This window comes from Alkalihalophilus marmarensis DSM 21297 (assembly GCF_000474275.2).
Lineage (GTDB): Bacteria > Bacillota > Bacilli > Bacillales > Bacillaceae_D > Alkalihalophilus > Alkalihalophilus marmarensis.
This window is the reverse complement of record NZ_ATAE01000008.1, coordinates 57,672-115,342: the sequence shown is the minus strand read 5'-3', so window position 1 is coordinate 115,342 and position 57,671 is coordinate 57,672. Positions and strand designations below refer to the sequence as shown.

The following is a 57,671-nucleotide window of genomic DNA, read 5'->3' as shown; positions in this document are numbered from 1 at the left end:
TAGGTTTCAATCACTGCTTCAGCAAGTCTTTTTAACTCCTTTACAAAATAAGCGGTACGATCTTTGGTAAACGTAAACACATACTCACGGTCATGAGGACCCGTTTTAAGAGATTTTTCAAAGTGCTCTGGCTCCACGTTTACATGCACCTGACGAATGGCATCTTCAAACGCTTCTCTATTTGATAAATGAGTACGGTCATAGTTTTCGAAAAGCCGGTGCACATGAAACTCGAGCTGACCTTTTACCTTATCTTGCGTGCTATCAATTAATTTCTTTAAACGAAGCTCTCTTTCTTCTTCTGTTTTCTTCTTAGCGAAAAACAAGCCAACTTTAAATTGAGGCTGCATCGACTCAATCCATTCCCGGCATAGCTCAGTTGTTTCGTAAGGAAACAAGGTAACATCTTTTGTCAGTTTTGCCCACTCGCTTTCAAACGTTTCACGGATCATTTTTTCGGCTTGGGCATTTTCTTTTAATTCTTCTTGAATAGATTGCTTCCGCCCTAAATCTTCTTTATCGAAGCCATTTTCAGAAAGCTCCTCAATAACCTCTTCCATTTTTTCTTGCTTCTCATCTTCTATTCTAGAAGCTACACTCAAATAAAAGCTTTCGTTTAATCGCTTTTTTGAAGCTGGAATTAACTCATGACTGTAGTGCAAGATTGCTTTAATTTTTTGTTTAAATTCAGTGAATTGATTTAATGGATGATCATGTACTTTCATGCTCGTAAAATATAAATCGAGAGGCTCGATGCCCCATTCTTTAAACCCGTCTAACACCGATTGCTTAAACGAATCGAAAGACAACTCTGACTCATCATGTTTATCCACTTGATTGATCACAATGTAAAGCGGTTTGTTTTCATCTGTTAACTGCTTTAAAAAATATAAGTTGGTTTCGGATTGAATATGATTGTAGTCCATCACATAGACGATCAAGTCTGTTGTGTACAGGGCTTCCATTGTAACGGCTTGATGGGTTGGATCTGTAGAATCTACCCCCGGCGTATCATAAACGACACTTTGAGGGTGCATAAAAGGAAGCGGTGCAAAAATAGTCATATGGCGGATATCAGATCCATTCATCCCCCATTCTCTGACACTTTCCCATGGAATTTCGCCCGTCCACTCTTTTTCGGTATCATCCATTCGTTCAACTAAAAGTCCAAGCTCCCCGTTTTTAATACCGATAATATTAGCACTGGTTGGGATTGGACTTGTAGGCAGCACTTCAGCACCTAATAGTTGATTTAAAATTGTTGATTTTCCGGCAGAAAAATGCCCGCAAAATGCGACCTCAAATCGTTCATCAACCTCTTTATCTTTGATCATTGCTTGTCGTTGAATTTCAGGCTCCGTTAATACGCGTTGGCTGACATCTACTCTCATCCATTTCTCCCCCACTCCATGTAATCCCTTACTTTTTTATGTATTCTGAAGGTTTGTTGCACACATGGCCACGGGGTTACCATTCCCCCATGGCTTTAGTTCGTGCAGTTAGTTTTTCAAGCTCATTCATTAATGCTCGCAGTTGAGTAAAGCTGTGATAACTCTCTGGTTTGGTTAATATAAAGCGAAGCCTTTCTTCAATATTAACGGGTTTATGCTTTAACCGAGCTGCTGCAGCTTCAATGTTCTGAAGCTGACTAACCTTCTTTTTGTTGAGCCAAAATAAGGCATCTATAAACACTGCAGTCATCGCGACCATTAGCGTTCTGCCGTTTTTTCCGTCTCTCTTTTGAAAGAAAGATCGTAACTCTGCTTCTCTTTCTCTCCATAATACAAACATCTGGGGTAAAAAGGAAGCAGGATTTTCCCACGGTCTCTCTTCTTCTGTAATGTCAAAGTAAAAATAACTCGTTAAGAGCTTTCGCTCAAATGGTTTATCATCCGAAAAGATGACTGTACTTTGAGAACTATTATAAAACGGCTCACCCCTAAAAGCGGCAGGAAGAAAGTACTTCATTAGAGCAGTCCCTTTGCTTTCATTCTCTTTTTCCCTTCTCGGCACCTGTCTAGTAACGGACAGGTTTCACATTTAGGTGATTGAGCCTTACAATGATAACGACCAAAGAAAATAAGTCTGTGATGTGAATCAGACCATAATTCGATAGGGATTTTCTTCATTAACGTCTGTTCTACTATGTTGACATTATCTTTCCATCTGCATATTCCTAGCCGTTTTGATACTCTTTCTACATGAGTATCTACTGCAATAGCAGGAACTCCAAATGCGACAGATGTAACAACATTCGCAGTTTTACGGCCCACGCCTGCCAGCTTCACTAGTTCATCTCTTTCTTTTGGTACTTCTCCATTATATTGTTCAACTAGTGATTGTGATAATTTTTTTATATTTTTCGCTTTACTTCTAAATAAACCGATTCTGCGAATATCTTCCTCAAGTTCTTCAAGAGGAGCAGCAATATAATCTTCAGGCTGCTTGTATTTAGCAAATAAATCTGGTGTCACTTTATTAACAAGAGCATCTGTACATTGAGCTGATAGTACAACCGCAATTAACAATTCAAACGGATTAGAATGGGTTAATTCACATTCTGCATCTGGATACATTTCTGCAATAATATCTAGCACTTCTATTGTCTGTTTTTTTGATAACACGATTCTGTTCCTACCTTATTTGTTATTTAGATCTATTTTTCAAGCCAATTAAAGCTTGGGTACGCGTCCGCTCTTACACGTTCTTTTTCCGTTTTCTTCGGTTTTTGGTGCGCTCTGAACTTTTCTCCGTGAGCTCTTGCTTGAGCCACCGTTTTGACTCCATTTCGTTTCCATTCAAATAAAATCCGATCAATATACCTAAAATTCAGCTTCCCTGATATGACCGCTTCTCTGAGAGCCCCGATAATTAGTTCTGAGGAATGCTGGTCTTGGTCAATCCACATCGATAACGTTTCCGCTTCAATAGGTGATAATGGCCTGCAGAATTCTTTTTCAAAAACTTGATAAAGGTTACCTGCTGTTTCTTCTTCTCTTTTTTCTTGACCCTCAATTTCTTTTGATTGAAGGAATGTGCATAACTTTTCGTATAAAGGCTCTAATGAATAAAATTCAAATAAGATCCCTTCGTTATCCCAATGCTTATCTAATGATAAAAACCCTTTCTTAACAAGTCCGCCCATCAGCTTGGCACATTCAGCCGTTGTCAGACTCATACGCTCGCTTAGTCGATCGGGAGTTGGAAAAGGTTCTCCTTGTTCAATAAAAGCCTGCACGTGAATAATTCCAGCAAATTCTTGCTCACTTAGACCAAGCTTTGAATAATGCTCAATAAGCAAGGCAGGAATAATGACCTGCTTTTGCTTCATCCATTGAAGTAAAAAATTCTGATTCATAAAAACACCTCTGCCCATTATTATAACACGCATTACCTGCTCCGTCGTTGCCTAATCATTCCTGATCTTCTAGAGAGCTAAGAACTCGTCATGGAAAATAGTTAAGCGCATAAAACCCAAAAAAGCCTCTATTTAGGTAACCACCTAAAGAGACTTTTTTGGGTTTTGCCCATTAAGGATACAAACGATTTAACAAACGCGGGAATGGAATTGACTCACGAACATGTTCTACTCCAGAGAGCCACGCTACCGTACGCTCTAATCCAAGACCAAATCCTGAATGTGGAACGGAACCGTATTTACGTAAATCTAAATACCATTGATACGTATCAAGTGACAAGTTGTGCTCGTTAATACGCTGTTCTAGTAATTCATATGAGTGAATACGCTCTGATCCTCCGATAATCTCACCGTATCCTTCAGGAGCGATCAAGTCTGCACATAAAACGACATCCTCGCGATTCGCATCTGGCTGCATGTAGAAAGGTTTCAACGATGTCGGGTAATGCGTAATGAACACTGGCTTATCATAATGTTCTGCAATGGCCGTTTCATGCGGTGCGCCAAAGTCATCTCCCCATTTAATATCATCAAATCCTTTTTCATGTAAGAACGTAATCGCATCATCATAAGAGATACGCGGGAAAGGAGCTTGTACTTTTTCAAGTTTTTCTGTATCTCGTCCTAATGTCTTAAGCTCAAGCTGGCAATTTTCCAGTACTGACTTAGCTAGGTATGAAACATATTGTTCTTGAATTTCAAGACTTTCATCAAATTCAACAAATGCCATCTCAGGCTCAATCATCCAAAATTCAATCAGATGACGACGTGTTTTTGATTTTTCAGCTCGGAATGTCGGGCCAAATGAAAATACACGTCCAAGTGCCATAGCGGCAGCTTCCATATATAATTGACCGCTTTGAGATAAATAAGCATCTTCATCAAAATATTTCGTTGCAAACAATTCCGTTGTACCCTCAGGAGCGCTTCCTGTTAAAATCGGAGGATCGACTTTTGAAAAATCATTTTGATTGAAGAATTCATATGTAGCACGAATAATTTCATTACGCACCTTCATTACTGCATGCTGGCGCTTTGAACGAAGCCATAGATGGCGGTGGTCCATTAAAAATTCTGTGCCATGCTCTTTTGGTGTAATTGGGTAATCAGTAGCTTCATGAATCACTTCTACTTTCGTTACTGTTAATTCATAACCAGACGGAGCACGATCATCAGCACGTACCGTTCCCGTTACATATAATGAGCTTTCCTGCGTTAAGTTCTTAGCAGCTTGAAATGCTTCTTCTCCTACTTCCGCTTTGACGACAACACCTTGAATAAAACCAGTTCCATCACGCAGTTGTAAAAAAGCAATCTTACCGCTTGAACGTTTATTAGCAAGCCAAGCACCGATTGTTACTTCTTGCTCGACATAATTTCCAACCTTGGCGATTGTTGTTTTCACATTATTCCCTCCATCACTAACAAATGCTATTGAGACATCAATCCTCATTATACCCTTCTTGGAAATTTGAAGTCAACGACTAAGCGACCTTAAGCTGTACATCATATGTAAAAGTTAAGCCCCCTTGCTTTGAATACAAGAGGGCCGAATGAAGAACTGCGTTTATTTTGTTTTTGCACGAACAAATCGCTCAATACGAATTAATGCTTCTTCTAAAGCTTCAAGTGAGGTCGCATACGATAAGCGGACATTATGTGGTGCCCCAAAGCCAGAACCAGGAACTAATGCTACTTTTTCTTCTGCTAATAAGGCTTCTACCCACTTATCGACATCGTCATATCCATTTAACTTAGCCGCCTCGCTTACATTTGGAAACAGGTAAAATGCTCCTTTAGGTTTCACACAAGACACTCCAGGGATCGCAACAAGCTTTACATACACTTTGTTTAAACGGTCTTCAAAAGCAGAACGCATCACTTCTACAGATCCATCATCCTCTGTGTAAGCCGCAATCGCACCGTACTGTGCACTTGTTGTAGGGTTTGAAGTACTATGGCTTGCTAGGTTCGTCATCGCTTTAATAAGTTCTGCAGGACCTGCAGCATAGCCAATTCTCCACCCTGTCATAGAATGTGATTTAGAAACCCCATTTACAACAACCGTTTGTCTCTTGAATTCGTCAGAAACTTCAGCAATCGATGTATGAGTGACTTCACCATAAACAAGCTTCTCATAAATCTCATCAGATACAATTAAAATGTCATGCTTTAAGCAAACATCTCCAAGCTGCTTTAATTCCTCTTTTGAATAAAGAGAGCCTGTTGGGTTTGATGGAGAGTTAATAATAACCGCTTTTGTTTTCGGTGTAATAACCGCTTCTAACTGCTCTGCTGTTATTTTAAAATCATTACTTTCAAGTCCCTCTACATAGACTGGTTCACCGCCTGCAAGTTTCACTTGTTCAGGATAGCTCACCCAGTAAGGTGTAGGAATAATGACTTCATCAGCTTCGTCTAAAAGTGCCTGGAATAACGTGTAAAGAATATGTTTAGCACCAGTTCCTACAATAATTTCACTCGGTGCATAGTCTAAGCCTTGGTCTTCTTTAAACTTTTCAATAACAGCTTTTTTTAAAGCAGGCAGACCGCCTGATGGCGTATATTTTGTGTGCCCTTCTTCCATGGAGCGAACCGCTGCATCAATTATGTACTGTGGCGTATTAAAGTCAGGCTCACCCGCTCCTAGACCAATGACATCATGTCCTTGTTCTTTTAGTTCTTTTGCTTTTGCAGTAATGGCTAGTGTTGTCGATGGTGTTAATGCAGAAACTCTTTGTGCTAATTTCATGTTCTTAATGTCAACTCCCTTATCATGACTATATATAACTATAGTGTGTACACTCAGTTGAATCAAGTGTAGATTCAGAAAAGACAAACGATTAAAGAAATTTATTTATCTTTAATATATTATCTATTTATATTTCGAATGCTGTATCTTTTTAGAAAGGACCCGTCTTCAAACGTTAGATAATAATACCCTGTTCGAGAATTTTGGTCATTGTACATCACTTCATACACAGGAACCCCTCGTGTATAGCCGAGACGAATTTTCTCAATTTTCCTATCTGGTAATTCGCGTTGGGCAATCTCCATCGCTTGATCATAAGAAATTCCATCCGCTCGTTTCAGCTCATGAACAGTTTCTAGGTCATCACCAACAAAAACGATCATTTCGTCATTGTCATCATTAGTACCAGTCAAAACATAATATGCTTCTGTACCATGATAGTAGTGGGCTCCTTCAACTGTTTGAAGATGCTGATTAGAAAGCGCCAAATCTTTCGCTTCATTGTAGCTTTCAACGAGCGGTGCGCGGATGATGTGATAGGCATATGCACTTGTACCAACAAGAGCCAAAAAGCCTACAATCAGTCCCGTAATTATAATCTTTTTCATTAAAATTCACCTATTTCATTAAGCTTGCCTACGTTCTATAAATTGTGAACACCATTTGCTCTTCATTTTTTTCATCTAATGATAAACCAAACATTAAATCCTGTTCTTTCAGCGTGCGATTGAGAGAATCGACAATTTTGTATAAATCACTCGCTTTTTGCACTCTGACCGTGGATAATACTTCCATTTTTTTATCCATTCTTTCTCCTCCAATTTTTAAATCCTTTTTCTCAAATGACATCCTTTTTGCTCAACTTTTACTAGTCATAAGGAAGTTCTGTTCTGCCATACTAAAAGTAAGCCAAAGAAAGGGGGCGCATAGATGATGCACCAACCATCAAAAACCGCCTCTTCATTTCAAAAGCAAAAGGAAAGCATTTCTTTTGTTGGACGCAGCGGACTTGATTGGCATCAGCTGTTTCCCATTTCGATTCGTCAAACTGATTTCCCTGCCTTTTTCGAAAAAAAGCAGACAACCCAAGAATAACACGAAAGCTAGAAAACAAAAATACAATTTTATCTAGTTCACACCTCATGATCCTGCGCTCAAATAGTGCAGGATTTTAAATGTATGATCTAACCCTTTGATAATGCTCATTCGCTTCAAATTTAATCTTTTCTTCATCTAACGTTAGCAGCTCTTTGTTTCTCATTAAAGGTAAGCCCTCCACGTATACATCCGTGACATCTGAGCTTTTTGCTGCATACACGATATGTGAATCACGGTTAGACGCAGGCTGCATGTGGGCTGCATGTGAATCGATGATCATAAAATCAGCTTTATATCCTGTTTTAATTTCACCTGTCTTTTCATGCTCCAATAATTCTGCCCCGTTTTTAGTCGCCATCTTAATCGCCACCTCAGCAGGTATTAAAATTGGATCCTCGGCAATTCCTTTATGAATAAATGCAGCCATTCTCATTTCTTCGATCATATCAAGTGTGTTATTTGAAGCAACACTATCAGTGCCAAGCCCTATTTTCACCCCTTTTTGCAGCATTTCTGCAATAGGTGCTACACCGGACCCCAGCTTCAAATTAGAAATCGGGTTGTGGCTGATACCGGCTTTATATTCGGCTAATAGATCGATATGTTCCTCGTTTAAATGTACGCCATGGGCAAATAACCATCTAGCCTCACTTAAGAAGCCTAGCTTCTCTAAGTGTTCAAGCGGGTGATGATGATACTGTTGAATATGTTCTCGGACCTCTTTTCTCGTTTCTGCCAAATGCATATGTATTGGGAGATCCAGCTTTATAGCTTCTTCAACAATCATTTCGATAAATTCCGGCGGGCAGGTGTAGGGAGCGTGAGGAGCAAGCATCGTTTGGATGCGAGAATCTGCTGCTTTGTGCCACGTCTTTGCAAATTCAACTGCCTCTAAAAGCTTTTCTTTCTGTTCCTCTTTAGAACACAAACCAATCATTGAGCGCATTAATGTTGCGCGCATGCCTGCATCCGTTATATCTTGTGCAAATTCATGCATAAATAAGTGATACATCTCAAGAAATGTCGTTGTTCCTGAGCGAATCATCTCAACCATTGCTAAGCCACGTGCTGCTTTTGTTGCCTCCAGGTCCAGCTTCCCCTCAAAAGGCCACATTTTTTCTTTTAGCCACTGATCAAGCGGCAGGTCATCTGAATATCCCCGCAAAAGGGACATTCCAGCATGCCCGTGGGTATTGACTAATCCCGGACACACCCACTTACCGCAGCCGTTAATCACTTCATCTGCCTCAGTTAATTCTTCTTCACTCGGTTTACCGTCTGCAATCTTTTTAAATACACCTTCATTTATGATGACGTAGCCATCTTCAATCCAATTAAAACTTTTCTCATCGGTTCTAATCGAAACAGTATGTATTAAAATCGACATGATCTCACCCACCTTCCTTTTCACTGGAAATGTCTTACGATTAATTTTTTAAAAGCGTATTGTTAACAGCTCATAATCAGTTTCATTTACTTTGATTAAAATTGTACCATGCTGTTTTGTCTCGTATGTGTCGATCCATGTTTCCTGCAGTCTCTCACGAACACTCGCACTAACGGTATGATCATGCAAATTAAAAATAACCGCTACCTCAGGATCTGATGAGACAAGGAAATCTTCACCCGTCCCTTTCTCCGTCCCATACTCGGCTACCTTTAACACATTCACCGTTGATAAGTCTTTAGTCATCCATTCTTTTTCTAATTCAAGGGAGGCTTCATTCGCTAAAAATAATCGGTGCCCGCAGCCAATATCTACATCTAAGTTTAAAGCAGGCATCATAGAGCTCGTACTTTCCATGACAGAAAATTGTAAGGCTGGATGAGGCTGATATAGTCCTTCTTCCTCCCAGCTGATGATATCAATTTTATACTCTTGATAAGACTCAGAGAACCATTTTAACCCTTGATCAGGAACGATGATTTGTTCTACCTTCCTCTCATCAAGCAGCCTGCTCACTCCGCCCATATATGTATCCTCTAACTTGGGCAATATAAGCTGGTTAATGACTGTAATGCCTAAACGCGTTAATCTCTCGGACAGTTCATCAAATGATGCTTCACTTCCCGTCCCTATTAACACAGTAAATTCATCTTTCGTATGAATAAGCGCCGATTCCCCCTCCGGAAGATCAAAGAATAAAATCGATACGTCATCTTCTTCATCCTTTAGAATGGTTCGAATATCTATATCAGAAGAAGCCCTAATGAACAACGGATTTGACGTAAAAACCACTACCAAGATTATTGCAGCTATAAGCACTTTCCATTTATGCACCTTGATCTACCTCCACCATTAAAATATTAAAAACGACAAAATTAAATGGCTGTAACTAAACTCCGCCTGAATAGTATGCGAAGGTCAGGGAAAAGATATAAGGTGCTTGTTCAATTGACGTAAAATGTGTAAAATCTCAAAGCTGAAGTATTACTTGAGTGTACGCGTTACAAGAAATCTTCATAACGATCGAGTAACACTTCGAGTTTATGCTCGTCTACTGGAACATCAGGCAGTGATTTAATAAATTGACTTCCATATCTTGTCGTTGAAATTCGGCGGTCCAGTACAAATACGCAACCTTTATCTTCTTTCGTACGAATTAAACGTCCGAACCCTTGTTTAAATCGAATAATAGCTTGCGGCAAAGATACATCCATAAAAGGGCTTTTCCCCGCTTCTTTTGCCTGTTCAAGCTGTGCTTGCAGCAAAGGTTGATCAGGTGGCGAGAACGGCAGACGAACAATCACAAGACTTGTTAGTTCATCTCCCGGTAAGTCAATCCCTTCCCAGAAACTGCTCGTCCCAAAAAGAATGGCTTCCTCAGCCTGTTTGAAGCTTTTAATCAGTTTAGCGCGAGATCCGCTGGTGATCCCCTGACCAATTAAAGGCATCGGTTCATATTCACTTAAATCTTTAATATAGTCATACACCATCTTTAACATCTCATAGGAGGTAAATAAAACAAGCATTTTACCCCGCTTCCTCTCAGCAATACGCCATACTTTGATTGCTGCATCCATTGCAAATTGCTTTTCTCCTACCTCTTTAATTGCAGGCATATCTTTTGGAATCAACAGTCTCGCCTGATCTTTATAAGAAAAAGGCGACTCAATCGTATACACTTTCGCACCGAAATCTTCTAATCCAAGCTGTTCGAGCTGATAATCAAACGATCCGTTTATTGATAAGGTAGCCGATGTTAATACAACGCTTTTTTTCTTTGCAAAAAACTGATCTGCCAGTCTGTCGGCTACTTGGATCGGTTTGCTGTAAATAAAGGTAGCATTCCTAGCTCCTCTAGGTTCAATTTCAATCCAATAAACAAATTCCGGATCTGCTTCGAGTAATAACTCGTACAAGTACTGCTCTTCTTCCATTAATGCATCTACTAGTCGTTCCGAATCGGTCACTAACCCATGGTCAACATAGCTTATCTGATCCTTTATCTCAAGAAATTTCTTTATTAATGTATCAAAACGAATTCGGATGTCTTTAGCGAACATATGAACTCGCATCGTACATTCTAAAATGGCATTCCATGAGCTTCCCGATTCATCAAAGCTCCTATATCTGTAACTTATACGCCCAATATCTGAGGCGCCAGTCTTTCTTTTATATGTTACATAGTCATTCAGCATTCGGAACAATTCATCTAATTCATCTTTAATTGCGGTAAGTGAAATTATTAATTCGTCATGAAGTTGTTTGCTGCTTATTCCGTATTCCTCTAAAATTCGGCTTAGATGCGGTTGAATGCCATGGTCGTGATCGAGTCCTATTCGCTGAAGTAAATAAGAAAAGGTCACATAATCTGCTTTCATCCCTAAATGTTCGCTGGCAGCTTCTACTAAATGATGGGCTTCATCTATAACCGCATGGGAATAACTTGGCAGTAAAGCTTGGTCATGAACAAGGTCAGTTAAGAGCAGTGCATGATTGGTAATAACAAGGTGTGCCTCTCTCGCTCTTCTTCTAGCCCTGTGGTAGAAGCATCGAGAAAACCACGGACTGAACTTTCCTAAGTCAGACTTCGCATCGCTTTGCACTTCAAACCAAAATCCTCTGCCGCCAGATGATAAGTTAAGCTCCTCTACATCCCCGTAGTCCGTCTCAGTCAGCCAAACAAGAATTTGAGCCTTCATCAGCCTGACATCATACGTATCATCAGAGATCGTTCTAAGAGACTGCTCAAACTTACGTAAACAAAGGTAGTGACTGCGCCCTTTTAGTAAAGCTACGTCTACTGGAAATGGAAGAAGGCGTTCGAGCAGCGGCAAATCACGCATGAGCAGCTGATCTTGAAGCGGGATGGTCTGGGTCGAGATGACGACCGCCTGATCTGTCTCATGTGCATACAATACAGCCGGCAGTAAATAAGCAAGGGATTTTCCTGTTCCCGTTCCTGCTTCAATTAACACATGCTCATTATGATGAAACGCATGGTCAACCTTGTCCATCATCCTTACTTGACCTTCTCTTGTTTCATATTTTGTAAAAGCTTCTTTAAGCCCTTTATCCGCAGAAAAAAGTTCAGACCTAAATTCACTAAACGTCCCTTTGAATGATTCAGGTGCTGGTTCATTGTCATGCTCAGGCTGCTTTTTTAGTGCAAGCTGACGATAGCAGTCAAACTCCTGCGCATCATTCACGCCAAACATGACCTTCTCTTGAATAAAAGCTGAAATCATCGGCTCTAAGCTGCTTCTAAAATACCTGACAATAGGAATCAGCTGCTCAAGGGTTAAGAGAGGAAGACCTTTTAGTTTATTTAATAAATATAGAAAAATTTCTGCTGTTACTTCCGCATCACTATCGGCTTGATGAGGACGATCATGCGAAAGCCCTAGGCTGAACGCTAAATGTCCGAGCTTATAACTATCTTCTTTAGGCAATAACATTCGAGACAGTTCCACTGTGTCATAGCATTTCATTTTTGGAAGCTTCTCACCAATTAATTCAAATTGATTTTTTAAAAATGATAAATCAAACGGAACATTATGCGCCACAAATCCAACATTTTCAAATAAAGGAAGCAGCTCTATAGCCAATTCCTTAAACGTTGGTGCATGTTCAACCATCGCTTGATTAATACCTGTTAACTCCTCGATAAAAGGAGGAATCTCAACTTCTGGATTAACAAAAGATGCAAAACGTTCAATGATTTCCCCGTTTTCGATGACCACTGCTCCTATTTGAATGATTCGATCACCCTTTGCTACTGAATGACCTGTTGTTTCTACATCTACGACTATAAAGCGATCGTTCATGTTTCACCTCTAACCTTACCTAACATCTCACATCTCTAATTTTTTTCATTTTGGTTTATTCATTTTGTTTTATTCCATTAAGCGATTCAATCATTTTATTCAATTAAGTTGAAAGTGAGTTGATAGTTCCTCTGATTGTGCATGCGGCCAGTGTGCAATCAGCCAGCGAACTGACTGAGCGATCGACTCATTATTTTCCGCCTGGCTAAGTTCTGTAAATAATTCAATCGCATATTCATACTCTTCAATAAGAGCATAATTCCACGCTAACCCATGCTTTGTTTCAATTGTTCGTCTGCCTAACGATTCGAGACGCTTATAACAGTGAATCGCCATTTGATGATGACCATGCCACTCACTCACTTTAGCAAAAGCAAGCAGAGCCTCATCTGTGTAAAGCAAGCTTAAGGCACTTAATAAACAGTTCCAAGCTTCTTTTATATAGCCCGATTCAATCAAACAGCATCCTAAAAAGAAATACGCTTCGCCGTCTTCTTCTAATTCTTTTATCGTTTCTTTAAAATAATGAGCGGCCTGACTATACTCTTTCTTCACATAATGACATACTCCTAAATTATACACAACATCCATACTCGTTGTAAGTTCATTCGCTTTTTCAAAGGAGTAAATAGCTTGGTCGAAATCCTCAAGCTGAGTGTACAGACACCCTAAACCTACATACGCAAAATGTGAAATGACAGGAGATGCTTTTGATTGAATCAAATACAAAAACGTTTCAATCGCCTTTGTGTGAGCCTCTGTATATAAAAGAGCGTAGCCTAAATAAAGCATTCGCACGTCATTCGCTTCACCGCTTGCCTCTTCATTTGAAAGCGCCTCGCTTGCTTGTTTAAACATTTCTAGTGTGAAAAAGCTGGTTCCTCGGCTTTCATAGCTTGGAACTTCTGCTGCCCTCTCTTTTTTTTGTTTGAGGTCAATTAATTTTTCCTCCATGTCACTCCATGATTCTAATAATGATTGCGCTGCTTCTTCTAAAAAATGCAGCTGCTCTTCTTTTTCTTTAGTTGAAAATAAATGCCAGTTTTTATGGGCTGTCGAATACAGCTGATCCCACTGGTTCATAAATTCACTCATAAAAAAACCCTCCTCTCGTTGTCACTCCTCTTGCTCAGTGTTCAACGAATAGGAGGGGAATATGCGGTCTACATAACGGTAGAAGCTGGTTCTGTCCCTAACATTTCAACAATTTGATTAGTCTCATCCATTATCGCCACTCTTGGCGTATGTGTAGCAGCTTTTGATTCTTCCACCATTACATAAGATAAAATAATAACGACATCATCTTGTTGAACGAGTCTAGCTGCGGCACCGTTCAAGCAAATGACTTTACTGCCGCGAGGGCCTTTAATGACATAAGTTTCAAATCTGGCTCCATTGTTATTATTAACAATTTGTACTTTTTCATTTTCAAGAATATCTACAGCATCCATAATATCCTCATCAATGGTAATGCTTCCTACATAATTCAAATTAGATTCTGTCACACGAGCTCGGTGAATTTTTGCTTTCATCATCGTACGGTACATGGTTTATTCTCCTTTTGATACAATAATATTATCGATTAAACGTGCATGTTTAAATCTATAGGCGACGGCCAATAGGACCGTCTTATCTTTTTCGGTAACAGGCGTAAGTTTCGGATACGTCAGCAATTCAACATAGTCCATTTCCGCATGCTGTAAGGAGTTTAATTCATTTTTTACAAATTGAACGATCTTGCTAGTACTCAGCTCGCCTTCTTTTATGAGACTGCGCGCCTGTGTAAGCACCTGATAGATAAGAGGTGCTTCTTGCCTCTCTTCGTCTGTTAAATAAACATTTCGAGAACTTTTAGCAAGGCCGTCTTTTTCTCTAACAGTAGGACATGGAATCACTTCAACAGGAATATTAAACATATCCACCATATTAGTGATAATCGCGACTTGCTGAGCATCCTTTTGCCCGAAATAAGCTTGATCAGGCTGAACAAGCATGAATAGCTTCATCACAACAGTGGTCACCCCGTCAAAATGACCCGGACGGCTTTTACCGCATAACACATTCACTCCTTCTGTCACGTGAATGGTCATTGATGGAGCTGCCGGGTACATTTCCTTTGTGTCAGGATAAAATAAAAGATCCACACCGAGCTCTTTTGCTATGTTTTCATCACGGACAAAATCTCTAGGGTAACGCTCTAAGTCCTCATTCGGTCCAAACTGCAGCGGATTGACAAAGATACTCAGCACGACAATATCATGTTGACGTCTAGCTTCTTCGATCAAACTCATATGTCCTTCATGTAAGTAACCCATCGTTGGAACAAATCCAATCGACTGCTGCTTACGTTTGACAGCTGTTATTTCTTCTCTTAACGCATGAATGGTCTTAACAACTCTCATTCTCTGCCACCATACAATCCTGCCAGCACTTCTTCATTCATTGTAAATCGATGTTTATCTTCAGGGAACTGTCTCGACTTCACATCATGCACATACTGGTCCACTGCTTCTTGAATGACGTCAGATACATTTGCATACGTTTTCACAAATTTTGGTACATGAGCCGAACCATAGCCAATTACATCATGATACACAAGAACCTGTCCGTCTGTATCCGCACCGGCACCTATGCCAATCACAGGAATCGATAGTTCTTCTGAAATAAGGGCTGCAAGTGAATCTGGTACACACTCAAGGACCAAAGCAAACGCACCAGCAGCTTCTAGCGCATGAGCATCCTCTCTAAGAGCACGGGCATCTTCTAGCTCTTTTCCTTGCACCTTGTATCCACCCATCACAGCCACCGATTGAGGTGTTAAGCCTAAATGACCCACAACCGGGACTCCAGCGGTCGTTAATTTAGAGATCGTCTCAATCACTTCTCCTGCCCCTTCAAGCTTAATTGCATTTGCCCCAGCTTCCTGCATTAGGCGCTTTGCATTAACAAACGTTTCAGTGAGATCTGCATGATAGGATAAATACGGAAGATCAGTGACGACAAACGTATTTCTTGCCCCGCGCTTTACGGCTTTTGTATGCAGAACCATATCATCTACAGTGACAGGAATCGTTGAATCATAACCTAGAACCACCATTCCAAGTGAGTCTCCGACTAAAATCATGTCCACTTCCGCTTGTTCTAGATGCTTAGCAGAAGGAGCATCGTAAGCCGTCATCATCGTAATTTTTTCTTTTTCCCGCTTCATTTCCTTAAATGTTGCTGTCGTTTTCATCATCTTCCTCCTTTTTATAGAGGAGGGATTTTAGCAATGGATTTCCACAAAAAAACCTTCTCCCATTTATGGAAGAAGGATTTTGCTCACAGAAAATAATGCACACAAAGCTGTGAAAAACAAGCAATGTACACATATTGCATATCAATCCCTCTGTCCTAGTCCTTTGGGGATCAAGGCAGAACTAATTTTTTCTACTTTCACTTCTTGTGGTGCTGTTCCTAAGATACAGCCCATATGTTGAGTATAGCAGAAATTTGTTACTTAGAGGGATCAATTTCAATATCAGCTGAATAGATATGATGAGTTTTGCCGGATTCATCCTCCACAAGCAGTACACCGTCATCTGTAATGCCTTTCGCATAGCCGTAAATGACCTCTTTTATCATCCTGGCATAAATATATGTGCCTACACTAATGGAGTAAGATTCCCATAACGGACGAATCGATTGAAATCCATTTTCTAAATATTCTTCGTACAGCTCTTCAAATTCCAAGAGGATATCTGCAATTAAACGAGCTCGATCAACAGGCTGCCCGGATGCACCGTCTTTTTCAAGGTACAATGAAGTAGCAAGATGAGCAATGTCCTCCCCGAAATCTTCTGACGTTTGGTTGACATTAAGACCAATGCCGATAATAACTGAATGAACAAGATCAGGATCGGCTTGCATTTCTGTTAAAATTCCTACAAGTTTTTTTCCTTTTAATAAAATATCATTCGGCCATTTGATTTCGCATTGCAGACCTGTATTTTTCTTGATTGCCTGTACAACTGCGACAGCGGCAAGCAATGTTAACTGTGGAGTTTTTTGAGGCGGTAGGGGCGGCCTTAAAATCATACTCATTGAAATGCTTGTGTTGCTTCTTGAATGCCAAACCCTTCCTAACCGACCTTTTCCTTTTGTCTGCTCATTCGCTACAACAACATGTCCTTCTTCGGCCCCTTCTTGAGCTAACTTATGTGCAATTTGCTGAGTTGACTCTGTGGCATCAAAATAAGTGAGCTCACGGCCTAAAAACTTGGTCGTTAAATACTGCTTAATTTCATGAGTATGAATGCCATTTGCCCTCATCACCATCCGGTACCCTTTTCGTGGTGCCGAATCAAGCTGATAGCCATTTCTTCTAAGTTCTTCGATATGCTTCCAAACCGCTGTACGTGAACAACCAAGCTCTTGACTAATTTTCTCGCCCGAAATATATTCGCCTTGGTGATCTTGAAATATTTTCAATAATTGTTCTTTCATATTTGCTCACCCCTCTCCTGTATTACTTGTAACAATTGCTTGTAACAACGTATCTTTTTCGTTAGGAAGGTTTCCTGTTACGACCTGTTCTTCTACCCACAAAATAGCTTCGCCTAGCCATGGACCTGCTTCACGCTTAAAGTGTCGAAGCAGATCAGTACCTGTAACCGCTAAATCATTTTTCGATTGAATAGGAAGCTGCTCCCACATTGTTAAAAGCTCTTCATTAGACATATATGACTTATCAGTAAGCTCCCTCACTCGCTCCACATCTAATGCAACTTCAATCGAAGTACGATAGAGGGACAGAACTTCCCATGTATGATTCTTTCTATAAGTAAAAGCAGCCAGACGGTTTCGCACATCTTTTGTTAATTGATTGGAGAATAAGAACCCCTTCAAATGACTTTCACTCGTTAGATTCATGCTTAGGCAAATGAAGGTCCAGATTACTTCTTCTTTTTCATTCCTTAAGACAGGAAGTTCTCTCAAAAAACTGATCGCCTTTTTATCTAATTGAGGAAGACCGCAATGTTTGTAAAGTCCTGACGATGCAAGTTCTTTAAGTGCTGTTTGTTTAAATCGACCAGAAACGAGCTTATAAAATTCTTTAGAAATTCGCTCCATTGCTACTCGGCTTAACGTTTCTGCTTGATTCCTAATGATCTCACCAAGATTCTCTGAAACCTTAAACCCTAAATCACTTGAAAAACGATAAGCTCTTAACATCCGAAGAGGATCCTCAGACATTCTTGCTGCAGGCTCATGGGAGCGAATAACCTGATTTTTAATATCAGCTTGTCCATCTAATGGATCGAATAACTGCCCTTTCTGATCAAGTGCCATACTATTGATTGTAAAATCCCTCATTAAGAGATCCTCATCTATGCTTTTTCCTCTTTGGGTAGTCACTTCAAACAAGCAGCCTGAGTGGCGAACAATCACGGTTTGGTGCTGATTGTTCATTGAAAATGTCTTGGCAAATACCGTACTTATTTCTTCTGGAGTAGCTTCGGTGACAATATCAATATCCGTTATCGGCCTTTTGCATAACAAATCACGAACGGCTCCTCCAACTATATAAGCCAGAAACCCCCGCTCGTGTAATTGAGAGAGGATAGGCCCCGCCGTATCAATCATTTTCTGATTATGGCGTTCTACTTCAACTGTCTTCATCAATATCCTGCTCCAATACATCACGATAAATCGCCTCATACTGCTCGACAATACCGTGTGAGTGAAATGTTGTACGTACAGTCTCTTCGGCACCTCTAGCTAATCGTGCATGGAGCTTATCATCTTTTAATAGATAAATGGCTGCCTGCGCAACGCACTCAACATTTCCAACTTCACATAGATAGCCGTTCTCCCCGTCTGTGATCACTTCAGGAATACCGCCAATGTTTGTACCGATGACAGGTACACCGCAGGCCATTGCCTCAAGTGCGACTAATCCGAAGCTTTCTTTTTCACTTAGTAATAATTTCAGATCACTCATCGATAATAATTCGGCGATATGCTTTTGATTCCCTAAAAACAACACACGATCTTCTAAATCAAGATCTCTAACAAGTTCACGCGCAACCGTTAGTTCGGGACCATTTCCGATCAGCATCAGCTTTGAAGCTACCTCTTTTTGAATGAGAGAAAAGCTTCTCACTACATCACAAACGCGCTTCACTCCGCGAAAATTAGAAATATGGATTAATACTTTCTCCTCATCCGTTATTCCATAATGAGAACGAAGCCCGCTGACATCTGATTTTCTGTATACTCTTTCATCAATAAAATTATAAACGGTGGCAATCGGTTTAGACGTATGGACCAATTCATGTGTTTGTCTGGCTAAATCATTTGATACTGCTGTTACTCGATCTGATTGTTCAATTCCAAAACGAATCAATTCACGCAGGGATGGATCGTACCCTAAGACGGTTATATCCGTACCATGAAGTGTCGTCACAATCTTAAAATCATGGTCGCTCATTTGTCTTGCTAAAATCGCGCAGATCGCGTGGGGAACCGCATAATGAACATGAATCAAATCAAGTTTTTGTCGTTTAGCTACTTCAGCCATCTTACTTGCTAGAGTAAGGTCGTAAGGGGGGTATTGAAAAACAGAATACTGGTTCACTTCGACTTCATGATAGTAAATATTCGGATACACCCGATCTAAGCGAAATGGAACACTAGATGTAATAAAATGAACTTCATGTCCTCTTTCGGCAAGCAATTTGCCAAGCTCAGTCGCAATGACGCCTGACCCCCCTACAGTAGGGTAACAGCTGATTCCTATTTTTAGTTTCATATTGTTTAATCTCCGTTTGTTTAATCTCCGTTTGTTTAATCTCTGTTTACTCAATCTCTGTTTACTCAATCTCTGTTTACTCAATCTCTGTTTACTCAATCTCTGTTTACTCAATCTAGTTTACTCATTATTAATCAAGTAATTGTTTGACAAGCAGAGGTTTCGTTGTTTTAAAGCCTTCTGCATACTCCACACCGGCTTCACTGCCATATAATTGTTCACGTGCAGCTACTCTTGTTATGTATCCATTTGTTAAAGGAGTATCAACTGAATCAGTACCTTTTTCAAACTGACTTTTATAAGCTGATAACGCATCTTGCTTTTCTTTTATGACAGAGGATATATCAATAATAAAATCCGGTTTCACGTACGCATTAATCATATAGAGATGAAACTCTTCTACCTTATGTGCCAGGTGACCTTCTGCACACTCATAGTTTCTGATTCCGCTGTTAAATAACGCTTCTTGGATCAACGTTTTCGCCATGCCGTGATCAGGGTGCCGATCGATAGGATAAGGGGCAAAGACAAGTCTTGGCTTGGTTTTTCTTATAAGTGATACCACTTCCCTAAGCTGATCGCTCGTATAAAAAGAAAGCCCTCTATCTGGCAAATCAAGCTGATAACGTTCTGAAACACCAAGAATAGCTGCCGCTCTCTCTGCTTCCTCTTGCCTAATGGCGGGAGTGCCATTTGATGATAGTTCCGCTCTTGTCAAATTGCAGATCCCGATTTTAAAGCCTTGTTTTGCATATAGAGCGATGGTGCCGGCCATCCCGATTTCAACGTCATCAGGATGCGCTCCGAATGCTAATAGATCTAACTTACTCATGATCTGATCCCTTTTGGTGGAACACTTCTCTCCACTTTAGGTCCCCACGCTCTAATCCTTTTATCAACACTTCTGCCGTACCAAGATTCGTTGCCAAGGGAACATTTTGTACATCACATAACCGCACTAGTGCAGAAACATCTGGTTCGTGAGGCTGTGCAGTCAAAGGATCACGGAAGAAGACGATTAAATCAAATTTATTCTCAGCGACAAGAGCACCAATCTGTTGATCGCCGCCAAGCGGTCCAGATTTAAAACGAGTGACAGATAAGTCTGTTGCTTCCATAATTCGTGTGCCAGTTGTACCTGTCCCGTAAAGTTCATGCTTAGATAAAATTTGTTCAAAAGCAATCGCAAACTGTACCATTTGATCTTTCTTTTTATCATGGGCAATTAAAGCAATCCTCATCTTCCTCACTCCTTATTCGATAATGTTTTCAAGACCATACACTAGCGTATCAATGGATAGAACGGTTTCAACTGCTAGTCTGACACCTGGCATAAAGGATGCTCTGTTCATAGAGTCATGACGAATGGTTAAGGTCTGCCCTTCCCCTCCAAAAATCACCTCTTGGTGGGCAACTAGGCCAGGAAGGCGGACACTATGAATTTTCATGCCTTCAAAATCAGCCCCGCGTGCGCCTTTTAGTTCCTCGTGTTCATCAGGGTGCCCTTGTACTTTTGCTTCTCGCACCTCAGAAATCAATTGTGCTGTTTTAATCGCTGTACCAGACGGCGCATCTAATTTACGGTCGTGGTGACGTTCGATAATTTCAACATCAGGAAGGAATTTAGCTGCCATTTGTGAAAATTTCATCATTAAAATTGCACCAATTGCAAAATTAGGAGCAATGATCCCACCTAAGTTTTTGTTCTCTGCGATGGTTCTAAGTGTTTCAATATCCTCATCAGAAAATCCTGTTGTCCCAACAACTGGTCTAACACCGTGATTAAAAGCGATTTCCATATGCTTACGGCCAAATGCCGGTGATGTTAAATCAATTAACACATCCACCTCATGCTCGCTAAAACAGCGGTCCATATCTGTATAAACCGGAATATCTAAGGCCGGCATCCCATCTAGATCAGCCACTTTCATCCCGTCATGCTTAGAATCGACAACGGCCTTTAACGTAAAATGATCTGTATCAGTCACCATGCGAACGGCTTCACGTCCCATGTTTCCTCTCGGTCCTGCAATCACAATATTTACATTTTCGTTTGTGTTATTCATCTTTTTATCCACTCCGTTTTTTCTATTAAATATGTAGTCATTTTGCTGGTTTTGGTATGAGCTTTAATCGTCAATCTTTGTCCAGCGGTCTTTATCCCGGCTTTCGAACTTATCCATCACTATATCAAACGCTTCTTCTAAATCAATATGTAAGGAATTTGCAAAACAAATGAGCACAAATAAAATGTCACCCATTTCTTGTTCCATTGTTTTTTCTTCTTCATCTGATTTTTTTGGTTTCTCACCGTAATAATGATTGACCTCACGGGAGAGCTCACCTACTTCTTCTGTCATCCGTGCAAGCATGGCAAGGGGGCTGAAGTAGCCTTCTTTAAACTGTCCGATAAATTGATCAACTTCTTCTTGCATGTCTTTCATCGATTTATGAGAGTTACGGTCTGTTTGACCAGCCTCCAGGCGTTGTTCTCTGTCCATTTTTCCCACCTCACAGTCTTCCACTATCCATGTTAGCGAATCTAGGACGATTTGACAAATCTTATTCGCTTCATTGCTCTTCTTTGTTCGCTTATATATAATAATCATGCATTGATTTCATCAAAATATAGGAAGAAAGCTGAAGGGAGGATTTTAATTGCCTTATCGTGTTAAATTAAAAAACGTGCTCCTTATTTTACTTGGAAGTGCGATCTTATCTTTTGGACTTGTTTATTTTAATATGGAAAATAACTTGGCAGATGGCGGATTTACGGGGATCACCTTAATTTTGTACTTTATTTTTGCTTTCAATCCGGCGATCTCTAACTTGCTGCTCAATATTCCGCTCTTTTTTATCGGGTGGAAGATTCTAGGTAAGACGACGTTCATTTATACAATCATCGGAACCGTCGGGGTCTCGATCTTTTTAGAGATTTTTCAACGATATACTGTTGTTTATATTCCCCTGCATGATGATATGACACTCGCTGCTTTATTTGCAGGTGTTTTTATTGGAGTCGGACTTGGAATTGTGTTCAGATACGGCGGGACTACAGGCGGAGTTGATATTATTGCAAAGCTCGGGTTTAAGTATTTAGGCTGGAGTATGGGGAAAACAATGTTTATGTTCGATGCTGTTGTTATTGCCTCTTCTCTCATTTATTTAAATTACCGAGAAGCTATGTACACACTGCTTGCTGTATTTGTGGCAGCGAAAGTGATTGATTTCATCCAGCAAGGGGCATATTCTGCTAAAGCATGCTTTATTATTTCTGATTCAACAAGCGAGATTGCGGATGCCATTATGAAGGAAATGGACCGCGGGGCAACATTACTAAAAGGACAGGGAAGTTTTACTAGAACGGAGCGCGAAGTACTCTACTGCGTTGTCGGACGAAATGAATTAATTCGGCTTAAAACTTTAGTAGAGAAAATTGATCCGCATGCCTTTGTGACAGTAAATGATGTTCAAGATGTGATTGGTGAAGGCTTCACCTTAGATGAGAATAAAAAACCAATCGGTATATAAAAAACCTCCGGGATCTTAAGATCCCGGAGGTTTCCTGTATTAATCGTCGTTGTTCATTCCAATGTACATTAAAATAAAACGAGCAAGCTCAAGAAGGGCAACTAGCGCACCAGCTACATACGTTAATGCAGCAGCATTTAACACTTTACGTGTTTCGCGCTCTTCGTCATTACGAATCACGCCAACTGATACCACTTGCTCCATCGCACGGCTTGAGGCGTTAAATTCCACTGGCAATGTCACCACTTGGAATAAAACAGCAGCAGCCATGAAGATGATCCCGAGCAGCAGCAGGTTAGATGCACCCATTAGGATACCTGCTAGGATTAAGAAAAATGAAATGTTTGATCCAAATCCAGCAATCGGAACTAATGCATGACGGAAACGCAAGAAAGCATAATCCTCTGCATCCTGCATCGCATGACCTACCTCATGGGCAGCGACGGCAGCTCCTGCAACGGAATTACCATGATAGTTCTCGCTAGATAAGCGTACGACCTTTGAACGAGGATCGTAATGGTCTGTCAGCTGACCACGTACTTCTTCGATACGGACATCATACAAACCATTATCGTCTAAAATTTTTCTTGCTACTTGTGCTCCGGTCATTCCAGAAGACGATTGAACTTTAGAGTACTTTTTGTAAGCACTCTTTACTTTCATCTGCGCCCAAATTGGAATGATCAGAAGTAAAATAAAATAAATCAGAAAACCCATTCGTATGTCTCACCTCTGCGTTAGTCTAGTTACCATTAAGTCTAAGTAAAACATCAAACAAAGTCAAACAAAATACCTATCCGCACCGCTTGCGGGAAACGAATTCAACGTATTTTCACAGCTTTGTCACATTATTCTTTCATTCTTACTTTGCCCTTCTCAGCACGGTATTTCTTTACTCCAACATACGAAAGGGACAACACAATCATGCCGCCGATGGTGATCATGACCCATAGCAAGGAAGGATCGGCACTGTCTTCTTTTACCCGTTCAAATACTTTAGCAAAATCCGCTTCCATCATTTCAATATGTGCCGTTAACTTATCACTGTTTATGCCATCAACTCGAAGATTATCAAGATACGTAACCTGTGATTCAACTTGCTGCAGCAAATGCGGTTCAAGATCAATCGTTAATGCCGGACGAATCATTTGATAATGCCTTAAGAACGTGTTCATTCGATGCTGCATCGCCTCTGGCTGTCCATTTTGGTGCTCTTGTTTAATGAGAGCTAATTGATTTAGAAGCGTTCCTTCAGACTGAAGCCATAAAGGATGATGCTCACTTGAGAGAGCATCTACTGCAAGCCTGAATGTCGTAACCGTATAAATTCTCTCATCAAGGGACTTTTCTGCCGCAGTTACCGCTTCAACCGATTGTTCAAACGTCATCGTGATCGTACGCATTTCATTCATCGTAAATCCTTCTGCTTTAAAATCAAGCTGAATGAATCCGTCGGAAAAGTAATCAAGCAGCTGCTTCGCTTCTTCAAATTTCTCCTGCTTCACTAGCTGCAAAACGTGATCTGTCGTTTGATTGAGCTCTTTCCATGTATGTTGTCCATTCACTTCCGTTGCATACCCATATCCTGCCGTTGACATATATAAACAAATACAAAAAATAAATATAAAGACCTGACGCATGTTTGTCCCTCCTTCTTTTTTCATCTTATGAAGGCTAGGACAAGAGTAGACCACAAAAAAAGAGAGACTCATTGTCTCTCTAAAGGATACTCAGCTTATACGTCTTGTTTCTAATACAGAGCACATACACCATAAAGAGGGAAAACACGCTCAGCCAGAACGTAAAGTAGCCGACTTCCGTAATATATGGCATTAAATAAGGATGCAGACCTGGATGCATCATATACACATAATCAATCACATCATTGTGAAGCGTCCAGAGAGCAACGACAATTAAATGCCATGGCTTGATTCTAAAATAAGGTGCATAGATAACTGCTTGAAGAGCCATCCCAGCGTGTGAAGCAATCAGCATATAATTTGTCCAATGAGGAGTCGCTCCCACAGCAAACGAGGCAAGATTCATCACAACTGCCCAGATCCCGTATTTAATTAACGTCACCGCTGCTAACGCCTCTATCAAAGGAAGGTTCTTCTTCAATAGAAAAGCAATCAAGACAATTACAAAAAATAGACTCGCCGTTGGACTGTCAGGTACGAACAGCAAAAAATGAGCAGGCGTACGTTCAAGCTGATTGGCATACCACATATACCCATAAATCGTGCCTGGTATATTGATAATTAACATTAAAATGATTGTAAGTCTGTGACCGAATAAAGTAAGGATTTGAGTTTTCACTTTTAATAGTCCTTTCTCTATTTTTAAAAAATCAAAAAATCTCTAAGTCAAGATCATATGTAAGAAAAAAGCTGACTGTAACAGTCAGCTTTCCTAAAAATGTATGTTTTATTCTTCTGGGTTTCCGTGAGCAGCTATGTATTCAGCAAGAATTTCTAGCTCCTCATCCGTCCCTTCGAATAGTCCGCCAGGCATTGCACCTTGACCGTTGATGATAACATCCATAACTTCTTCAGCAGATTTCTCTGTCTCTAGAAGAGAAGGACCGCCTGATCCTCCGGCCATTGTGTCACCATGACAACCGATACAAGATTGGTTGCCAGTATAGATAGCATAGCCTTCGGCCTCGGTATCTATATCGCCTTCTTCAGCAATCGCACCTTGCTCAGCTGCTGCTTCCCAGTCATGCTGGTCAACAGACTCCCAAGTTAAGTAGATTGTTGCGATAATTGCAAGCATCATCATACCTGAAGCAATCGGACGCTTTAATGGACGACGCTCTTTACCAGTATCTAACCACGGAGCGATTAATAACGCACCGAACGCTAGACCTGGAATTACTACAGCTCCGATTACGTTAAAGTCCCCGGAAGCATATTGGTATTTAAGTAATTGATACATGAACAAGAAATACCAGTCAGGTAATGGAATATATCCAGCATCTGTTGGGTCAGCCATACGCTCTAGAGGAGCCGGGTGAGCAACAGTTAAACAAAGATAACCCATTAAGAAGACCGCACCAACCATCCACTCTTTTAAGAGGAAGTTCGGCCAGAACGCTTCTGTTTTACCTGGATACTCTGAGTAGTCTTTTGGAATATTCGGTTTGCGGTTGTTTGCCTTGACACGAGAGTCGCCGACAAACTGCATTCCTTTACCACGTTCCATCTCGTTCCCTCCTTTTTATTTTTCAGTTAGAGGGTGTCTAAAAGATCAATCATTATTAAGCTTTCAAACACGCCATTAAATCTTACAATGGACCAGAAATACCTTGTTTACGGATCATGTAGAAGTGAGCCGCTAATAAACCAAGTAAGGCACCTGGTAAGAAGAATACGTGAATCGCGAAGAAACGTGCTAGTGTAGCAGCCCCGATTACTTCCCCGCCGGCAAGCAATGTTTTCGCAAATCCACCAATGAGTGGAACACTCTCAGCAATTTGCAGACCTACAACAGTCGCAAAGTATGCTTTCATATCCCATGGTAATAAGTAACCTGTGAAACCTAAACCAAGCATAACGAAGAAAATAAGTACACCGACAACCCAGTTTAATTCACGAGGCTTCTTATATGAACCGGTAAAGAATACCCGCAACGTGTGTAAAAACATCATAACAATAACCAAACTAGCTCCCCAGTGGTGCATCCCACGTACGATCACACCGAAAGCTACTTCGTTTTGTAAGTAAGCTACTGATTGATAAGCGTTGATAATATCCGGTACATAATACATCGTTAGGAACATACCTGATAAAATCTGAATGACTGTAACGAAGAAAGTTAATCCACCAAAACAGTATACGAACGCAGAGAAATGGTGAGCAGGGTTAACGTGCTCAGGCACTTCGTGGTCAGCAATATCGCGCCACATAGGCGTAATATCAAGACGCTCATCAACATAGTCGTAAATTTTTTGAAGCATCGATTACGCCCCTCCTTATGTTCGCTGATTAATTTGACCTAAGTATACTTTTCCATCTTGAACCATCACATCATACACATCAAGTGGACGCTGAGGCGGTGTACCTGGTACGTTGATACCGTCTTTTTCAAACATACCAAAGTGACATGGGCAATAGAAACGCTCCGGATGATCATCATTCGAACCGTATGATACCGTACAGCCTAGGTGCGTACATGTTGGTGAAAGCGCTGTTACCTCATCCCCACGGATAAAGATATACGCTTCACGTGTTACTTCCGATTCGTACCACGCATCTTGCTGCTCAAAGCTGAAAGCAAACTTTTGTGGTTCCTCTGTCAATTCTTCAAGATAACATACAGGCTCATATTCAGATTCAGTTCCAGCTTTCAAAGCAGGATCAAGGGCAAAGCGTGCCATTGGCATCAGCATTCCCGCAGCCATGAAGCCACCAACACCTGTAAGCGTGTACGTTAAAAATTGTCGTCGTGAAACTTTGTGCTCTTTTTCGCTCACTAGTTTTCCCCCCCTACACTATAAAATAAGACCCTTAACGGGTACAGTTAAACACATATAATACTAGGACATACCCATGATAGCTTAATGACCTAGCGGTGTCAATTGTTTCAAGAAGTAAAACGACACGATTTTGCCATGATTATCGATTTTGCCACTTGTTTGTCATAATCGGGACTAACTGTTTAATTTGCCCGCCAATCACTTCACGTCTATTTTCTGATGATAGATGTTCAAGCGGTATGGATGGCAGCCATATCAGCCATTCTCCCAGTTCCTCTTCTACCGTTTTCCAAAAGCCGTCTGACGTTGCATAGACAATATGCTCCATCCCGCCAAGCTTCAGCTCTTCTGACCAGCGCTTAAGCCGCAGCGTCCGCTCTTCGGCATTTTCTTTTTCTAAGTATGTAAAAGCCGGGAATAACACGACGCGCCCTTGGAACTGTCTTTCAAGCTCTTGGGTGATGATAGAAATAAATTCTCCCATTGCCACTGTCGATTTGATTTCCTTCTGCCAAGAGATTGGGATAAGCGGCACAATTGCCGTATCAACATATTCTTTTGATTGCAAGTACTTATCCATTTCACTCGATTGCCACTTCATAAAATCACCTCTATTTCCAATTCGTTTACCTAGTCATTCTACCTTTTTCTACGTCATAAGACAATCAATCACTATTTATAAAGCTGTAAATAAAATAGCACAACATACTGAAAAAGCCCCCTGCCAGAGTAGTTAATTTCCACTAAGGCACTCGCTTTCCGCGGGCGGTCCGGGAGCCTCCTCGGCCTTTCGCCCTTTGGGGTCTTCCTGGTCACGCACATCCCGCAGGAGTCGAGTACCTTCCACTCCCATCAACGGAGAGAGGATACTGTTAAGCTGCTCCCATTTTTATAAACAGAACACGGAGCTCAGCAGATGAACCCAAGAAAGTCTGCATTTTTAAAGAACTGAACCGCAACTAAATTGCTCCACATAATAATTAGAAAACGTACTAACCTAGCGGATGAAATATACGGAGACTCCAGTGGTGACTAGAGCAGGAGTGAGATCCCGCAGGGCTTTAGCCTGAGGAAGCTCACTAGCTCACCACGGAAAGCGTAGTATATTTCAGGAGCGGCGGTCTCTCCTCCAACACATGTTTTAATTTCTGTCTGCACGAATCAACCGAGGATGAAACAAGGTTGAGCTTTAACTTAACACAAAAAAAGACGCCTCTTCATTTCACAATGAATGAGCCGCCTTGATATTCCTTGTTGGCTTAAGGCACCGTGGAAATCCTAGAACGTCAAAATCTCTACATTAGCCTGCATATTATTCTCTTCTCGTTAATACACTTGCATTATGTCCAAGCCTCTTTGATAAAGAAGCTTTTTAATGGGTCTCTAATTGTTTTAGCTCTGTAGACAATTCGATAAAACGTTCGTAATCCTTATTATCTAATGCCTCGTCAATTTTCGTTTGCAGATCCTTTTTGCGGAAAGTTTTAATAGATGCATCAAGCAAATCTTCTGCTAAACGTTGGTGGACCTGAGCAATTTCTTCATTCTCTGGCAAGTATGGATTATCCTCAAGCACCGCTAAATAGGGCGGGTACATCTTCGGGTTGGCAAAATGGAGTTCGATATAAATATCCTCTGTTTGATTAAGACGAATATCATGAAATGCTTTTTCAGCATCTGTGGTGATATGTTTAAATTTGTGAAATGAAAACGGGACAGTATCGACACCCGTTGCTGAGATCACTAAAGCTTTCGGTGTAGATGCTGCTCGCTCTACAAAGTGAACCCGCTCCATTAATTCATCATCACTCATTAAGTAATTTAACAACCACGCACACTCACGCCTCTTAAGCTCATAATGCTGCAAAAAGCCTCGAAGAAACTCTTTTTTCTCCACTACTGGAATGATGCTGCCCATGCTCCATCCTCCTTCGTGATTTATAAGCAGTTATATTGGTACAAACCATTTGTATGAAAACACTTCATATTATTTTTAACCTTTAATCTAAGGTTCACCTACAAAAGGTTCATCTTTATAACTAATCATTCGCTGTTTGAGTCGTTAAATCCTTGTTTCATCCTAAATTAATCTAATTCTAATTGATTGACCATTTCCGACACATCAGATCGATCTGGATTAATGTGAAGTAACTGCTTAAAAGCTGCCGCTGCTTTTTCGCGTTGTCCTTCTTCGAGGAGGAAGCTTGCGTATTCAAATAAGAAATCTTCATCTTCATTAAAATGATCACTCACTTCCTGATAGCAGCGAAGTGCCTCATCATATTCTTCAAGCTCTCTTAAAGCTGCTCCTTCATACCATGTGAGAAGAGGATCGACTTCACCGTAAGATTTAGTGTGAGTCATTAACTCAACAAGCTGATCAAATTGTTCGGTATGCTTTAAGTAAGCTGCAAGCGTTTGAACAGCATCTAAATTAGAAGGGTTCAGAGCAATGACTTTGCGTAAATACAATTCCCCTTCATCTGGACGCTGACGTTTAAACGAAAGCTTTCCAGCCATAATATAAAGTTCCTCGTTGTACTCATCAACAGACATTCCATCTTTTATAATATCCATTGCCTCTTCAAGCCGGTTTTCAGCCTCGAGCGCTTTTGCTAAATATGGATATAAACTTGAGAAGTCAGGATCAAGTGCTTTTAATGCCTCTAATTGCTCGATCGCAAGAGTCATATCTCCCACTTGATAAGCGGTAAAGCCGTATCCGAACAAGGCATGCGGTTCAAGGTGATCCTTTAACCCTTTCTCATAATAAACCAAAGCTTCTTCAAATTGTCCGCTAGCACTATACGCTTCTGCCATTTTTAAATCCACTTCGATATTTGGAAGCTCCTCAGCTCGGTGTACAGCTTTTTTCAGATGAGGAATACTTTTATTATAATCCCCACGCTCTAAATAAAATTCCCCAAGTCCATAAGAGATAATCACTTCATCTGGTGCTGCTTTAGCTGCTTGAAGAAGCTTTTGTTCGGCTACTTCATCTAAAGATTGCATCTGATAAAGATCAGCAAGCAATAATTGTGCTTGAAGATAAGTCGGATCATCTTCTTTGATCTCAAGCAGCCATTCAATAGCTTCATCTTCCTTATCCCCATCAATCATTACTTCAGCTGCGAAGATAATCAGACTGCCTTCATCGGGGTAAAGTACTAATAACTCGTTAACGATCCGTTCTGTCTCTTTTAAATGACCAAGTTCATAATAAACCTCTGCTATTGCAAATTTTTGATCATGATCCGCTGATTTTTCAGCTTTACTAAGTGCTGCGAGGCCTTCCTCTATTTGACCTGATTCAATTAGCTCGAGCGCTTTTTTTATCCATTCCATCGTTGATTCCTCCTGATTCTTATACCTTGCTACTTCATTCGGGTTCTACGGTATAAAAACCTTCCTTAACGACCGAATAAGTGAATAATGCCATCACTCCTGTATATGATAAAATTCATGATCAAAAAATGACCATATGACTCACCACATGAATGACGGCATCCAATATTGTTAGAGCATAGCAGATGATACCGGGGCAGCAGCATGAATGGTTAGAAAACGCCTAGGTGTAGTCACTTCTATCTGCCTGCCATATCCCGGGTAAAAACAAGTGTCTAGATTTACTTTTAATGCACGATCACGTAGAGCCACTATTGCCGGCTCTCTTTTATCATAATCAAGATCTGTCTTTCCATCAAGAAAAAAACCTTGCTTTTTCGGAGGTTGATTACACTCTCTCTGGTAGTTATTAAATAGCTGATAATCAAAATCACTAGACACAAGCAGCTCCCCTTTGACGGGAAAGAGACCCATTTTTTGCAAAGCTTTCTTGCTCCACTTCTCATTCACTGGATCATCTTCTGTCTGCAATCGGTAATATGTACAATACTGATCCCAGATCTCTTTCATTTGAGAGCGCTCTCCTTTAGCCGTCGTTTTAAAAACAGGAATAAGTACAAGCGGATAAGTGAGCTGTAAATAAGAAATATGCTCCCATTGGACCTGATACAACTGTTCAACGGAATTAATATGGACCTTTATAACGGGAATAAGCAATCGCTTGCATGCTGAAACCACGGTCGGTCTAAGCAGATGGATCGGCAGCTCTAGTCCAAGAACATAGTCAAGGGTGCTATTTACCATCGCATGCTTCTGCCTTTTCATTGCGGCCTCAATTTCTCTTTCATATTCTGCTTGAGCAAAAGAAATGCAGCTTGTGCCTCCTTTTTTAATAAGGTTCACCTGTTGCTTTTTAAATGCTGAAAAAGACTGTTTTGAGGAACAGGGGCTTGTCATCGTATAGATGGCTCCTTCGGCTATTGTAAGCCCTGTACCATTTGATGTTTTTCCGATCCACCGTGGCATTGAAGTATTAATATACGTAATCTTTCCTTCTTTAATTAAATACGAACGAGCTGGCCTCTCTAGACAATCATGTATGTGAATATGATTGAGTAAATACAACATGATCCCTCCCTATCCTTATAGACAAGCTATGAAAAGAAAGGAAAGATGAGAACCTGAACTTAAAACCCGAAAAAGTTTTTAGAATTTTTTCATTTATCTGTTGACTTCATAGGTCAAATAGTTATAATAAAAGTAGCGTATGGTTTCTCTCCACTCCTATCCATACTATATGTAGCTTTTGCTAAACCCTAACTCGAAAACGCTTACATTTTCGAGTTAGGGACTTTTTTTGTTTAAAATAAAAACCTTGTGATCTCTCATCACAAGGTTCTCACTTCTATTTTGTTAACCTGTCGATATGTTCAAAAAATGAAGGATAGGAAACAGCAATCGCTTCACTTCTTTCAATATCAACTTGACCTTCTGTTATAAGACCAGCAATCGCCATAGCCATTCCGATTCGATGATCTCCGTAGCTGTTAACTGTTGCACCTTTAAGGCCACGGCTGCCTTCAATAATCATTCCATCTTCCGTTGCTTCAATCGACGCTCCTAACTTCTTCAGTTCACTGACAACTGTATCGATTCGGTTTGTTTCTTTGACTTTTAATTCTTCGGCATCTTTTATCACCGTTTTGCCTTCTGCTTGAGAAGCTAGAACAGCGATGACTGGAATTTCATCAATCAGTCTCGGAATTAAGTCTCCGCCAATCTCAATTCCCTTCAAACTTGATGTCTCAATTGTTAAATCAGCTATCGGCTCACCGCTTACGACCTTTTCATTTGAAACGGTAAGGGAAGCTCCCATTTTTTTAAGAACATCAATGATGCCTGAGCGGGTAGGATTGAGCCCTACACCAGTCAATGTGATCTGACTATTTGGCACAATGGACCCTGCAACAAGGAAAAAGGCTGCTGATGAGATGTCTCCTGGAACGACAATGTGGCTTGCCTTTAGAGATTGTCCCCCTTTAACACTCACTTTGAGACCTTCCCTTTTAACCTCAACGCCATACGCTTCAAGCATTCTTTCTGTATGATCCCGGGAGAGGGCCGGCTCTGTGACAGAAGTTGTTCCCGCACTTTGCAGACCAGCTAAAAGAATAGCCGACTTCACCTGTGCACTTGCTACTTTTGAAGTGAAATCAATTCCTTTTGTATTGCCGCCGCGGACAGATAAAGGAGTGAAATTACCATTTGCACGTCCATCGATTTCTGCTCCCATTTCACGAAGGGGATCTACCACTCTTGACATCGGACGCTTAGCAATCGAGTCATCACCAATCATTACGGAATGAAACGGTCTTGTTGCCAGAATTCCTAACATTAAGCGTGTAGTCGTTCCGGAATTTCCTACATCCAAAATGTTTGATGGTTCAACTAAACCATCCCAGCCCTTTCCTTCAATCTTCACATGTTCCTCGTCTTGTGTAATGTTTACTCCAAGCTTTTTAAAGCAAGCAATCGTACTTAAACAATCTTCCCCATTTAAGAAACCTTCTACCGTTGTCACCCCATCAGCGATCGCACCAAACATGACCGCACGGTGAGAGATCGACTTATCACCTGGTACACGTATCGTTCCATTTAGACCTTGTTTTACTGCAGTAATCGTATTTGTTGTCATATGCATGCTCCTCCTTATATCCGGTATGTATCGTACATATGATGCCCTAAATGCACCTTTGCTTCTTCTAAGTCATCTTCTGAACGGAAAGTCAGCCTCAAAACACCCATGATGTCTTCCCTTGTTTCTAGAATACGGATATTTGTAATACTGATTTTATGCTGTGCCAGGATACCTGTCACATCTGAAATCACACCGGGGTGGTCAGGGATATCAACATATAAGTCATAAAAAGACGGGATTGCGCCTTTTTTCTTGACCGGCAGTCCGTCACGAAAAGCTTTGGCCTCTTCAAAATATGTAAAAATATCGACTTCATTTTCTTCTTCTATTAGTGATTTAACTTCTCCCATCTCCTCCATCCACGCTTCCAGGAGGTGTAGAAGGCTATCTTTATTTTGCAGTAAAATGTCACGCCACATGACAGGGCTTGCTGAGGCAATACGAGTAATATCTCTAAATCCCCCTGCTGCAAGCTTTGAGACGAGCGGGTCTTTTTCTTCTAACTTAGCGACTTGATGAACAAGGCTGGCCGCGACGATATGAGGAAAATGACTGATCGCTCCTGCAAGATGGTCATGCTGATCGGCTGACATTTCAATAAATGTCGCCTTCGTTCCTTTCAGCCAATTTTGCAGCTGTATTACAGCTCTCGCATCGGCATCTGGACTAGGCGTAATAATATAATAAGCATTTTCAAAAAGATGAGCTCTAGCAGCCTCTACACCGCTTTTATGAGAGCCTGCCATCGGATGACCTCCAATAAAGGTAATCCCTTTTTCACTTAAGCATTCAGCTTGTTTATAGATTTTTCGTTTCGTGCTGCCTACATCGGTAATAATCGCACCGGATTTCATTTCAAAATGAACTAAATCCGCTAAAAGCTCCGTCGTTATTGAAACAGGGGTAGCAAAAACAATCAAGTCAGCTTGCTTTACGCCTTCTTCAATCGAATGACAAGCCTCATCAACGACTTTTAATGACTGAGCCATTTTCAGCTGTTCTTCATGTATGTCATACCCAAGGATTCGAACGTCATGTTCTTTTCTAATCGCTAATGCAATCGACCCCCCGATTAAACCTAATCCAATAATAAATGCGGTTCGCTTCATAGTTCTCTCTCCTTATTTAAAAAGCACAGCCTAGAATAGCCGTATTCCTGTTCTCTATCCCTATAAAAAAATAAGCAAAAACCGCCTTTCCGTTGCATGAATGCACAAAAGCACATCAACCATGCAACGGGAAAGACGATCATTGACTATGAATGCTGCGGCAGTGATGTTTGTGCTAGAACACGTTCTAACGCCTCAAATAATGCCGCGTTATCTTCTTTCTTGCCAATTGTAATACGGATTGAATTCGGATAGCCTAATGGGTTACCAGACCGGACAATAAACCCTTCACGAAGAAGTGCTTGGAATACTTCATCTCCATCCAGCCCTACTTCAATAAGCAAAAAATTTGCCTGTGAGGGGAAATAGCGCAGTTGATGCTTCTGGCAAAACTCTTCAAACTGCTTCATGCCTTCATTGTTTTTCTCTACACATTCGGCAATAAATGCTTGGTCCTCTATCGCACTAGCAGCAGCTATTTGACCAAACGTCACATTATTAAACGGCGGTCTTACCGGCTCTAAATACGAAATCAATTCTTTGCTTGCTACACCAAAACCAACTCTCAATGCAGCAAGACCGTAGGCTTTCGAAAATGTTCTAAGAACAACTAGCTGCTTATAACGTTCTAAAAGAGGTACAGTTTTTGGGTAGTCCGCGGCCGTTACATACTCATAATACGCTTCATCAGAAACGACGATCACATGCGGAGGAACTTGATCAAGAAAACGAAAAAAAGAATCCTCACTTACATACGTACCTGTTGGGTTGTTCGGATTACATACCCAGACAATTTTAGTGTTTTCATCAATGGCATCAAGCATGGCATCAAGATCATGCACTCCGTCCTTTAATGGTACTTCACGGATTTCTGCTCCTTCAATCGTTGCATTCAGCTTATATTGAGAGAATGTTGGATGAGCGGTTACTGTGTTTGTCCCTTTTTCTAGAAACGTGCGGCATAAAAATTGAATCACTTCATCTGAGCCATTGCCAAAGATGAGCTGTTTTTCATCAACTTGCAGCTGCTTAGCTACAGATTCACGTAATTGCCTTGCATAACCGTCTGGGTAAACAGACGTTTCGCCAGCAGCTTTCTTGATCGCTTTACTAGCTTTCGGTGACGCCCCGAACGGATTTTCATTTGAAGCTAATTTAACAATCTTTGTCAGACCTAATTCTTTTTTTACTTCTTCTATCGGCTTACCTGGCTGATACGATGGCAGGCCTAATAACTGAGCTTTAGGTTGCATCTTTAGCACCCCACCTTGTGAAAGTATTTATCTCTCTATGTTACGATGAAATGAGCGAGGTGACAAACGTTTTTAATTGAAATAGTCCATCTTTTCTGTTTTTTTTATCTTTCAGTAAGTCTTCATGCTTCGCGATCTCGCGTACAAGAGCACTCCCGACAATGACACCATCAGCATGCTGCTGCATTTCTTTGACTTGTTCATTAGATGAAATTCCAAAACCTACGGCTACCGGAACCGGGCTCGCTTGTTTTACTGTTTCCAAAAAGTCATATACTCTATCATCGATTTTCTTTCTCTCACCTGTCACGCCTAGTGAAGAAACACAGTATAAAAACCCTTCTGCACGGCTCGCAATTTTTTTAATTCTGGCATTGGATGTAGGTGCTACAAGCGAGATCATTGATAAACCCTGCTTATTGCAAAGAGTATTCAAATAGTCACTTTCTTCATAAGGCAGATCCGGAACCAAAATGCCATCAATCCCCATATCCCCTGCCAACTCCGTAAAGCGCTTTTCCCCAAACTGCAGAAGCGGGTTAAAGTACGTAAAAACAACAACAGGAATCGTCAGCCCTCGCTCTCTCATAAGAGGAACAAGCTTCATCGCCCCTTCAAGTGTCATTCCGCCAGCTAATGCTCGCTTTGATGCTTCTTGGATTGTCGGACCATCTGCTAGAGGGTCCGAGTAAGGAATCCCGAGTTCCAGTAAGTCAGCTCCTGCTTCTTCTAACATCAACGCGATATCAATTGTTGCTTCAGGAGTTGGGTCCCCTGCTGTAATAAAGGGAATAAAGAGACCGTCATTTTTTTCTTTTAGTTGATTCATCCGCTGGTTCATGACTCATCCCCTCCTTTAAAATGCTTCATTAATGTATGAACATCTTTATCTCCTCTGCCTGATAAACATACTAAAATCGTATCATTTGGTGTTAATTGTTCCGCACGCTCAAACGCTTTTGCCAGGGCATGTGCTGATTCAACAGCCGGTATAATCCCTTCCTCAACAGATAAAAGCTTAAGGGCATCGAGCGCTTGTTGATCAGTTACAGCTTCGTACTGAACACGGCCAGTGCTTGCTAAATGCGCATGCTCAGGACCTACACCAGGATAATCGAGTCCTGCAGAAATCGAATAAGGCTCGGTGATCTGCCCTGCTTCATCTTGAAGCAGATACGTTAGTGAACCGTGAATAACCCCTTTTTTCCCGTGTGTAATCGTGGCTGCATGTTGATCGGTGTCCACTCCTTTTCCAGCAGCTTCAACCCCGATTAATCGCACATCATCTTCAATAAAAGGATAAAATGTGCCAATCGCATTACTCCCTCCGCCGACACAGGCAATAATCTCATCAGGAAGTCTCGACTCACGTGCGGTAAACTGCTCTTTCGCTTCGTCTCCAATAATCCGCTGAAAATCTCTTACCATCTTCGGATATGGATGCGGACCAACAACCGAGCCAATCAAATAAAAGGTATCTTCTGCATGTGTGACCCAGTACCTGATTGCTTCATTTGTCGCATCTTTTAACGTTTGGCTTCCGGATGTAGCAGGAATGACTTCTGCTCCAAGCAGTTCCATGCGGAATACATTTAATGCTTGACGTTCCATATCCTCTGCTCCCATAAAAACTTTACAGGATAATCCAAATCTTGCAGCAATCGTAGCTGTGGCAACGCCATGCTGGCCTGCTCCCGTTTCTGCTACAATCTTTGTTTTCCCCATTCGTTTTGCAAGCAGCGCTTGACCAATCGCATTATTTAACTTATGAGCGCCGGTATGTACTAAATCTTCTCTTTTTAGATAGATTTTCGCACCGCCTAGTTTTTCAGAAATATTTTCAGCATAGGTTAATGCAGTTGGTCTGCCAGCAAACTCACGCAGATGATCTACATATTCTTTTTCAAACTCATCACTGGCCATTGCCTCATCAAGAGCTTGTTCTAATTCCTCAATTGCACTCATTAATGTTTCCGGAACGTACTTCCCGCCAAACTCTCCAAAACGTCCTCTTTTATCTGGATACACGCTCGTTGTTGTTTGCAAGATGTGACACCCTTTCTATGATGTATTCAATCTTATTTTGATCTTTATGTCCGTTCGTTTCTACTCCGCTTGAAATATCAATCCCGTCAGGCTGGTAGCTTACTAGTTTTTCAATGTTATGAGGGGCGACTCCACCAGCTATCAACACCTTCACACTCTGTCGTTCCCCTTCTTCTAAGAAGCTTGGAATAAGGTCCCAGTTAAAAGACTGTCCTGTCCCTCCCCATTGTCCGCTCACTTTACAATCAACCACATAGCCATCTACCAGTCCTTCAAAGCTGCTCATCACTGCAAGAGCTTGATCCTCAGCATGAATCACTTTCCATATTTCACAATCAAGTTCTTCTCGCAGCTCTTTTATATATTCAATCGATTCTGTCCCGTGGCATTGAATCACTTCAACCGGCAGTGCATTGTACACTTCTTTGATGAATGAGATGGATTCATTCACAAACAGCGCAACGATTTTTTGATTCAGTCCGGGATGTACATCAAGCCAGCTTTTCACTTGATTGATCGTCACTTGCCTTTTGCTCGGTACAAATACAAATCCCATATAATCAACATCAGTTGCTGTTACCGAAGCGACATCTACTTGATGATAATTTCCGCAGATTTTAACGAGTGGCCGCAATGTGCTCACCGCCATATAAAGAATCAATTCCCTCGGCAGGAGATTCTGCTCTCATCAGAGATTCTCCTACTAAAACGGCATGTGCTCCTGCTCTTTTCACTCTTTCTAAATCTTCGGTTACATGAATTCCGCTTTCGCTTACAAATAAACTGTTACGCGGAACGAGGCTCCCAATCGTTTCTGTTTGAGAAAGGTCGGTTGTAAATGTTTTTAAATTTCGATTGTTCACCCCTATGATTGAAGGGGTAAATTCGTGAAGCAATGACTCAAGCTCTTCTTTTGCATGCACCTCAACTAAACATTCAAGACCGGCACCAGCTGCCTCCTCGTATAACCGTTTCAACTCAATGTTTGGCACTACACCTGCAATCAGCAAAATCGCGTCTGCACCCATTCGTACACTTTCTTCTATTTGCACTCGATCGATAATAAAGTCTTTACGCAAAACAGGCAGATTTACTTGCTGCTTAATGGCAGATAGATAGTCTCTGTGTCCTTTAAAATAGGGTCGATCCGTTAACACAGAAAGAGCATCTGCCCCTCCGATTTCATACCCCAGAGCAATTTCTAAAGGGTTGAAATCTTCCTTTATGATGCCTTTAGAAGGAGAAGCTTTTTTCACTTCAGCAATTAGCCCAATCGAACGATTTGGTTTTGATAATGCTTGATACAGTGATTTCTTTTGAACATTTACCAAAGAAGGCTGTACTAGGCTTTTTATTTCTGTTCGTTTTGTTTCAATAATTTGATTAAGCATGCTGTGATTGCCTCCGTTCCGTTTGTAGTGATGTGACATGTTTATAAACGATACCTGATTGAATCGCTTTTTTGACTTCATCTACCCCGTCACAAATTGACTTGCATCGGTCTGCGGCATATAGGGCGACCGCTGCATTAAGAGTCACAATGTCTTGTGCAGATTGGTTCGCCGTTCCGCGTACAACTTGGTTTATCACTTTAGCACTCTCTTGTGCATTATTGACTTGAATATCTTCCATCTTGCCTCTAGTTAAGCCTATATCCTCAGGGGTGATGGTCATTTTTGTAATCGTTTTACCGATCACATCATAAAGCGTGGTCTCTCTAGTGATAGAGCACTCGTCTAACCCTTCTCCACCTGTAGCAAAAACAGTATGTGTCGTTCCTAACTCCTTTAACGTTTGGGCCATTTTATAAGCGAAATCTTCGTTATAAACCCCAACCAGCTGATGCTCTGCCCGGGCAGGATTTGTAATAGGTCCGAGCAAATTAAAAATCGTCCGGAATCCGATTTCTTTTCTAGGGGCCACCGCATGCTTCATCGATTGATGGTAAAGAGGGGCAAATAGAAAACATAGTTGATTGTTTTTCAATGATTCTGCTGCAAGTTCTGGTGTACTTTGAATCTCAATTCCGAGCTCCTCTAGTACATCAGCACTGCCGCTTTTTGAAGATACCGCTCGGTTCCCATGTTTAGCAACAGGTACGCCCATAGCTGATAAAACTAGAGCTACAGCTGTTGAAATATTAAATGTAGACAAGTCATCTCCGCCTGTTCCACATGTATCTACAACACCTGGTTGAGTATGTGGAATAGTAACGGAATGAGATCGCATCGATTTTGCGAAACCGATCATTTCCTCTACCGTTTCCCCTCTAAATCTAAGGACCGTTAAGAGGCTTGCGATTTGGCTTGGAGTCGCTTTTCCACCCATGATCTCATCCATTACAAATTGCGCTTCCGTCTCGGATAAAGTGACACCTTCCATACATTTACGTAATAGCTGCTTAAACATGGTTCACCACCGCCCCTTCTCCAAACATCTTCTCAGCAAGCTGCACCGCACGAAGCAATGCCTTTGCTTTATTTTGCGTTTCTTCAAATTCTTTTTCAGGTATAGAATCCGCTACGACCCCTGCACCGGCTTGAATATATGCTTTTTGATCTTTAATGATCATCGTTCTGATCGCGATACAAGAGTCAATATTTCCGTCATAGCTTAAATAGCCGATTGCTCCAGAATAAATTCCTCTTTTAACCGGTTCGAGCTCATTTAATATTTCAATGGCACGAATTTTAGGTGCTCCTGAAACTGTCCCAGCAGGAAAAGCTGACATTAACGCGTTTAATGGCGTGATCCCTTCTCTTAACTCTCCTGTTACTTTTGAAATAATGTGCATCACATGAGAGAAGCGGCCGATCTCGAGTAACGTTGGTGTTTTTACTGAACCGTACTCCGCAACTCTTCCGACATCATTTCTTGCGAGATCTACGAGCATATAATGCTCAGCCCGTTCTTTTTCATCTGCTAGCAGCTCTTTGGCCAGCTGATTGTCTAACTCTTCATCAGCGCCTCTTGGCCTGGTTCCTGCTATAGGGTGGATCTCAACGTGCTTATCGGCTACTTGGACAAGCCGCTCAGGGGAACTGCCTACTACCTCAACGTCTCCAATTTTCAAATAGAATAAGTAAGGCGAGGGATTAACCATTCGCAGCACTCTATAAATATCAAACGCACTTGATGTGACAGGCATCTCAAAACGTTGGGACAAGACGGCTTGAAAAATATCGCCTGCCCTAATGTATTCTTGGATCGTCTCTACATCTTTCATGAAATCAGACTTTGTGTAAGAAGACAGGACACCGTCAAAGGAGACTTCCTCGTTATTCTCAATTGCTGCAGGAACCATTAAACCAGAAGTAGATCGCTCTAATGTGGTAAATAATTCATCAATCTGTGAAAATGCTGCATCATAATGTTCCTTTAAAAAGGTAGACTGTTTGGTCGGTACATGAATGATGATCATTAATTCTTTTTTTATATGATCATAGGCAATTAACGTTTCACAAAATAGGTAATGAAAGGCTGGCTGCTCGTTGTCGTGATCTTGTTTAGATAAAGGTGCTTTTTTCAAAGAAGGCTCAATCGATTGAATCGCCTCAAAACTCATATAACCTACTGCTCCTCCTTTAAATGGAATGGGCAGATCAAGCGGCTTAACATTTAAATGTTGAAGCGTTTGATCAAAAGCATCTTCAAAGGTTTGACTTCGGGCGATTTGGCTTCCATCCTCAGAGTACGTATGGAAGATCCCGTTTTCTTCTACTAGTTGATACATCGGATTTAAACCGATGAAGGAATATCTAGACCAAGGCGAGGCCGCGTCCTTACTTTCTAGAAGAAACGTTAATTGATCTTGCAATTGATAGGCGATTTGTATAGGCGTCAGCCCATCTGCAAAGTACCTTTTCACAACAGGTACGGTATCATAGGTTTTTGCAGCTTGCTTAAAAGATGTGAAATCTGTGTGGGTCATATTCACTCACTCCTAGGTAATGGAATGAATGAGAAGAGGTAAAAAAAGAGGATACACTGATTTTGGGGTATAACAAAAACACCCTAAGACCGATGAGTCAAAGGGTGTTAGACTAATCCCTATATAAACTCAACTCAGCTCTTCTCTGCTCAACTCATTCTCTGCTCAACTATTAAACTCTAAAACAAATAATTAAATATACATCATCTAAATGAGCCCGACATTCGGACTCCTCTCAGCTCTTATGCCATCTCATACTCCTATGAGATGCGCAATTTTTTTAAGTGTAACGTGTAGCTATCCTCTAGTCAAGGAAAAGAGTATAGTTTACCAGGGTATTATGAGAATATCGCCATAACTAACTTATTAGTTAGCTAGCTTGTTCCCATTCGCCAGATCAGGGCGAAGCTTCTTCGCTTCTCTAAGATAGACATGATTTATTTTATCTTGAGTAAGAGAGGTATTTACCGTCACAAGCAGGCGAATACATTTTTCTAAGCTTCCCGGAACAGGAATTTCTCTTGCACAAACAACCGGTACATACGTCCAATCAGAAAACCGGCGTAGCGCCTTAGCAGGGAAGGCGGCTGATAAATCCTCCGTTACTGTAATAAGTACCTGCGCCACATCCTCTGCTTGAAAGGAGTTTTGGGCAATCATTTCATGCAGCAATTCTTCTGTCACATCTAATATTTCTTCTTCTTCATCCCGAACAACAGTAGTTGCGCCTCTAATTCCACGAATCATCAAACCCCTCCTCTATAGCTTTATGTAGTAAATCAAGCAATGGTTCATCCGCTACGTCCTTTAATACGGCTTTGCCGCATTCTTCAACAAGGACCATTCGGATCAGTCCGCCTGTCGTTTTCTTATCTTTTTTCATCGAAGCAAGCAGCTGTTCAGCCGATAGCCCCTTAGGCACATTTGTACTGTAGCCTAATGTTTCAAGCCAGGTAATCGTCTCTTTAACAGGAAGCTCAATTTGAAAGACGCGCTCAGATAAACGCAGGGCAAATATCATTCCAACTGCCACAGCTTCACCATGAGATAATTCCCCGTAGCCAAGCTCCGCTTCTATCGCGTGACCTAACGTATGTCCGAAGTTTAAATAAGCTCGGATGCCTTGTTCTGTTTCATCCGCTGAGACAACATCAGCTTTTACTCCGATTGATTGCACAAGCATTTCTTTTAGAAATTCATCGTTAAATTGTTCAAAAGAGGTTACCTGACCCTTCAGCCAATCTAAAAATTCTCGGTCCCTGATAAACCCATGTTTCACTACTTCAGCAAATCCAGAACGCCATTCACGCTCTGGCAGACTGTGAAGCATTTCAGTGTCATAAATGACCAGCTCTGGCTGAAAGAAAGCTCCAACGATATTTTTTGCACCAGGCAAGTTAATCGCAACTTTTCCGCCTACACTACTGTCATGAGCAAGCAAGGTGGTCGGCACTTGTACAAATCGAACCCCTCTCATATATGTCGCAGCAACAAATCCAGCAAGGTCGCCTATCACTCCGCCGCCTAAAGCAATAATCACCGACTTACGATCAAGACCGATCTCTAATGCTCGTTCCTGCAGCTTTTGATAGACCTCAAATGATTTAGATGATTCGCCGCTCGCTACTTTCTCAACATAAACATGATCCTGCTTAGGGAAACCAGCTAAAACATCATCTATATAAAGATCATGTACATGCTCATCTGTAATAATTAAGAATGAGGAAGCATCACTCATCTTATGAGCATGCATGAGATTATATAAGGTATGCCTCAGACCAGGTTCAATTCTCACCTCATATGATTTGCTTTTAGTAGAAATGTGAACAACAGACATTGTTAAAACTTCCTCGCATGCTCGTTGTGACGCTCAATATTTTCAGAAATCGCTTCCACACGATCAGCACCAAATGTTTCAAGCAAAGCATTCGCTACTTCCCAAGCAATGACCGATTCAGCCACTACACTTGCAGCAGGGACAGCACAGCTGTCAGAACGTTCAATACTAGCTGCAAAAGGCTCTTTTGTATCAATGTCTACACTTTGCAGAGGTTTATATAACGTCGGAATCGGCTTCATAACTCCACGAATCACAATCGGCATGCCGGTAGTCATCCCGCCTTCAAAACCGCCAAGGTTATTTGTTTGTCTTGAATAGCCGTCTTCTTCATTCCATGTGATTTCATCATGCACTTGGCTTCCTGGTCTTCTGGCCGCTTCAAAACCAATTCCGATCTCAACCCCTTTAAACGCATTAATGCTCATCATAGCTGCTGCTAATTTCGCATCCAACTTGCGATCATAATGAACATGGCTGCCTAAACCGATCGGAACTCCTTCAATCACTACTTCTACAATTCCGCCAATGGAATCCCCTTCTTGTTTCGCTTGATCAATGGCTTCAATCATTTTCGCTTCTGCTTCTTTATCTAAACATCTAACAGGAGAAGCCTCTGAGCGTTCCCTAAGATCCTCAATCGTATCATATTGAATAGCAGTTGCCTTCACACCGCCAATTTCAAGAACATGGCCGCCTACTTGAATACCAAATGTATGTAAAATTTTCTTGGCAACAGCCCCAGCAGCTACGCGCACAGTCGTCTCACGAGCTGAAGAACGTTCTAAAACATTTCTCATATCACGATGTCCGTACTTAATTGCACCGTTAAGGTCTGCATGGCCTGGACGCGGACGGCTTACCTGTCTTTTCACTTCTTTTTCTTCTTCTTCAGATAAAGGCTCTGCCCCCATCACCTTTGTCCAATGAGTCCAATCCTTATTTTCTACAACTAGTGCGATTGGTGCACCTGTTGTTTTTCCATGTCGAACTCCGCTTAGGATTTGAACTTGGTCTTTCTCAATCTGCATTCTGCGCCCTCTTCCATAACCGCCTTGACGCCTTTTCAAGTCAACATTAATGTCTTCTGCTACTAATTCAAGCTGAGCAGGCACCCCTTCAATAATTGTAGTTAACTGCGGTCCATGTGACTCTCCTGCTGTTATATATCTCATCTCGTCTCCTCCTCCAAATCCACTCTCTTTATCGCTTTTATGCGTTAAATTATAACATGACTTTCCTTTTATGTCTCGATAAAATCGGAACATTTCGTTATTAATTAGTCATTGTACCAAAAAGACCTGCTTGCGTCTAAGGAATTTTAACGTTTTACTCCTTCAAAAACAGCAAGTTTAGAGATACCGAATAAATAAATGCAGATAATGGTTATACTAAAATAGGAATTTCTTAGTAAAAGGGGCGCTCGCCATTGAAGAAGTCAACGACAAAAAGCGGCACAAATATTGATGAAGTGAAAGAGTTAAACGCAAAATCAGGACTTACTTATAATGAAGTGAAGGATAAGGTGTTAAATGCTTATATCAAGAAACAATTGAGCGAAGATCAATCATGATCCAAATACAAAAAGGATAAACCAGCCATTACAGCGATTTATCCTTTTTTCTTATAAAAAAACGTGTCTTCTGTTTCAAAATGATATTGATCAGCATGAAAAATCTGCTCAGTGCTTCCTACAAATAATACCCCGCCAGGACGCAAAGCTTGGCTGAATTTTTGATATAATTCATGTTTTGCTTCTTCAGTGAAATAAATCATGACATTTCGGCAAATAATCAGATCATACTGAGTTCCAAATGAATCAGATAAAAGATTCTGTTGTTTAAATGTTACCGATCTTTTTACTTGTTCACTAACTTTGTAGCCCATAAGCTCCTTCGTAAAATAGCGTGAAAGCACCCCGGGAGGAACTTCTTTTAATGAGCGATCCGTGTAGAAACCAACTTGAGCTCTTTTTAGAATTTCTTTATCTAAATCCGTTGCTAGTATGGACACCTCAGACAAAGGCATAAAAGAGGCCATAATCATCGCTAAAGTATATGGTTCTTCACCTGTTGAACAAGCTGCACTCCATAGCTTCGGCTTACTATTTTCAGCTAGCAGCCTTGGCAAAATCTTTTCTTCTAACACCTCCCATCTCTTTTTATTACGGTAAAATTCCGAGACATTTATCGTCATACGCTCTAAAAACTCATGAAATAACGATGAATCAGCAGCAAGAGCTTGGTAGTAGCTCAAAAAGGTAGCGTACCCTCTTTTATCTCGAAGGGATTCTAACCTTCTTTTCATCTGTGCTTCTTTGTAAAGTGCTAGATCTATACCGGTTTTTCTCTTAATTTGCATGATGAATTGTTGATAGTCTGCAGTCATCTGTCAGGTCCCCTTACCTTAAACAATCGGTTTCATTTTTTCCACATTAGGTATATCGGCTGATTTAAACCGATCGTTTACACACAAAAAAATACCTGCTCAGCTGAACAGGTATTCATCATCCTTAAACCCACTTATTTACAACTTTTTCATAGTTGTTTAACTCTGCATCTTCAAAGAAGATTCCGATTTCACGCTTCGCGCTCTCAGGAGAGTCAGAACCGTGAATAACATTCATAGCTACTTGTACACCATAATCACCGCGGATTGTTCCTGGTGCAGCTTCAGCTGGGTTTGTTGCTCCCATCATTGTACGAGCAGTCGAGATCACATTTTCACCTTCCCAAACCATTGCGAAAACTGGACCTGAAGTAATGAAATCAACTAGCTCTCCGAAGAAAGGACGTTCTTTATGTTCTGCATAATGAGTCTCTGCAAGATCTTTTGTAACCGTCATCAATTTAGCGCCCACTAATGTAAACCCTTTCTTTTCAAAGCGCGAAACAACTTCTCCGATTAAATTACGTTGTACTCCATCAGGCTTAATCATTAAATATGTACGTTCCATTTAAAACACCCTCGCTCTCATAATCATAAACTATGTATTAATTAACTAATCGACTAACCTTGTTTATTATAGCAAACATTCTAAACACTCTCAATCATTATTTTACAGAAATATTCAATAAACCGTATTCATTTCCAGTTGTATATACAAATAAAGAGAGCACTCAGGCTCTCTATTTTAAAATTTCCGTTTTCCGATATAGGCCGCAATCTCTTTTAAATAATTCTTTGCTTCACAATCAGGCAGTCTTTCTAATGAATCATAGGCTCTATGGAGGAAGCGATCACTCATCTCAATCGAATAATCGATCCCCCCTGATTCTTTAACAGCTTTTAAGATGGGCTGCATATCAATATTTTCAGGAAATTCGTTTTTAAGCATGTTTTTAATTAAATGGGAAATCTCTTCATCATGATGCATGGCATAGAGTGCAGGAAGCGTGACATTCCCCTGCCTTAAATCACCACCTGCAGGTTTGCCTAACTGCTTTTCTGTACCAACAAAGTCTAAGATATCATCTGTAATTTGAAAAGACATCCCCACATTGTATCCAAAGTTATATAAATGCTTTTGAATGGCTGGGTCTGCATCTGCAGCTAATGCACCCAGCTCACAGCTTACGGCAATTAACAAAGCAGTCTTACGTTTAATTCTTCTTAAATAGACTCTTAAGTTCTGCCCCCAGTTATATTGATCACGGATCTGTTCTACTTCTCCAATACACATCTCAACAAGCGTATTAGACAACACTTGATGAACGCGTGGGTGATCAAAATAAGCAGATGCTTCGACTGCCTTGGCAAAAATATAGTTACCAGTATACATCGCTACTTTGTTATCCCATTGAGATTTCACCGTCCGTTTGCCCCGTCTAAGTTCAGCATCGTCAATGACATCATCATGAACCAAAGACGCCATATGTACAAGTTCTAAGGGAACAGCAATATTTTTCAACACATGTATATCGTATGTACCAAATTTAGCAGCAAGCAACACAAAAACCGGACGAATCCGTTTGCCCCCTGCCTTTAAAAGATGGGTTGAAGCGTTTTTCAGGACATCATGGCGTGCTTGAACAGAAGCTTCTAGCTCTTGTTCGATAATTGTTATATCTGATTGAAATTGCATATAAATATCGGCTAGTTTCATCTTATCCACCTTACTACGCAAGGTCAGCTTCCTACAGCTTTCCAAACATGAATTGATTCAACAGGCTCACTTAAATATCCTAAATCATAAGCAAGCTGATAATAAAGCATTAACCCTCGCTGTTCTCTATTACTAAAATCATATATTAAATTATTAAAGTAGTCTTCCCAAAAAGATTTATCGCCGCCATAGGTCTTTAAAATATCTTGGATCATAGGCTGATAATGACTCTTTTTACTTCGCTTTTTACTTTCGAGAAATGATCTATACAATGTACCAGCTAAGTGGCTGTTATGATCAATGGCTACGTTTCTTATCGCTAATACTGCAAATGTCATCGGCATCCCTGTGTGCTTATACCAAAGCTCTCCAAGGTCATATTGATAAAGTTCTTCTCTTTTATTAAATGAAGCCACTATCGCTTCATCACCAATTAACAAGCAAGCATCGTGATCTGAGAGCATCTTATGTATATTCGGCTTCATCGTTGTATATGTAGGGGACTGTTCATAAAACCGTTCAAGTATGATTTTAAGCAAATGGGTAGAGGTTGCCGACGTGGAAGTCAGAGCAACCTTTTTTGCTGTTAACTGATGAATAGGCACTTTTGAAAATAAAAAAATCGACCCGACCTTCCCTAGAGCTGATACAGACAGATTAGGAAACAAAGTGAAGTGATCTTTATTTTCAGCATAGGCAAAAGAAGAAATTCCTCCAACATCGACTCGCCCAGCAGACATTTCTCTGTTTAATTCTGAAGGCACTTGTGGTTTGATAATACAACCTTGGCTCTCTAAATACTCTCTGTCTAAATCATAATAAAGAGGCAATATATTAGTATAAGAAATTTCACCGATAACTAAAGACATGTTATTCCCCCCAGCGGGTAAATAATGTATGCTCCACTCCGAGACTATCTAATGCCTTTCCAACAAGAAAATTAACCAAATCATCTATTGTTTTAGGTAGATGATAATAACCGGGCATAGCCGGCAGGATCGTAGCCCCCATCTTTGAAAGTTTAAGCATATTCTCTAAGTGAATGTCATGCAACGGTGTTTCTCTAGGTACAATAACCAGTTTTCTTTTTTCTTTAAGCATAACATCTGCCGTACGTTCAAGCAGATTTCCGGAAGCCCCGTGCGCCATACCAGATAAAGTCCCCATTGAACAAGGAATAATAACCATGCCGGCACTTCGATAGGAACCGCTTGCAATAGGAGCTGCATAGTCATGAAGATCATGAGTATGCAGCTCACCAGGCAAATCACCAAATAGTTCATGAATTACTTTTTCGCGATCGGTTGTATCTAAAAGTAATTCCTCTTTAAACACTTGCCAAGCGGCTTCTGTTAAAACGAGGTGAACCTTATATTCTTGACGGAGCAGCTCCTGTGTTAGACGAACACCGTACATACCGCCGCTCGCTCCAGTTATTCCTACTGTCATGATCTTTTCTATACGCTCACTCATAACCAAACATCTCCTACTGTAAAGATAAACATGACTAAGCTAAGAATCCCGTTCATCGTAAAAAAGGCTACCCCGACTTTTGAGAGATCATCTGCAGATACTAAGGAATGCTCATAAATCATAATCAATCCAGCAATAATCACCCCAATTAAATAAAGCCAGCTTAGAGGAGTAATAAGGAATAAAAGGAAAAAGGCTGCAAAACTAATGACGTGGAAAAGTTTTGCAAGAATAAGTGCTTTTCTAATACCAAAACGGCTAGGAATGGAATATAGTCCTCGCTCACGATCATAATCAGCATCTTGGGTCGCATAAATGACATCAAATCCTGCTGTCCACAGGGCTACTGCAGTAAATAGAACAAATGCTTCAAAAGAAACCGATCCGGTTACAGCGACCCATCCACCTAATGGTGCGAGCGCGATTGTAATACCTAATATAAGGTGACAAGCCCATGTAAATCGCTTTGTATAGGAATAAATAACAAGGAAAAATACCGCTAAAGGTAATAAATAAACGGCTAATTGATTTAATTGAAAGGCAGCGTAAATCAACATGGCAAATGAAATTATAATGAAGAACATGACTTCAATTTTTGAAATCAGACCAGCTGGTATAGCACGGTCAGCTGTTCTAGGATTGTATTTGTCAATCTTTTCGTCGATCACTCGGTTAAGAGACATCGCTGCACTTCTTGCTCCAACCATCGCAACAGTAATCCAGACCCATTGCATAAGAGTGGGCCATGTTTCATTTACAATAAAACTTCCGAGTATTGCCCCAAAATAGGCAAAAGGCAATGCAAACACAGTATGTTCAAACTTAATCATTTCTAAGATGATTTTCAACTTTCTAACCACGATATCTGCTCCAATTCTAATTGACTAATTTTTACCCTTTACCCCAAGGTGCATACAAGCTACCCCTCCAGAGTAAGGCTTCACGTCAACACGTTCAAATCCAGCTTCACGGAACATCTCAGCCAGCTTCTCTCGACTTGGAAACGACATCGTTGACTCTTGTAACCATGAATATTCGTCATAACTTTTAGCAAACACTTTACCAAAAACAGGCATGACCCTGCGGAAATAAAAGAAATAGAGGTTTTTAAAAACAGGAATGGTAGGCTGTGATGTTTCTAAACAAACCACTTTTCCTCCTTTTTTTACGACCCTGTACATCTCTTTTAATACTTGCATGTAGTCGGGCACATTTCTTAACCCAAAGCCAATTGTGACAACATCAAAGGTTTCATCAGCATAAGGCAGCTCCATTGCATTACCATGACGCAAGGAAACGTGCTTCATTTTATGTTCCTTAACCTTTTCTTCCCCGATTAATAACATATTCTTGCTAAAATCAAGTCCTTCGACTTTACCGTTAGGACCTACAGCTTCCCCAAGGGCAATCGTCCAATCTGCTGTCCCGCAGCAAACATCAAGAGCATGATCACCTGGCTGTACATTCATTCTTTTCATCGTATCTTTCCGCCAAGCCTTATGACGTTGAAAAGATATAACTGAGTTCATCATATCGTATCGCTTGTAGATCGATTCAAACACTTGGTGAACACGTTCTTCTTTCGTTTGAGTCATTTTCCCTCACCCTTTTTCTGCTACGTACTCATCGTAGTCCGTTGTATTGATTAACTGATCAATATGTTCAATAATAAAGCCCTCATATTTTTGAAGACGCTTGCTTGTATTTAAAAGCTTGTCTTTTAAGTCTTCTATTTTTTGTTCACATAACGCAAGCACTGAATCTGGGTGCCTTGCTTCTTGAAATAAAGTCTCCATAATAGGCAAGTTCTTACCTTTTATAAACTCATTGCGTTCAAAGACCAATCGTTTTAAAAAGAAGAAATCATTAAAGATTTCCTTCCAGTAATTTTGATTATAATGATTTGCTATATTTTGCAAAAGAATTGATTCTGCTTTTTCTACATTTCTTTTTGCATCAGTGTATGTAAGCTCATCTGCCTCATATATATTCATCTTATGTTCATTAATTTCCTGAATCGAATGACTGAAGATGCGAATCATAGGAATTTGCTTTTCTTCTGCTAGTAAATAATAATAAAGACTGCTGTAATAATCACCAGCGAGCACTGTAAGCTGACGATTTTTTCGTACGGAATCTGTTTGGAGTTTATGGAGGGAGATCGCTTCATGTACATCAAGTGCAGCTTGAGCCAGCACAGCTGCCAATGTATATGCTTTTGCTTCTTTTTTTGATGCATGTTCACTTAGCATCGCATATAAAAAACGCACCTTGTCCTCATCAATAGCGGGCACTTCAACATAGCGCTCTAAATAAGAATGCTTCGTTAAACTGTTAAAGCTTTTTTTTAGTTCTCTTACTTTGTCATTAAACTGACTGATCCTCACCATTTTACTTCCTCCAAATCGCATCCATCATAAAATCACAACAAACGACTAAAATACTTGCATTTATCTGACTTAAACCGGTATCTATTATAGCATAATTTACATAATCCTACGAAGGAAAAACTTTATAAATAGTAAATAAAAGCAGGGTTCCCTGCTTTTATTCTTCCGTATCCATTGTGCCGTGGCTTGTCTGAATCACTGCTTTTCCACGCACTTTGACGGCAGAAGTATGTTCAGTAAACTGAGCAATCATAACCTCTCCCTTATCAAGTTTCTCCGAATGATGAAAGCGTGTATCTGACCCTCTTGTAAGCCCTATTACGTTTACACCATTTTCCTTTGCTTTTATCACAAAAAATTGATTTTCATTGCTCATCCGTATCTCTCCTTAAACCCTTGCCGTATCTTTATTTGGTCCATAGAAACCTTTAAGTTAATTTTTATTTCAATCTTTTATTCATAATTTCAATAAACAAACGATTTGATGATAACCGTTATGTACGTATAGCTTATTATATAAAGCTTAGCACATTAAGAAAAGAAAAAGCAAAAGGAACCTCAGGCAGTGAGGAACCTTTTGCTTTTTTGGCAGGATATAATTACAAGATAATGGCAATCAATCCGCCTGAGCCTTCATTAATAATACGCTCCAGTGTTTCTTTCAATTTATAGCGGGCGTTCTCAGGCATTAAGGAAAGCTTAGCTGAGATTCCTTCTCGTACAATAGAGTTAAGAGAACGACCAAAGATATCAGAATTCCAGATAGAAAGCGGGTTCTCTTCAAAGTCCTGCATTAAATAGCGGACGAGCTCCTCACTTTGCTTTTCAGTTCCGATAATTGGGGCAAACTCACTCTCTACATCTACTTTAATCATATGAATAGAAGGAGCGACAGCTTTCAAACGCACCCCGAATCTTGACCCTTGACGAATGATCTCAGGCTCATCTAAGCTCATATCAGAAAGGGCTGGGGCTGCAATGCCGTAACCTGTCTGCTTCACCATTCTAAGAGCCTCTGCTACTTGATCATATTCAGCTTTAGCATGAGCAAAATCCTGCATGAGCTGGAGCAAATGATCTTTCCCTCTTATTTCAACACCAACGACCTCTTTTAACACTTGGTCATATAAGTCATCTGGTGCATATAGATCAATCTCAGCAATTCCATGACCCATCTCAATGCCTGCAAGCCTTGCATCATCAATAAATTCATATTCTGTAAATTGTCCGACGACACGATCGACATCCCGCAATCGTCTAATATCTTTTACTGTTTCCTGAACAGATTCTTCATAACTTTGTCTTAACCAGTGATCATCCTTTAATACCATGACCCAGCTCGGCAGATTAACATTTACTTCATGTACTGGGAATTCAAATAATACTTCCCTTAAGACATTGTTAATGTCATGATCTGTCATGCTTTCAATACTCATCGCAAGCACTGGAATATCATGTTCTTCTGAAAGCTGACGACGCAGATTTTCTGTGTCAGGATGATGCGGTCTTACACTGTTGACAATCATGATAAATGGCTTTCCGACTTCTTTTAATTCCTCAATGACTCGTGTTTCTGATTCAATATAATCATAGCGAGGAATTTCTCCGATTGAACCATCGGTTGTAACCACCACTCCTAAAGTAGAATGCTCTTGAATAACTTTTCTTGTTCCAATTTCAGCTGCTTCCTGAAATGGAATCGGCTCCTCATACCAAGGAGTATTGATCATTCTCGGACCATTTTCATCCTCATATCCTTTAGCACCAGGAACAGCATAGCCAACGCAGTCCACCAGTCGGACGTTAACATCTAACCCTTCATCTACATGAATCGAAATCGCTTGGTTGGGTACAAACTTCGGCTCTGTCGTCATGATTGTTTTACCTGCTGCACTTTGCGGCAGTTCATCTTGAGCACGAGCCTTTTCTGATTCATTTTCGATATTCGGGAGTACGACAAGCTCCATAAATTTCTTAATGAATGTCGATTTCCCTGTCCGAACCGCACCAACGACCCCTAGATAAATATCGCCGCCCGTGCGTTCTGCGATATCTTTAAAAATATCAACCTTTTCCACGTGATCCCCTCCCGATCGAGTAAAGATTTGAGATTCATCATAAACTTCCGTAAATCTTAGACACTATCATGTGTATGATGTTGTCCATTATTTATGACAACTACCAGGAAAGAAGCATTTTATTTTCTAAATCAGCCTTCTTAGAAAGATTTAATAAAATAGGAATGATTTCAATGGAAGCTGCCATACACAACCTTTAATGAAGTATAGATCTAGGAAGTAAGATGTCTCGATAGATATACCGAGAAGGGGTAGAAAGAAAAAATGCCCCTTCCTTTGACATGTATATCAATGGATAAGGGGCTTTAGACCAACTTTTTATTGATTTGTGTGACCTTGCTTTTATTGCACTTACTTATTTACCTTATTCTTGCCGGATATTGTAGGCAGGCTCTCCGTTTTCATCAAGTGTATATGGAACGGACCTTACAGGCACAATCGGAAAGTTATCTACTAAAATGGAGCGAATGTCTTCGTTTTCTTTAAAGTCATGCTCGAATTCGTTGAGTGCCATATTAAGATCAATTCGATAATCAATCACAATTTCTCCATCGTTCGTATATAACAGAGGCAGATACGTATCGTAATAAGGGCTTCTCACATGAGGGGCTTCGCTGTAATTTAACGCTTCATGATCCAATTTAAAGAGCCCTACATCCACCATTTCTAATACGGGTGCATACGTATGTTTCCGCATATATTCATTAATACGCTGTTGAAATTGCTGGATTTCACGTTGACTTCTTAAATCAATGACTTTTGCTTCTGGCTCTTCTTCGACATTAACAAGAACATATTGAAAGACTCCGCCATTTTCAAAAGCCGTTCCTGGAGGCTGCTGCAAATATCTTGGTACAAGCTGGTTAAAATCAACTACATAACGTTGATAGAGGGGAGTCGTTTCATCGAAGTTTCGAATAGGAAGGACCCCTGTATCTTGTTGAAATTGCTTTGCAGCTTGTTCAACAGCTTGCAGCTGATCTGGATAAGCCAGCTGATTTTCACTTCTCTGTTCATCTGGAAGCATACATCCCGTTAGAAACATGCTTATCATCAGGATTGATACTATCGTGCATTTCATCCAATCAATCTCCTAATCTTTTCATTCTTTGAAACTTAGCTTATAAGGTGGCAGTCGGCCCGCCAATTACGATTAGAAATACAATCAAACCAGACACTAATAAACAAATAAACGAGAAGGCAAGAACTATTTTTTGAATAACCCCTCTAAGTTTTTCACGACTGAAGATCGCTGCCCCTGCAGAAATAAACATTAAAGCGAGAGCAAAAAACGAGATCCACATATTCATCATTGCATCAGACATTACCATCATCCTTTTTTAAAAATTACACTTTTAAAAATTCCACGATTTATTATACCATATCATACAAGCCCATATTTCTTATAATGCTTGTCCATTCGGTTACAGACAGAATGCATCATTTTCCAACTTATAAATTCACTCCCCTTCATTTGAATCCATTAAAAAAGTTAGAGAAGCGGGGCGCACTTCTCTAACTCAACTAAAGCCTTCTTATTGAACAGCCCTATTTTAATGTTCGTTCCATAAATTATATGCAGAATAAGTGCTTTTGCGTTTGGCATCCGCCTATTGTTGCACCTATTTTTACACTGCATTATTTTTTATTGAACATTTTAGCAAGAGAAGCGAAATCAGTAGGCATATTATTTTTCACAATAGCCTGAACAATCTGATCTTCCTTTTCTTTCGATACTGGAGTATTAGCAAGCTTTGATACTTGCGAAATTAATTGACGAACCGTTTTCTCATCTTGTAAATTTGCTTGACTGACCGAGTTTGCCAGTTTCATTAATTCATCTGGTCTTACATTCGTTTTCTTTTGAAGCTGATCCATAAATGAAGGGTCATTTTTTTGAAACATCATACGTCCTCCTTCGTTCTTAATATAGACATATACTATGCATGAACGAAGGGTTGGTGCATGACCTTTGGGTAGGTAGTGCGAGCTTACGCCTTAAAGCTCATCTTGATTTAAAAAATCTGAAATTTGTTCAACTTCGTGTTTTTTAATTCTACCCATTAATTTCTCGGTTGCTTCTTTCGGATGAAGACCTTCAAATAACACCTCATATAATGCTGAGGTAATCGGCATTTCTACTTTTAATTCATTAGCTAATTCAAAGGCTGCCTGTGTGGTTCTGATTCCTTCCACTACCATCCCCATACTGCTTAACACTTCATCAAGCGACTTCCCTTGCCCGATCATTTGACCTGCTCTCCAGTTTCTTGAGTGAACACTCGTACACGTTACGATTAAATCACCGAGTCCAGAGAGGCCCGCAAACGTTAAAGGGTTAGCTCCCTGCTTCACACCAAGTCGAGTAATTTCTGCTAACCCTCTTGTCATGATGGCGGCTTTAGTATTATCACCCATCCCAAGACCATTTGTTAAACCGCATACAAGCGCAATAATATTTTTTAACGCTCCTCCGATTTCAACCCCGATTAGATCAGGATTCGTATAGACTCTGAAATGCTGATTCATAAATAAATCTTGAATAAGAAGCGAAGCATCGTTATTACTTGAAGATACAGTCACCGTTGTTGGCTGGCGAAGACTGACTTCCTCTGCATGACTCGGCCCTGATAAGACAGCAACATCTTTTAATAGATCTGAGCCCTCAAATTCTTCTTCAATCATTTCTGATATACGTTTATGGGTGCCCGGTTCAATCCCTTTACTTGCATGAACAATCACAACAGGTGATGTCAGGACTTTACGAAGGCTTTGAATCGCGTCACGTACAGCTTTTGTGGGTACGACAAGCAATAGCACCTCTACGTCCTTTACAGTTTCAGAAAGGTCAGAGTATCCTTTAATTTGTTTAGGTAACTGAATGCCTGGAAGATAAGCTTCATTTGTATGATTGTTATTAATTTCAGCAATTTGTTCTTCTCTCCTTGCCCACAAACGAACGTCATGATGATTATCAGCTAACACCATACTTAATGCCGTTCCCCAGCTCCCTGCACCCATTACTGCGATATTTGCCACATAATCAACTCCTTTGGACCATTTCTACTTCCTAGGAAGCTTCTTTTTTCTTTCCAATCTTGCTCTCAGTTCCTGTCAGCAAGCGCTGAATATTGGTACGATGTCTCCAAAATGAAAGAGCCGCTACTAGAATAGATAAGATAATGTACATCTGAGGAATTTGGTACGTTTCCATCAGCAAGTAGGCAAAAGCAGGTGTTAAAAGAGCAAATAACAGCGAACCTAGCGAAACATAACGCGTTAAGACAATACTAATAATAGCAATAATTCCGGCAAATAAAGCAGGGAAGAAAACAAGCGTCGCAATAACCCCGATGGTCGTAGCGACCCCTTTTCCCCCTCTGAAGCCATAATAAACAGGCCAGTTATGCCCTAAAATAGCTGCTAACCCTGCAAGAGCTGGAAACACGCCGCTTTGGTCTGGGGCAAGCAAAATCCCAATCCATACAGCAATAATCCCTTTGACAATATCCAAAGCAAGCACAGAAATGGCAGGACCGATTCCTAAAACACGCAAAGTGTTCGTTGCTCCGGCATTCCCGCTGCCATGCTGTCTAATATCAACTTTCTTAATCTTCTTTGCAATTAAATAACTAAAACTGATTGAACCAAGTAAGTAACCAATTAAAATAACAACGAGCAGTAACAAAATAGTCATAGTCTCCCCCAGTTCTAACTATGATAAGTCATTTCCAGTTAGTCATTTTTCTTTCTAGCAATAATTTTAATAGGAGTTCCCTCGAATTCAAATGTCGCACGCAGACGATTTTCTAAGAAACGTTCATAAGAAAAGTGAAGAAGCTCCGGCTCATTGACAAAGAAGACAAAAGTTGGCGGCTCTACTGCTACTTGAGTCACATAATTAATACGAAGTCTCTTTCCTTTGTCAGTTGGAGTAGGATTCATCGCTACAGCATCCATAATTAGATCATTTAAAATATTCGTCGGTACACGTAAGTTATGATTTTGAGAAACTTTCTTTACCATAGGCAGCACATGTTGCAGACGCTGTTTTGTTTTAGCT

General features: G+C 40.6%; 63 protein-coding genes and 1 pseudogene (2 of these 64 cut by a window edge). 3 read left to right on the top strand and 61 right to left on the bottom strand.

The genetic code is table 11. The features are described 5' to 3' along the window. From A33I_RS04170 to A33I_RS20135, 8 genes are all read right to left on the bottom strand, one after another. On the bottom strand, window positions 1-1,391 hold the 5' end (the start) of the coding sequence (locus A33I_RS04170; RefSeq protein WP_022627198.1) for a dynamin family protein. It extends 2,176 nt beyond the left edge of the window; only the first 1,391 of its 3,567 coding nucleotides appear in the window; it begins with the start codon at window positions 1,389-1,391; its stop codon lies off the left edge, out of view. A gap of 76 nt (window positions 1,392-1,467) precedes the next feature. Then, entirely contained in the window at window positions 1,468-1,968 is a 501-nt protein-coding gene (locus tag A33I_RS04165) for a YpoC family protein (protein ID WP_022627197.1), read from the bottom strand. Further along, on the bottom strand, window positions 1,968-2,624 hold the full coding sequence (gene nth, locus A33I_RS04160; protein ID WP_022627196.1) for an endonuclease III: 657 nt from the start codon (window positions 2,622-2,624) through the stop codon (window positions 1,968-1,970). The genes A33I_RS04165 and nth overlap by 1 nt, the downstream gene beginning before the upstream one ends. 32 nt (window positions 2,625-2,656) lie before the next feature. After that, entirely contained in the window at window positions 2,657-3,358 is a 702-nt protein-coding gene (locus tag A33I_RS04155) for a DnaD domain-containing protein (RefSeq protein WP_022627195.1), read from the bottom strand. A gap of 172 nt (window positions 3,359-3,530) precedes the next feature. Continuing rightward, window positions 3,531-4,823: an asparagine--tRNA ligase gene (asnS, locus tag A33I_RS04150; RefSeq protein ID WP_031311400.1), complete on the bottom strand. Its 1,293-nt coding sequence runs from the start codon at window positions 4,821-4,823 to the stop codon at window positions 3,531-3,533. 162 nt (window positions 4,824-4,985) lie between these two features. Continuing rightward, window positions 4,986-6,170, bottom strand: a complete 1,185-nt coding sequence (locus A33I_RS04145) for a pyridoxal phosphate-dependent aminotransferase (protein ID WP_022627193.1) — start codon at window positions 6,168-6,170, stop codon at window positions 4,986-4,988. Between the two features lie 119 nt (window positions 6,171-6,289). Beyond that, complete coding sequence (locus tag A33I_RS04140; RefSeq protein ID WP_022627192.1) at window positions 6,290-6,778, bottom strand: cell wall elongation regulator TseB-like domain-containing protein; 489 nt, start codon at window positions 6,776-6,778, stop codon at window positions 6,290-6,292. Between the two features lie 28 nt (window positions 6,779-6,806). After that, window positions 6,807-6,977, bottom strand: coding sequence for a YpmA family protein (locus tag A33I_RS20135; RefSeq protein WP_022627191.1), 171 nt, complete (start codon window positions 6,975-6,977; stop codon window positions 6,807-6,809). Window positions 6,978-7,100: 123 nt separating this feature from the next. On the opposite strand from A33I_RS20135, the gene A33I_RS20735 reads away from it, so the two are divergent. Then, entirely contained in the window at window positions 7,101-7,265 is a 165-nt protein-coding gene (locus tag A33I_RS20735; RefSeq protein WP_022627190.1) for a hypothetical protein, read from the top strand. Between the two features lie 76 nt (window positions 7,266-7,341). On the opposite strand, the gene A33I_RS04135 is transcribed toward A33I_RS20735, so the two are convergent. From A33I_RS04135 to A33I_RS04070, 14 genes are all read right to left on the bottom strand, one after another. Continuing rightward, entirely contained in the window at window positions 7,342-8,655 is a 1,314-nt protein-coding gene (locus A33I_RS04135; protein WP_022627189.1) for an amidohydrolase, read from the bottom strand. Window positions 8,656-8,703: 48 nt separating this feature from the next. After that, complete coding sequence (locus A33I_RS04130; RefSeq protein WP_022627188.1) at window positions 8,704-9,549, bottom strand: ComEC/Rec2 family competence protein; 846 nt, start codon at window positions 9,547-9,549, stop codon at window positions 8,704-8,706. Window positions 9,550-9,716: 167 nt separating this feature from the next. After that, on the bottom strand, window positions 9,717-12,539 hold the full coding sequence (gene dinG / locus A33I_RS04125) for an ATP-dependent DNA helicase DinG (protein WP_022627187.1): 2,823 nt from the start codon (window positions 12,537-12,539) through the stop codon (window positions 9,717-9,719). Window positions 12,540-12,638: 99 nt separating this feature from the next. Beyond that, complete coding sequence (locus tag A33I_RS04120) at window positions 12,639-13,634, bottom strand: tetratricopeptide repeat protein (protein WP_022627186.1); 996 nt, start codon at window positions 13,632-13,634, stop codon at window positions 12,639-12,641. A 68-nt stretch (window positions 13,635-13,702) separates the two neighbouring features. Continuing rightward, a complete protein-coding gene (gene panD, locus A33I_RS04115) occupies window positions 13,703-14,086 on the bottom strand; it encodes an aspartate 1-decarboxylase (RefSeq protein ID WP_022627185.1) in 384 nt (127 codons plus the stop codon). Between the two features lie 3 nt (window positions 14,087-14,089). Then, window positions 14,090-14,941, bottom strand: a complete 852-nt coding sequence (gene panC / locus A33I_RS04110; RefSeq protein WP_022627184.1) for a pantoate--beta-alanine ligase — start codon at window positions 14,939-14,941, stop codon at window positions 14,090-14,092. Further along, window positions 14,938-15,774 carry a 3-methyl-2-oxobutanoate hydroxymethyltransferase gene (gene panB, locus A33I_RS04105; protein ID WP_022627183.1) on the bottom strand — a complete coding sequence of 279 codons (837 nt, stop codon included), beginning with the start codon at window positions 15,772-15,774 and terminating at the stop codon, window positions 14,938-14,940. Before panB ends, panC begins: the two co-directional genes overlap by 4 nt. 260 nt (window positions 15,775-16,034) lie before the next feature. After that, window positions 16,035-17,024: a biotin--[acetyl-CoA-carboxylase] ligase gene (locus A33I_RS04100; protein ID WP_022627182.1), complete on the bottom strand. Its 990-nt coding sequence runs from the start codon at window positions 17,022-17,024 to the stop codon at window positions 16,035-16,037. A gap of 6 nt (window positions 17,025-17,030) precedes the next feature. Further along, on the bottom strand, window positions 17,031-18,200 hold the full coding sequence (locus A33I_RS04095; RefSeq protein WP_022627181.1) for a CCA tRNA nucleotidyltransferase: 1,170 nt from the start codon (window positions 18,198-18,200) through the stop codon (window positions 17,031-17,033). After that, a complete protein-coding gene (gene bshA, locus A33I_RS04090; RefSeq protein ID WP_022627180.1) occupies window positions 18,187-19,332 on the bottom strand; it encodes an N-acetyl-alpha-D-glucosaminyl L-malate synthase BshA in 1,146 nt (381 codons plus the stop codon). The genes A33I_RS04095 and bshA overlap by 14 nt, the downstream gene beginning before the upstream one ends. A 130-nt stretch (window positions 19,333-19,462) precedes the next feature. Further along, on the bottom strand, window positions 19,463-20,164 hold the full coding sequence (bshB1, locus tag A33I_RS04085) for a bacillithiol biosynthesis deacetylase BshB1 (RefSeq protein WP_022627179.1): 702 nt from the start codon (window positions 20,162-20,164) through the stop codon (window positions 19,463-19,465). Further along, window positions 20,157-20,573 carry a methylglyoxal synthase gene (mgsA, locus tag A33I_RS04080; protein WP_012958525.1) on the bottom strand — a complete coding sequence of 139 codons (417 nt, stop codon included), beginning with the start codon at window positions 20,571-20,573 and terminating at the stop codon, window positions 20,157-20,159. Before mgsA ends, bshB1 begins: the two co-directional genes overlap by 8 nt. 12 nt (window positions 20,574-20,585) lie before the next feature. After that, window positions 20,586-21,398 (bottom strand): 4-hydroxy-tetrahydrodipicolinate reductase, encoded by an 813-nt coding sequence (gene dapB, locus A33I_RS04075; RefSeq protein WP_022627178.1) that lies wholly within the window; start codon window positions 21,396-21,398, stop codon window positions 20,586-20,588. A gap of 63 nt (window positions 21,399-21,461) precedes the next feature. Next, window positions 21,462-21,833, bottom strand: coding sequence for a nucleotide pyrophosphohydrolase (locus A33I_RS04070; RefSeq protein ID WP_022627177.1), 372 nt, complete (start codon window positions 21,831-21,833; stop codon window positions 21,462-21,464). A gap of 157 nt (window positions 21,834-21,990) precedes the next feature. On the opposite strand from A33I_RS04070, the gene A33I_RS04065 reads away from it, so the two are divergent. After that, the gene (locus tag A33I_RS04065) at window positions 21,991-22,863 is read left to right on the top strand and encodes a YitT family protein (protein ID WP_022627176.1); all 873 of its coding nucleotides are present in this window, start codon (window positions 21,991-21,993) and stop codon (window positions 22,861-22,863) included. 39 nt (window positions 22,864-22,902) lie between these two features. On the opposite strand, the gene A33I_RS04060 is transcribed toward A33I_RS04065, so the two are convergent. The 23 genes and pseudogenes from A33I_RS04060 to aroC form a co-directional block, all read right to left on the bottom strand. Next, window positions 22,903-23,580, bottom strand: a complete 678-nt coding sequence (locus A33I_RS04060) for a zinc metallopeptidase (protein WP_012958521.1) — start codon at window positions 23,578-23,580, stop codon at window positions 22,903-22,905. Window positions 23,581-23,711: 131 nt separating this feature from the next. Beyond that, entirely contained in the window at window positions 23,712-24,503 is a 792-nt protein-coding gene (ypjB, locus tag A33I_RS04055; protein ID WP_022627175.1) for a sporulation protein YpjB, read from the bottom strand. A gap of 79 nt (window positions 24,504-24,582) precedes the next feature. After that, window positions 24,583-25,182: a lipoprotein heptaprenylglyceryl N-acetyltransferase LhaT gene (gene lhaT / locus A33I_RS04050; protein WP_022627174.1), complete on the bottom strand. Its 600-nt coding sequence runs from the start codon at window positions 25,180-25,182 to the stop codon at window positions 24,583-24,585. Window positions 25,183-25,290: 108 nt separating this feature from the next. Continuing rightward, window positions 25,291-26,070, bottom strand: a complete 780-nt coding sequence (locus tag A33I_RS04045; protein ID WP_022627173.1) for a menaquinol-cytochrome c reductase cytochrome b/c subunit — start codon at window positions 26,068-26,070, stop codon at window positions 25,291-25,293. 82 nt (window positions 26,071-26,152) lie between these two features. Next, on the bottom strand, window positions 26,153-26,824 hold the full coding sequence (gene qcrB / locus A33I_RS04040) for a menaquinol-cytochrome c reductase cytochrome b subunit (protein ID WP_012958517.1): 672 nt from the start codon (window positions 26,822-26,824) through the stop codon (window positions 26,153-26,155). 15 nt (window positions 26,825-26,839) lie between these two features. Next, window positions 26,840-27,340: a Rieske (2Fe-2S) protein gene (locus A33I_RS04035; RefSeq protein ID WP_022627172.1), complete on the bottom strand. Its 501-nt coding sequence runs from the start codon at window positions 27,338-27,340 to the stop codon at window positions 26,840-26,842. Between the two features lie 142 nt (window positions 27,341-27,482). After that, the gene (locus A33I_RS04030; protein WP_022627171.1) at window positions 27,483-27,944 is read right to left on the bottom strand and encodes a YpiF family protein; all 462 of its coding nucleotides are present in this window, start codon (window positions 27,942-27,944) and stop codon (window positions 27,483-27,485) included. 771 nt (window positions 27,945-28,715) lie between these two features. Beyond that, window positions 28,716-29,261, bottom strand: a complete 546-nt coding sequence (locus A33I_RS04025) for a ReoY family proteolytic degradation factor (RefSeq protein ID WP_022627170.1) — start codon at window positions 29,259-29,261, stop codon at window positions 28,716-28,718. A 167-nt stretch (window positions 29,262-29,428) separates the two neighbouring features. Next, a complete protein-coding gene (locus A33I_RS04020; protein WP_476499102.1) occupies window positions 29,429-30,355 on the bottom strand; it encodes a tetratricopeptide repeat protein in 927 nt (308 codons plus the stop codon). Window positions 30,356-30,361: 6 nt separating this feature from the next. Next, a pseudogene (locus A33I_RS21585) lies at window positions 30,362-30,709 on the bottom strand (tetratricopeptide repeat protein); the annotation flags it as partial. 150 nt (window positions 30,710-30,859) lie between these two features. Beyond that, window positions 30,860-31,816, bottom strand: coding sequence for a hypothetical protein (locus A33I_RS04015; RefSeq protein ID WP_152976431.1), 957 nt, complete (start codon window positions 31,814-31,816; stop codon window positions 30,860-30,862). A gap of 277 nt (window positions 31,817-32,093) precedes the next feature. Next, window positions 32,094-33,383 carry a 3-phosphoshikimate 1-carboxyvinyltransferase gene (aroA, locus tag A33I_RS04010; RefSeq protein WP_022627167.1) on the bottom strand — a complete coding sequence of 430 codons (1,290 nt, stop codon included), beginning with the start codon at window positions 33,381-33,383 and terminating at the stop codon, window positions 32,094-32,096. A gap of 14 nt (window positions 33,384-33,397) precedes the next feature. Next, window positions 33,398-34,495 (bottom strand): prephenate dehydrogenase, encoded by a 1,098-nt coding sequence (locus A33I_RS04005; RefSeq protein WP_022627166.1) that lies wholly within the window; start codon window positions 34,493-34,495, stop codon window positions 33,398-33,400. Window positions 34,496-34,641: 146 nt separating this feature from the next. Next, entirely contained in the window at window positions 34,642-35,748 is a 1,107-nt protein-coding gene (hisC, locus tag A33I_RS04000; protein WP_022627165.1) for a histidinol-phosphate transaminase, read from the bottom strand. A 40-nt stretch (window positions 35,749-35,788) separates the two neighbouring features. Next, a complete protein-coding gene (trpA, locus tag A33I_RS03995) occupies window positions 35,789-36,589 on the bottom strand; it encodes a tryptophan synthase subunit alpha (RefSeq protein ID WP_022627164.1) in 801 nt (266 codons plus the stop codon). Then, on the bottom strand, window positions 36,586-37,794 hold the full coding sequence (trpB, locus tag A33I_RS03990; RefSeq protein ID WP_022627163.1) for a tryptophan synthase subunit beta: 1,209 nt from the start codon (window positions 37,792-37,794) through the stop codon (window positions 36,586-36,588). Before trpB ends, trpA begins: the two co-directional genes overlap by 4 nt. Next, window positions 37,763-38,437 carry a phosphoribosylanthranilate isomerase gene (locus A33I_RS03985; RefSeq protein ID WP_235806159.1) on the bottom strand — a complete coding sequence of 225 codons (675 nt, stop codon included), beginning with the start codon at window positions 38,435-38,437 and terminating at the stop codon, window positions 37,763-37,765. The genes trpB and A33I_RS03985 overlap by 32 nt, the downstream gene beginning before the upstream one ends. Beyond that, the gene (trpC, locus tag A33I_RS03980) at window positions 38,412-39,185 is read right to left on the bottom strand and encodes an indole-3-glycerol phosphate synthase TrpC (protein ID WP_022627161.1); all 774 of its coding nucleotides are present in this window, start codon (window positions 39,183-39,185) and stop codon (window positions 38,412-38,414) included. Before trpC ends, A33I_RS03985 begins: the two co-directional genes overlap by 26 nt. Continuing rightward, window positions 39,178-40,203 (bottom strand): anthranilate phosphoribosyltransferase, encoded by a 1,026-nt coding sequence (gene trpD / locus A33I_RS03975; RefSeq protein WP_022627160.1) that lies wholly within the window; start codon window positions 40,201-40,203, stop codon window positions 39,178-39,180. The genes trpC and trpD overlap by 8 nt, the downstream gene beginning before the upstream one ends. Further along, entirely contained in the window at window positions 40,196-41,725 is a 1,530-nt protein-coding gene (gene trpE, locus A33I_RS03970) for an anthranilate synthase component I (protein WP_022627159.1), read from the bottom strand. The genes trpD and trpE overlap by 8 nt, the downstream gene beginning before the upstream one ends. Before the next feature lie 366 nt (window positions 41,726-42,091). Next, the gene (aroH, locus tag A33I_RS03965) at window positions 42,092-42,472 is read right to left on the bottom strand and encodes a chorismate mutase (protein WP_022627158.1); all 381 of its coding nucleotides are present in this window, start codon (window positions 42,470-42,472) and stop codon (window positions 42,092-42,094) included. Further along, window positions 42,456-43,562 (bottom strand): 3-dehydroquinate synthase, encoded by a 1,107-nt coding sequence (gene aroB, locus A33I_RS03960; RefSeq protein WP_022627157.1) that lies wholly within the window; start codon window positions 43,560-43,562, stop codon window positions 42,456-42,458. Before aroB ends, aroH begins: the two co-directional genes overlap by 17 nt. A gap of 2 nt (window positions 43,563-43,564) precedes the next feature. Then, a complete protein-coding gene (gene aroC / locus A33I_RS03955) occupies window positions 43,565-44,737 on the bottom strand; it encodes a chorismate synthase (RefSeq protein ID WP_022627156.1) in 1,173 nt (390 codons plus the stop codon). Window positions 44,738-44,991: 254 nt separating this feature from the next. On the opposite strand from aroC, the gene A33I_RS21030 reads away from it, so the two are divergent. Next, complete coding sequence (locus A33I_RS21030) at window positions 44,992-45,135, top strand: hypothetical protein (protein WP_012958498.1); 144 nt, start codon at window positions 44,992-44,994, stop codon at window positions 45,133-45,135. Between the two features lie 38 nt (window positions 45,136-45,173). Here A33I_RS21030 and A33I_RS03950 read toward each other — a convergent pair whose 3' ends face one another. From A33I_RS03950 to der, 16 genes are all read right to left on the bottom strand, one after another. Continuing rightward, window positions 45,174-45,950 carry a CheR family methyltransferase gene (locus A33I_RS03950; protein WP_022627155.1) on the bottom strand — a complete coding sequence of 259 codons (777 nt, stop codon included), beginning with the start codon at window positions 45,948-45,950 and terminating at the stop codon, window positions 45,174-45,176. Between the two features lie 124 nt (window positions 45,951-46,074). Next, window positions 46,075-46,518 (bottom strand): nucleoside-diphosphate kinase, encoded by a 444-nt coding sequence (gene ndk / locus A33I_RS03945; RefSeq protein WP_012958496.1) that lies wholly within the window; start codon window positions 46,516-46,518, stop codon window positions 46,075-46,077. Between the two features lie 177 nt (window positions 46,519-46,695). Beyond that, the gene (gene hepT, locus A33I_RS03940) at window positions 46,696-47,667 is read right to left on the bottom strand and encodes a heptaprenyl diphosphate synthase component II (protein ID WP_022627154.1); all 972 of its coding nucleotides are present in this window, start codon (window positions 47,665-47,667) and stop codon (window positions 46,696-46,698) included. Between the two features lie 23 nt (window positions 47,668-47,690). Beyond that, window positions 47,691-48,536: a menaquinone biosynthesis protein gene (locus A33I_RS03935; RefSeq protein ID WP_022627153.1), complete on the bottom strand. Its 846-nt coding sequence runs from the start codon at window positions 48,534-48,536 to the stop codon at window positions 47,691-47,693. A gap of 1 nt (window position 48,537) precedes the next feature. Further along, entirely contained in the window at window positions 48,538-49,140 is a 603-nt protein-coding gene (locus tag A33I_RS03930) for a UbiX family flavin prenyltransferase (RefSeq protein WP_022627152.1), read from the bottom strand. Continuing rightward, window positions 49,137-50,003 carry a UbiA-like polyprenyltransferase gene (locus A33I_RS03925; protein ID WP_323466696.1) on the bottom strand — a complete coding sequence of 289 codons (867 nt, stop codon included), beginning with the start codon at window positions 50,001-50,003 and terminating at the stop codon, window positions 49,137-49,139. The genes A33I_RS03930 and A33I_RS03925 overlap by 4 nt, the downstream gene beginning before the upstream one ends. Window positions 50,004-50,024: 21 nt before the next feature. After that, complete coding sequence (locus tag A33I_RS03920) at window positions 50,025-50,735, bottom strand: demethylmenaquinone methyltransferase (protein WP_022627150.1); 711 nt, start codon at window positions 50,733-50,735, stop codon at window positions 50,025-50,027. 6 nt (window positions 50,736-50,741) lie between these two features. Further along, window positions 50,742-51,530, bottom strand: coding sequence for a heptaprenyl diphosphate synthase component 1 (locus A33I_RS03915; protein ID WP_022627149.1), 789 nt, complete (start codon window positions 51,528-51,530; stop codon window positions 50,742-50,744). A 157-nt stretch (window positions 51,531-51,687) separates the two neighbouring features. After that, the gene (mtrB, locus tag A33I_RS03910; protein WP_012958489.1) at window positions 51,688-51,906 is read right to left on the bottom strand and encodes a trp RNA-binding attenuation protein MtrB; all 219 of its coding nucleotides are present in this window, start codon (window positions 51,904-51,906) and stop codon (window positions 51,688-51,690) included. A gap of 223 nt (window positions 51,907-52,129) precedes the next feature. Next, window positions 52,130-53,608 (bottom strand): stage IV sporulation protein A, encoded by a 1,479-nt coding sequence (spoIVA, locus tag A33I_RS03905; RefSeq protein WP_012958488.1) that lies wholly within the window; start codon window positions 53,606-53,608, stop codon window positions 52,130-52,132. A 364-nt stretch (window positions 53,609-53,972) separates the two neighbouring features. Further along, window positions 53,973-54,689 (bottom strand): hypothetical protein, encoded by a 717-nt coding sequence (locus A33I_RS03900; RefSeq protein WP_022627148.1) that lies wholly within the window; start codon window positions 54,687-54,689, stop codon window positions 53,973-53,975. Between the two features lie 40 nt (window positions 54,690-54,729). Then, window positions 54,730-54,933, bottom strand: a complete 204-nt coding sequence (locus A33I_RS03895; protein WP_012958486.1) for a DUF2768 domain-containing protein — start codon at window positions 54,931-54,933, stop codon at window positions 54,730-54,732. A 313-nt stretch (window positions 54,934-55,246) separates the two neighbouring features. Then, a complete protein-coding gene (locus A33I_RS03890) occupies window positions 55,247-55,513 on the bottom strand; it encodes a stage VI sporulation protein F (protein WP_022627147.1) in 267 nt (88 codons plus the stop codon). Between the two features lie 93 nt (window positions 55,514-55,606). After that, on the bottom strand, window positions 55,607-56,647 hold the full coding sequence (locus tag A33I_RS03885; protein WP_022627146.1) for an NAD(P)H-dependent glycerol-3-phosphate dehydrogenase: 1,041 nt from the start codon (window positions 56,645-56,647) through the stop codon (window positions 55,607-55,609). Window positions 56,648-56,678: 31 nt separating this feature from the next. Next, window positions 56,679-57,305, bottom strand: a complete 627-nt coding sequence (plsY, locus tag A33I_RS03880) for a glycerol-3-phosphate 1-O-acyltransferase PlsY (RefSeq protein WP_022627145.1) — start codon at window positions 57,303-57,305, stop codon at window positions 56,679-56,681. Between the two features lie 38 nt (window positions 57,306-57,343). Further along, window positions 57,344-57,671, bottom strand: the end of a protein-coding gene (gene der / locus A33I_RS03875) for a ribosome biogenesis GTPase Der (protein ID WP_022627144.1). Its footprint extends 986 nt past the window's final position; only the last 328 of its 1,314 coding nucleotides appear in the window; its start codon lies off the right edge, out of view; the stop codon is at window positions 57,344-57,346.

Excerpts from the sequence above, each read along its gene's own strand:
- ndk (WP_012958496.1), bottom strand. The coding sequence starts at position 46,518 with ATGGAACGTACATATTTAATGATTAAGCCTGATGGAGTACAACGTAAT.
- A33I_RS04100 (WP_022627182.1), bottom strand. The coding sequence starts at position 17,024 with ATGAAAGAACAATTATTGAAAATATTTCAAGATCACCAAGGCGAATAT.
- A33I_RS20135 (WP_022627191.1), bottom strand. The coding sequence starts at position 6,977 with ATGGATAAAAAAATGGAAGTATTATCCACGGTCAGAGTGCAAAAAGCG.
- bshB1 (WP_022627179.1), bottom strand. The coding sequence starts at position 20,164 with ATGAGTAAGTTAGATCTATTAGCATTCGGAGCGCATCCTGATGACGTT.
- A33I_RS04020 (WP_476499102.1), bottom strand. The coding sequence starts at position 30,355 with ATGCAATCTTTAGATGAAGTAGCCGAACAAAAGCTTCTTCAAGCAGCT.
- dapB (WP_022627178.1), bottom strand. The coding sequence starts at position 21,398 with ATGAATAACACAAACGAAAATGTAAATATTGTGATTGCAGGACCGAGA.
- A33I_RS03950 (WP_022627155.1), bottom strand. The coding sequence starts at position 45,950 with ATGACTGCAGACTATCAACAATTCATCATGCAAATTAAGAGAAAAACC.
- ypjB (WP_022627175.1), bottom strand. The coding sequence starts at position 24,503 with ATGCGTCAGGTCTTTATATTTATTTTTTGTATTTGTTTATATATGTCA.
- mgsA (WP_012958525.1), bottom strand. The coding sequence starts at position 20,573 with ATGAGGATTGCTTTAATTGCCCATGATAAAAAGAAAGATCAAATGGTA.
- hisC (WP_022627165.1), bottom strand. The coding sequence starts at position 35,748 with ATGCAACCTAAAGCTCAGTTATTAGGCCTGCCATCGTATCAGCCAGGT.
- A33I_RS04145 (WP_022627193.1), bottom strand. The coding sequence starts at position 6,170 with ATGAAATTAGCACAAAGAGTTTCTGCATTAACACCATCGACAACACTA.
- A33I_RS04070 (WP_022627177.1), bottom strand. The coding sequence starts at position 21,833 with ATGGACAGAGAACAACGCCTGGAGGCTGGTCAAACAGACCGTAACTCT.
- A33I_RS04015 (WP_152976431.1), bottom strand. The coding sequence starts at position 31,816 with ATGTTGTATTTACTCAATCATATTCACATACATGATTGTCTAGAGAGG.
- aroB (WP_022627157.1), bottom strand. The coding sequence starts at position 43,562 with ATGTCTGTTGTTCACATTTCTACTAAAAGCAAATCATATGAGGTGAGA.
- A33I_RS03900 (WP_022627148.1), bottom strand. The coding sequence starts at position 54,689 with ATGAAATGCACGATAGTATCAATCCTGATGATAAGCATGTTTCTAACG.
- A33I_RS04095 (WP_022627181.1), bottom strand. The coding sequence starts at position 18,200 with ATGAAGACAGTTGAAGTAGAACGCCATAATCAGAAAATGATTGATACG.
- dinG (WP_022627187.1), bottom strand. The coding sequence starts at position 12,539 with ATGAACGATCGCTTTATAGTCGTAGATGTAGAAACAACAGGTCATTCA.
- panC (WP_022627184.1), bottom strand. The coding sequence starts at position 14,941 with ATGAGAGTTGTTAAGACCATTCATGCGTTAAGAGAAGAAATAACAGCT.
- A33I_RS03890 (WP_022627147.1), bottom strand. The coding sequence starts at position 55,513 with ATGTTTCAAAAAAATGACCCTTCATTTATGGATCAGCTTCAAAAGAAA.
- A33I_RS04120 (WP_022627186.1), bottom strand. The coding sequence starts at position 13,634 with ATGAGTGAATTTATGAACCAGTGGGATCAGCTGTATTCGACAGCCCAT.
- panB (WP_022627183.1), bottom strand. The coding sequence starts at position 15,774 with ATGAAAACGACAGCAACATTTAAGGAAATGAAGCGGGAAAAAGAAAAA.
- A33I_RS03915 (WP_022627149.1), bottom strand. The coding sequence starts at position 51,530 with ATGGTGAGGATCAGTCAGTTTAATGACAAAGTAAGAGAACTAAAAAAA.
- panD (WP_022627185.1), bottom strand. The coding sequence starts at position 14,086 with ATGTACCGTACGATGATGAAAGCAAAAATTCACCGAGCTCGTGTGACA.
- hepT (WP_022627154.1), bottom strand. The coding sequence starts at position 47,667 with ATGAAACTAGCCGATATTTATATGCAATTTCAATCAGATATAACAATT.
- A33I_RS04005 (WP_022627166.1), bottom strand. The coding sequence starts at position 34,495 with ATGAAGCGAACCGCATTTATTATTGGATTAGGTTTAATCGGGGGGTCG.
- A33I_RS04045 (WP_022627173.1), bottom strand. The coding sequence starts at position 26,070 with ATGGAACGTGGTAAAGGAATGCAGTTTGTCGGCGACTCTCGTGTCAAG.
- trpD (WP_022627160.1), bottom strand. The coding sequence starts at position 40,203 with ATGTTTAAGCAGCTATTACGTAAATGTATGGAAGGTGTCACTTTATCC.
- A33I_RS04060 (WP_012958521.1), bottom strand. The coding sequence starts at position 23,580 with ATGGGTTTTCTGATTTATTTTATTTTACTTCTGATCATTCCAATTTGG.
- A33I_RS04025 (WP_022627170.1), bottom strand. The coding sequence starts at position 29,261 with ATGGGCAGCATCATTCCAGTAGTGGAGAAAAAAGAGTTTCTTCGAGGC.
- plsY (WP_022627145.1), bottom strand. The coding sequence starts at position 57,305 with ATGACTATTTTGTTACTGCTCGTTGTTATTTTAATTGGTTACTTACTT.
- A33I_RS04030 (WP_022627171.1), bottom strand. The coding sequence starts at position 27,944 with ATGAAGTGGCAATCGAGTGAAATGGATAAGTACTTGCAATCAAAAGAA.
- A33I_RS03920 (WP_022627150.1), bottom strand. The coding sequence starts at position 50,735 with ATGACTCAAACGAAAGAAGAACGTGTTCACCAAGTGTTTGAATCGATC.
- trpC (WP_022627161.1), bottom strand. The coding sequence starts at position 39,185 with ATGCTTAATCAAATTATTGAAACAAAACGAACAGAAATAAAAAGCCTA.
- aroH (WP_022627158.1), bottom strand. The coding sequence starts at position 42,472 with ATGATTCGTGGAATTAGAGGCGCAACTACTGTTGTTCGGGATGAAGAA.
- A33I_RS03895 (WP_012958486.1), bottom strand. The coding sequence starts at position 54,933 with ATGTCTGATGCAATGATGAATATGTGGATCTCGTTTTTTGCTCTCGCT.
- trpA (WP_022627164.1), bottom strand. The coding sequence starts at position 36,589 with ATGAACCAGCGGATGAATCAACTAAAAGAAAAAAATGACGGTCTCTTT.
- aroC (WP_022627156.1), bottom strand. The coding sequence starts at position 44,737 with ATGAGATATATAACAGCAGGAGAGTCACATGGACCGCAGTTAACTACA.
- trpE (WP_022627159.1), bottom strand. The coding sequence starts at position 41,725 with ATGACCCACACAGATTTCACATCTTTTAAGCAAGCTGCAAAAACCTAT.
- A33I_RS04165 (WP_022627197.1), bottom strand. The coding sequence starts at position 1,968 with ATGAAGTACTTTCTTCCTGCCGCTTTTAGGGGTGAGCCGTTTTATAAT.
- A33I_RS04135 (WP_022627189.1), bottom strand. The coding sequence starts at position 8,655 with ATGTCGATTTTAATACATACTGTTTCGATTAGAACCGATGAGAAAAGT.
- A33I_RS04140 (WP_022627192.1), bottom strand. The coding sequence starts at position 6,778 with ATGAAAAAGATTATAATTACGGGACTGATTGTAGGCTTTTTGGCTCTT.
- A33I_RS20735 (WP_022627190.1), top strand. The coding sequence starts at position 7,101 with ATGATGCACCAACCATCAAAAACCGCCTCTTCATTTCAAAAGCAAAAG.
- A33I_RS03935 (WP_022627153.1), bottom strand. The coding sequence starts at position 48,536 with ATGTCTTTAGTTATCGGTGAAATTTCTTATACTAATATATTGCCTCTT.
- aroA (WP_022627167.1), bottom strand. The coding sequence starts at position 33,383 with ATGACAACAAATACGATTACTGCAGTAAAACAAGGTCTAAATGGAACG.
- A33I_RS03930 (WP_022627152.1), bottom strand. The coding sequence starts at position 49,140 with ATGAGTGAGCGTATAGAAAAGATCATGACAGTAGGAATAACTGGAGCG.
- mtrB (WP_012958489.1), bottom strand. The coding sequence starts at position 51,906 with ATGAGCAATGAAAATCAATTTTTTGTGATAAAAGCAAAGGAAAATGGT.
- bshA (WP_022627180.1), bottom strand. The coding sequence starts at position 19,332 with ATGAAACTAAAAATAGGAATCAGCTGTTACCCTACTGTAGGGGGGTCA.
- A33I_RS04155 (WP_022627195.1), bottom strand. The coding sequence starts at position 3,358 with ATGAATCAGAATTTTTTACTTCAATGGATGAAGCAAAAGCAGGTCATT.
- qcrB (WP_012958517.1), bottom strand. The coding sequence starts at position 26,824 with ATGCTTCAAAAAATTTACGACTATGTTGATGAGCGTCTTGATATTACG.